Source organism: Acinetobacter sp. GRABPA_MV_2, assembly GCF_056725885.1.
Genome location: NZ_JBWZNA010000007.1, coordinates 1 through 57,671, shown reverse-complemented (window position 1 = coordinate 57,671; position 57,671 = coordinate 1). Strand labels below are relative to the sequence as shown.

The window sequence follows — 57,671 nt, the reverse complement described above, 5'->3', positions numbered from 1 at the left end:
AACGTGCGACTAGACCGAAGATCAGACCTGCCACAATTAAGTTCATGAGCGTGCCAAAATGAATGGCTGGAAACTCACTAATCACATAAAAAATATGCGGATGAACAATATCAAATAGCTCAGGGATAGCCGATGCAATCAGAGCCGACACAAAACATGGAAAAATAGCTGAGTATCTTAAATTACCTAAAGCAGTAATTTCTAACCCATAGATTGCACCCGCCAGAGGCAAACCAAATACCCCTGCAAAGCCTGCACCAATACTGGCGATTAAACAGATTTTTCGGTTATCTTCCGAGACTTTTAATATATGGCTAAGGTGGTCAATTAAAGCACCCGAAAGCTGAACCGCTGGGGCCTCACGCCCTGCCGAACCACCAAACAGTTGCGTTAAAATTGAAGTAATAAAAATGATGGGGCTCATTCGTTTTGGAATAAACGACTTCGGCTGGTGAATTTCATCAATCAGTAAATGGGTTCCCCGCTCAATCGGTGATCCATATTTTTTAATGAGATAACCAATACCAAAACCCACAAAAGGCAAAAAGTAGATGAGCCAGTGATGCAGACTTCTGACTTTGTTTGAAATATCAAAAGCCACAAAAATTAAAGTCGATGCCAACCCCGCGACGACTCCAATCACGATTGAGATGACGAGCCAATAGACACTGTATTTTAGAATTTGATCATATTCAGATGAAGGTAGAATTTTCATTCGCTTTCTTCAATTCGCCTTTGAGTGAGTGCCAAATTCTCAAATTGTTTTTATGCTGCCAGCTCATTAAGTGAGAAATGCTTAAACTGGGCTAAAAATTAAAGCCCGCATAAGCGAGCTTTCAATACAGTGATTAATTTTCACATCACTAAACTGTGATAAATATCTCACAATTAGGTCTGATTTTCAAGCTAAAAATGGTTATCGAGTACTGTGAAAAATAACAAACCGAGTGAATAAATAAGCATTCGATTTGACCCCATTAAACTAATGCTTAAGTGAGCCAAATCATTTAATGAAGTCTTAATTAATACTCGCAATCACAGTTTCTGCATGGCAGGTCGCGCCCTTCTCTGCGCTAATCTGAATAACACCACTGCGATGTGCCAGTACCTGCACTTCCATTTTCATGGCTTCCATAATGGCGACCACTTGGCCTTCTGTCACTTGCTCCCCATTTTCGACTTTCCAAGTGCTAATCACACCATTAATTGGGGCAAGTAAATGCTCAGCGCTCACTTCAGGCTCGGCTGTTTGTGCTTGGGCTGCCGTTGCTGGGCCTTGTGCAAACATACCCGCAGGTAAACCTAAACGGTATAACTTGCCATCAATTTCAATGTAGCTAAGCAGCATTGGCGGTTGATGGTTTGGAATGCCACGTTTGGTTGGCTTTAATTCTTGTTTAAAGTCATTTTCAATCCAACGCGTATGTACATTAAATTCATCTGTAAAGTCAGGTTCATTAAGTACCGCACGGTGAAAGTCTAAAACCGAAGCCACACCTTCAATTTTAAATTGCTTTAAAGCACGTTTAGCGCGAGCAATTGCAACTTCTCGGGTTGGACCAGTGACAATCAGCTTTGCCATAAGTGAGTCAAAATGGCTAGACACTAATGACCCAGTTCGAACACCTGTGTCGACTCGTACACCGTTACCAAACGGCGCTTCAAATAAACTCAACACACCAAAGGCTGGAATAAAACCGCGTGCTGGGTCTTCGGCATTGATACGAAACTCAATGGCATGGCCTTGCGCTTTCGGTGTTTCTTTAATAGAAAGCTTATGACCCTGTGCCACGCGAATTTGTTCAACCACCAAATCAACTTTTGAGGTTTCTTCAGTCACTGGGTGCTCAACTTGCAAACGCGTGTTTACTTCTAAAAAGGAAAGCTTGCCGTCACGGCTCAGTAAATATTCAACTGTTCCCGCACCCACATAGTTTGCTACCTGACAAATGTTTTTTGCCGAGGTTAAAATTTGCTGGTAAATCTCATCGCTAATAAATGGCGCGGGCGCTTCTTCGACTAACTTTTGGTTACGACGTTGCAATGAACAGTCACGTGTACCAAGTACCACAATATTGCCATGTTGGTCTGCTATCACCTGCGCTTCTACATGGCGCGGTTTATCGAGATATTGCTCGACAAAACACTCACCACGGCCAAAGGCAGCTTTTGCTTCACGTACTGCCGACTCATAAAGCTCTTTGACTTCTTCGAGTTTCCACGCGACTTTTAAGCCACGGCCACCGCCACCAAATGCGGCTTTAATGGCAATTGGTAAACCATATTGTTTGGCAAACTCTAAAGCTTCATCTGCATTATTGAGTGGATCTTGCGTACCCTGAACCAAAGGCGCACCAACGGAAGCTGCAATTTTACGTGCTTCGATTTTATCGCCTAGTTTTTCAATGGCACTTGGTGATGGCCCTACCCATTTTAAGCCCGCATCAATCACGGCTTGGGCAAATTCAGCACGTTCAGATAAAAAGCCATAACCCGGATGCACCATGGTCGCTTTCGATTTCTTTGCAACTTCGATAATGGCTGGAATATTTAGGTAAGTCTTGCTAGCAGTCGCACCAGCCAAACCCCATGCTTCATCTGCAAGTTCGACATGCATGCTGCCAATATCGTCATCTGCATATAACGCGACTGATGAAATTCCCATATCACGGCAAGCATGAATAATACGAACGGCAATTTCACCACGGTTAGCAATCAATAATTTTTCTGTATTCATCTTTCATTCTCAAAATCTGTAAATTCGGCAATTTTTTTAAATTTGATGCGGCAACCTGCTGGAATCTGTGCCACCAAGTCCCAATGGTGTTTAGCAACAGAGCCAATGACCGGATATCCGCCCGTTAAAGGGTGATCATTCATAAACAAAACGGGCTGACCACTCGGTGGAATCTGCAAAGCACCAATACATGTGCCTTCACTTTCCAGTTCATGGGTAATTTTGCGAGTTAAAGGCTGCTCACCTGAAAGTCTTAGCCCAACTCGGTTGCTTTCATTGGTCACCAGCCACTCTTGTTGACACAGTAGTTCAATACTGTCTTGTTCAAACCAATCGGTACGTGGGCCCATCACAATATTTAGCTCAACGACTTCGCCAGCTTGTGGCAAATCGGTTTTACCAACTTCATTTACGCTAATATTGGTTGCCTTTACTTGCCCTTGATAAATGGTATCTCCAAGTTTTAAAGGCTCTGGACCTAACACTGCCAAGCTATCAAACGAAGCACTATTCAGTACTGGCTCAACATATATTCCACCGCGAACAGCCAGATAGTTTCTTAAGCCTGCTGTTGGTGGTTGAATTTGAAATTCATCGCCTTCATCCAAATCAATCGGTTGATAGCTTGCAAAGTCTACGGTTTGACCATCCGCAAATTTCACACGAATGTTTGAGATGGCCCCAGCCACCGCAATAACGCCCGCATGCTGCATTTTGGCTTTTAGACCGCCATTTAAAACTTCGATAACGGGTGTATCGGGTGGATTACCGACAATACGGTTAGCACTGTGCATGGCAGATAAATCCATTGCACCCGCTACGCCAACCCCAATATTGGTCTGGTTTAAGCGCCCTTCATCTTGAATGAGCATTTGTAAACTTGGCGCAGTGATCGTAAATAGTGGCACCGATTGTTTCAGCTCAACCTTACGTGTAATTTTCTGCGGTACATTCACAATGGTTGGATTATGCGTCACATCTTCAAAATATACAGTCATGCCCGGTAACAGTAACGCAGGGTTTTTACGCTCTAAATCCCACATTTTTTCTGATGTAGTACCAATCAGCTGCCAACCACCCGGGCTGTCTTTTGGGTAAATACCAGAGTATTTTCCAGCCAATCCCAAAGAACCTGACGGTATTTTTTTACGCGGAACCGTTAAGCGCGGAATACCGGTAAAAGGCTTATCGGGACTGCTCATATACGCAAAGCCCGGCGCAAAACCAATAAAAGCCACATTCCACACGCTTTGGTGATGTTTTCTAATCACATCTGCAACAGTCAGCCCTTGTAGCTCTGCAACTTGAGCGAGGTCTTCGCCGTTATAGCAAATCGGCACAATCACTTCTTGGCCGCTACGCTCAAATCCAGAATCAATTTTGAGACTCTGAATTGAAGCAACCAGCGTTTTAAAGTTGGTTTCGATCTCATTAAAGAAAACCAAAATTGTTTTTGCAGCGGGGACTAAGTCTTTAATTCCATTCAATTGCGTATTTTGCAATTTATTGTACAACGCCAAAGTTTCCTCTAAGCTCGCAAGCTCAATCAGAAAACAATCGGCGTTTACCGATAAAAAACGCATTTGTTTATCCTTTTAATTCTTCTTTAGTCCAATTAGCCAATCCAAGCACGGTCAGGAATGTCAGTAATAAACATGTGACCCGGTGCATGACTAATCGCAAAAGGAATTTTCGAGTTCATGACGGCAGCTTGCGGTGTTACGCCACAGGCCCAAAACACTGGAATTTCACCCGCTTCAATACGAGAAGCATCGCCAAAGTCTGGCTTATTTACATCCAAAATTCCTAAGCTTTCAGGGTGACCAATATGTACAGGTGCACCATGCACGCTTGGCATACGTGCTGTAATTTTTACCGCTTCACTAATTTGATGCGATGGAATTGGTCGCATGGAAACCACCATGTTTCCTGAAATACGCCCTGCTGGTTCGCACTTGATATTGCTCAAATACATCGGCACATTGGTGTCATCATGAATGTGGCGAACTTCTATGCCCGCTTCTTGCAAAGCTGTTTCAAATGAAAAACTACAGCCAATTAAGAATGTCACCAAATCAGGATGAGCGTTATAAATCTCTCTTGCATCGGTCACTTCATCGACCATTTGGCCATCTTTCCAAATGCGATAACGTGGGAAGTCAGTGCGGATGTCTGAGTTTGCTGCAAGCTTAGTTGCATAGATGCCTTCTTCGAGCACATCAAGCACTGGGCAGCTTTGCGGATTACGGTGTGCATAGAGCAAAAAGTCATATGCCCACTCTTTTGGCACCGAAATCATGTTGACCTGCGTCATGCCCGCAGCCATGCCTGCTGTCGGTTTATCAAAACCTGCACGAATTTTTAAACGCGCATCTAAAGCGGCTTCAAGCTGAGCTGGGTCGACTTTAATATCCTTATACATGGTGCTCATCCTTATGCTTTGTTTACAAACGGGCGGATTTCAATATTGTTTTTTACAAGCTCGGCTTTAATGGCTGCCGACATCTCTAGCGCACCGTCTGTGTCGCCATGCAAGCAAATGGTGTCGGCCTGAATTGGAGTAAATACACCGTCAATTGACTCAACTCCACCATTTTTAAGCATAGACACCACACGGCTCGCAACAAATGCTGAGTCATGTAAAACCGCACCTTCTAGACGACGAGACACCAGTGAACCATCGCTGTTATAAGCACGGTCTGCAAATGCCTCAGATACCACTTTTAAGCCAGCCGCACGTGCCTGCTCGACTAAGTTCGATCCAGCCAAAGCTACTAAAACCAGTTCAGGGTTATACATTTTAATCGCATCAATCACTGCGGCTGCTTGAGCTTGGTCATGTGCAATGGTGTTATAAAGCGCGCCATGCGGTTTAACGTATTGCACTTTTGAACCTGCCACTTTAGCCAAGCCATCGAGTGCAGAAATTTGGTAAAGTACATCGGCAATCAGCTCGTCACGGGACAAATCCATATTACGGCGGCCAAAGCCTACAAGGTCTGGGTAAGACACGTGGGCCCCAATAGTCACACCAAGCTCAACGGCTTTACGAACCGTTTTTAAAATGCCGAGTGGGTCGCCCGCATGAAAGCCACAAGCAATATTGGCACTGGTCACGACAGGTAAAATCTGGTCATCATTACCCATTTTCCATGAGCCAAAGCTTTCACCCAAATCACTATTTAAATCTACAAACATGGCATTATTCCTTTATCACTTCACTCAGTCTGGCTTAAAGCTTGGTCAAATAGTTAAACACAGTCGTAAACGACATATAGCCCATCCACCACGTCAATAGACATGTTAATCCACCTAAAATAAGCAACCATTTTGGATAGTTATAATTACCCATTAAATCTTTACGGCATGCAGCAACATACACAAAAATTGTAAGACCAATTGGCAACACTAAACCGTTAAAACCACCTACAAAAATGAGTAGACCTGCCGGAGTTGCGCCCAATAACACATAGAGCAATAAAGCCAATGCGATAAAGGTAATGGTCGTATAGTTGGTTTGCTTTGGTGTTAAGTTCTTTTTAAACGCAGTAAAGAATGACACCGAAGTATATGCTGCGCCAATGGTGCTACTAATCCCTGCTGCCCAGAAAATTAAACCAAATAATTTAAAACCAAATGTACCCGCTGCATATTGGAATGCTTGAGCTGCCGGATTGGCGTCATGGCTGGCTAAGTCAATGGTTGCACCGCTCACCACCACACCTAAAAAAGCCAAGAACAACACATAGCGCATGATGCCGACCACAACAATACCCTTGGTCGCAGCTTTAGCAACTTCATCAATATTTTCAGGGCCAACAGCGCCTTTATCGAGTAAACGGTGTGCACCCGCATAGCAGATATAGCCACCAACTGTACCGCCCACAATGGTGGTAATAATGGCAAAGTCGATCTGATCTGGAGCAAAGGTTTGATGTACAGCTTGCCCAACTGGAGGCATCACAATGACAGCAACGATAATAATCAGGAGGATTTTAAGTAATCCCAACACGATCATGCTTTTATCCATGGCAAGCGTTGCTTTTCTTGATGCAAAAATCAAAATGGCTAAAGCACCACTTAAAATACCGCCCCACTTTGTGTCGAGGCCAAAAAGCGCATTTAAACCTAAAGCTGCACCGGCAATGTTACCGACACTAAAAAAAAACCCGCCCAAAATCACCAGAAACGCCAGTAAATAACCACTACCCGGCAATGCTTTATTGGCAATGTCTGATGCACGCATTTGAGTAAGTGTCACCACTCGCCAAATATTTTGTTGAACCACATAATCAATCAAAATGGAAACTAAAATGGCAAAGCCAAATGCCGCGCCTAACTTGACTGTAAATACAGCAGTTTGGGTTAAAAATCCGGGCCCCATTGCAGAGGTCGCCATCATAAAGATCGAGGCCACAATGGCCCATTGGCGATCTGATAAAAAAGAAGATTTCAGTAAAGACATATTAATGCGTTCCTCATCCATTTGAGCTTAACAACGCTATTTTCAAGTTGAACCAAGAACACCATTTTTGTCCCAAACGATATTCTTTAATCCTTTAAAAATGACAAAGATTCCCTGTTCCCCAATTAACACAATCGGTGATCAAATCTTGTGTCTAAAATAAAAACATAGCTAATCCCTACGGACAATAAGACTTTTTACATAAAATCAAAAATTCAAATATTTGATTTTTAATGATTTATTAATTATTAAAAAATCAGGATAAGCTTTACTTATTGAAGTTAATAAGCTGCTTTTATGGTTTTACATACAAAACAGCTTTTTTAAATAAGAAAAAATAGGGATAAAAGACACACAAAAACAGCTTATTTTTTAATTTGCTCATTGAGTCTTTTCATAGCGCATTCAGAGACCTTAACCGCAACTTCGGTTAATTTCTCTTTTAAGGCAACATCGTTTCCTTGAATGTAGATCGAGGTGAAATGAAACGTCTTTAACTGAATAGGCGTATTTAATATTTCTAGTCGTCCATCAGTAATTTCTTTTAGTGCTGTTAAGGTCGGCACCACAGCAATACCTAAGCCCTGCTCGGCTAAACGCAACAGCGTTGCCAATGAATAACTGGTAATTGAAAGTGGTTCATCAATCCCTTGCTCTTTCATTCGTGCTTTCAATTCTTTATAGGGATAGGTAATTTTTGGATAAGTTAAAATGGTATGTGACATTAAAGTTTTAAAAGACATTTGAGCAACACCACCTTTAAACGACGGTGAAGCCAAGAAACTTAGTTCAAAGTCACACAAGGCTTGTTCAATACACTCAAAAGCTAAAGTTGGCCCAAGTAAAAAAGCCATGTCTAAGTCACCTGTCCGAACACCTTCTTGTAAGTTAGGCGTAAGGTCTACCACAATTTCTACTGAAATTTTTGGGAACTCTTGCTGAACCTTTTCGATATATTCAACTAACCATGTATAAACAATAGTTTCGGAAACTCCCAAACGAATGGTGCCAGTCAGGTGCTGATTTTCAGTCAGTTCAGCCACCAGATCGGTCTCTAGTCGCATAAATTTTTCGGCGTACTTAAATAAAGTTAAACCTTTGTGTGTTGGTTTAAGCTGCCGATAACTTCGATCTAAAACTTTAAAGCCTAATTCATTTTCAAGAGATGTGATTTTTTGAGAGACCGCAGGCTGTGTGGTTTGTAATTTAGTCGCGGCCTTATTGAAGCTCTTTAAAGTCACAACCCAATAAAATGCTTCAAGATTCTTTAAATTCACGTTTCATCCTGTCTTAAAAAACTCCTTTACTTTTATAGTATGGGAGTTGTTAGCGTGATTAGGCTAGCAATAAATAAATTTTTAAATAAAATTAGCCATCAAAATTTTTAAATGCTTTAGAAAGCTGACTAATTGTTTTGATCTGTTTTGAATAACGGCGGCATGAGCGGCATGCCAATAAATGCAGTTGTAAACCACTTTGCTCACGTAATAACAATGGTCTATCTTGCTTTTCAGACAACAGTTGAGTGGCTTGTCGACATGTCAGCATGAACAATCCTCCTTCAATAACCATTTATTTTCTAAGCATTCACGTAGTCGGGTACGACTCCGATACATCAACACATTAAAGTTTGAGATAGACAATTCCAACTTGCTACAAATCTCATTAGAACTCAGCTCTATCACCTCTCTCATCATAAAAACTTGAGCATATTTGGCAGGTAAATGATTTAAACAAGCTTCAAAAATCATCCAAAAATCTGCCTGCTCCATCATTTCTTCAGGGCTTTGCCATGCTTGAGGCGCTTCATATTTATGCCAATGTCCAGAAGCATCAAACAGTGCATCAATACTCAGTTCACTTTCCTCATCTTTAAATAATTCTGTCATTGAGACCAAACGCGATTTTTGCCGAATCACATCAATAATTTTATTTTTTAAAATCGCGAACACCCATGTTTTAAACGCAGCACGTCCTTTAAATGAATCTAAATGCTGGAAAGCACTCGTTAATGCCTCTTGCACCACATCTTCAGCTTGAGGAAGAGAAGAAAGCTGTAAAAAAGCAAATTTTATCATTTGCTGTCTTAAGTCTTGTAAAAAGCCTGGATTATGCAGCTGATCCCCTATTTCTTCATGATCTGATGCCACGGCTGAAGTCATCCTTATACCTCTTTAAAATCATGGGGAGTTTGAATCAATCGCATTCGAGTTAAAAGTGCTTTTAGTTCTTGAATCTGCAGATAAATATCATGTTCAGATAAATCAGTGAGTACAGATTGAATCAGTGTATGAATATCTTGGTCAGTTAACTTTACATTTTGAGTCAACTGTTCAATCACCATAGCAAACAAAGGCGAAAGCTGTTCAATACATACTTTGTCTTGTTCATCTCGCCAAACCATAATTGCTCCAGGCATAGGCTCGACCTGTTCTGGAGTCATTAAAGTTGTCCACGTATAAACGCGATATTGATAAACCAATACCCATACCTTTGTGGTTAACTGCCAATTACAGTTTTCCTGCAAAGCTATTTTTTCAATTTCAACAGTGTCTAAATACAACTCAAGCCATTCAAACTGCAACAACTCAGCCAACCAAGGATATTCTTGCAATATCGGGTGCTGCTGATCTGTCAAATACTCTCTAAACTCAAGAGAAATATCATTATACAAAGGCGAGCGGCACTGGGCTTTTTGAAAAAACTCCGAGAGTAATTGTTGCCACTTTAACTCTGGCAACATCGCACGAGCCACGGGATAAACTAAATCAATAAATGAACAGACATTATTAAAAAGTAAGTCTCGATAAATATTCATTCGTTCGGCAGGAAGAGCTTGAGGTAATTCCAAATCAGGATCTCTAATCCAGTCACAAAACTGTTGTTGCATGGTCTGAAAGGATATTTGATTTTCCTTCATAGCCACTCTCCTGTTGTTGAATTATTTTAATTTTGGCTAGCTCCTCTTCTAGCTCTTGCCATGATGGAATATTAAAGTCGCGTTCAAGTAAAGTTGCTTTCACACCACACACTTGATAGGTATATCTCAATAGTTCCCATACGCGATCACAAACTTCTGAGCCATGCGTATCAATTAATAAATTTTTCTGAACTTGTTCATGTCCAGCAATATGTAAATAACGTATTCTTTCTTTTGGCATGTCCCGAATAAATCCAAATGCATCACTGCCATGGTTAATACTGTTGACATAGACATTATTTACATCCAGAAGCAAATCACAGTCTGCATATTGAAGAACTTCACGGATAAACTCCGCTTCACTCATTTCAGCATTTGGCATTAAATAAGTAGAAACATTCTCTATGACTAATCGTCTTCCTAAAATATCTTGAACACGTAAAATACGTTCAGCGACATATTGAACAGCCGCTTCAGTCATGGGGATTGGCAACAAGTCATATAAATAGCCGCCATCATTTGTATAACTTAAATGTTCAGAATAAATCGAGACATCATATTGTTCTAAAAAGCTTTTTATTCTTTCGATAAATTCAAGATTGAGTGGATGAGGACCGCCAATAGACAATGACAAACCGTGACAAATTAATGGGGCTTTTTCAACACACTTTGCGAGTAATTTCGCATGTCGACCACCAAAACCTAGCCAGTTTTCAGGAGCAACTTCGATAAAATCGGGATATGTTTTTGCATCTAAAAACGAATCTATAAAATCACGCCTTAAACCCAGCCCTACGCCTGACAAATCCATCATGGTAATTTCTCCTTTTGGAAACGATGCCGACACTTACCAGAAGGTCGACATCATCCATGATCAGATTGTTTACTTAGCGCCGCACTTACCGTCAGCGACTTTTTTATCTGCACCGCACTTGCCGTCCGCTGCTTTTTTGGTTGCTCCACATTTACCATCAACTGCTTTTTTATCTGCACCACATTTTGCTTCGGCAGACTTTTCGTGGTTTTTCATTTTGCTAGCACCGCATTTTGCTTCACCGCATTTTCCATCTGCTGCTTTAGTTGCATGTGCTTCGGTTGTTGTATGGGTTGCTGCTACCGCCACTTGTGTAGCGCCAGCAACTGAAAGTGCTAATAATGCCGCCACTGAAGTCATTGAGTTGAGTTTGTTCATTTTAGTATTCCTTTAAAGATAAATTCTCGGTTTGTACATTTGTACGTATAGTTAGACGGACCAAATCCTTTTTTATTACACCGTAAATAAAAATTTTTTTATGTAAGAAATACAGTCTTTATCCGACTAATTAATATTAAATCGCATCGGATGTGAAATTATCATGAAGAATTTTATTTATGGCTTATCTCAATATTATCAAAAACTGGGTAAAACTCTACAACATGCGGACGGCATCGCAGCTCTGGCTCTTCGATTATATTTAGTTCCTATATTTTGGATGGCTGGCACAAATAAATTAATGCACTTCAATGATATTGTAGAATGGTTTGGCAACTCAGATGGAGGTTTAGGACTTCCCTTTCCGTATGTAATGGCCCTGCTTGCAACAACGACTGAATTAGCAGGTGCAATATTATTAACATTTGGTTTGCTAACGCGTTTAATTAGTATTCCCCTCATTATTACGATGTTAGTTGCTATATTTACGGTCCATCTACCGAATGGATGGCAAGCGATTGCTGATCCAAATGCACCCTTTGCAAACATGCAGGTCTTGGCCTCGGCTGAAAAGTTAGAGAAAGCTCGTGAAATATTACAAACCTACGGCAATTATGACTGGCTCACGTCTAGTGGTTCGTTTGTAATTTTAAATAATGGAATTGAGTTTGCCGTTACGTATTTAGTCATGCTTCTCGCACTGCTTGTTCTTGGAGGTGGCCGTTATTTCAGTTTAGATTATTGGATTAAAAAGAAGCTGCTCTAATTAATCATTACGCTCAGAATCCTACTTACAGCAACATAGAGCATCTTTTTCTTATTGTGTGCCATGTCTGGTTCATGACACACAATCAATATTGAGGCAATTTGGTCAAACCAGAAGCCTGTATGAAGTTATCGAACTCTCACAAAAATAATATCTAGGTCTTTTTTGGGTACAAACTTAGTCTTGGTCATTTGAAATTGAGTTGGACTAATTTTTTTAACTGGCCCATCCCAACAAAATGAAACCAGTTCGTCTTTATCGCGCTCAATGGTTAACTTAAAGTTTTCAATTGGTTTTGCCCAATTTGCGCCCGTCGTCAAAATATAACCCAAAGCACTAAACGGCGAATTTTCTGCACTGGCTTTTTTTAAGCCCTGCTTAAATTGTTTATCCATACAAAATTGCTGGTTATATTCGTCTGGATAGAGAGCAACAGAACCACCCACCAAAGGTTTATATTCATGCTGAATTTTAGTCAGACTATTGGCTTTGAAGGTCTGCTTCCAACTATAGATCACTTGAGATGACCACGGAATCACATCATCTTTTTTAAAATTGGCTAAAATTTTCTGTATTTGTGGCTTATTACATTGTTTTAGCTTGTCTACATAATATTCATAATCATAGTTAGTGCGAGTCCACGGATTTAGCATCTCTTTTTCACTAAAACCGCACTGTTTAAACTCATCCGTAGCATCAATCAGGGGAGATTTTTCACCTTTTTGAATAAAGGTTCTGACATGCATTTCCGGCTTTATATTTTTACCATCCACCACAATTTTAAAACTTTTTAAAAGCTGTTCGGTGTGAGCAAAATCAGACTCAAAAAAATTATCAATGCGCGGTAACGGAAATAAGATGGTTTCCGTTACGTCTTTATTACTTAAGTTTTTATAAAGATAGTCGACCTTAATCAGTTTTTTACTGATGAATAGATCTTCGCTTTGCATGGCAATCTGCGAGTTTTTGAGATATTGAATCCCCCCCGTACCCACGTAACCCGTAGAGTCGTTGGCTAGACCATAGGTAGATAACGAAGCTAAAACAGCAAAGGTTAATACAAACGTTTTCATTTTAAAGCGCTCTGTCATTTTCTAATTATAAAATATCGATCTGGAATAAAGCATAACTGTTTAAGCACAGATGCGGTTAGTTTTTTAGTAATGACTCATATATCGCTTTAAATCTAAAAACTTTAATGAAAATTTAGTTTTTGTCTCGTCATCTTTTTAGGCACACTAATTTTTCCAATAAAATTAGTTAACCATAAAATACATTCATCACGATGTTCAAAGTGAGGCATCAAACTAAGGTCAATTTTTATATCTCTATCTGCCAAAGGCAAACTCAAGCAATATTCAAAGTCAATCGACTTATATTTTAACTTCAGATCTTTTTCTTGGGCCTGTTTTTTGATTTCCGCCATGATGCGGTTAAGGTTAACAATCAAATTATTGGAAACTTGATTATTTTCATAGACACGTTCATAGACGTTTTCAGCAACGTCAATGTATTTTATAAGCTCTGCATTTTCATTCATATCATTCACATTCTCTTTTTTTAAAGATTATGAACAGCTAAATGTTTAATTGCGTTACTTGGCACACTGGTTATGTGAAAAATGTATCTTTTCCTTTATTGCGATATAAACTTAAATTATTGTTATTTATTATAAAACATAAAAATCATGCATATTTACATACAATTAATCTTGTCTATGATCTGAGTTTAAACATAAGAAAAAATTGAGTTATCAATTATATTTAGTCAAAAAAAAACCGCCCCAGAAGGCGGTCGCTGAGTTTAAACCAGCAGTATATAGAAGCAAGGTGGACGTTCGCTTCTATATTCTTTTATGAAGGAGTTTTATTGGTTTTCATAAAATCCTCAGATTTAAAATAATTGATAATCATGTCTGCATGCTCTTCTTTTGGAGGAGCAACAGTTACAGGAAACGAATCTTTCGACATCTTAAAACCTGGTGGTAAAAAATGCGAAATTGGTGGCAATTTAGGCTTTCCCCCTTCTGTGATTCGCTCAATAAAACCAGCCAACCATAGAAGATATTCACCTTCGTTTGTAAACTTTGGCATGACACTCAAATCAATTTTAACTTTACATTCACTTAACGGTTTAGTTAAGTTTTCTTCAAAGTCTATATAGTTGAACTTGAGCTTAAACTCAGTCCCCTTGATGGCTTTTCGGGTCTGACTAATTAAACAGTTAAGGTTCTGAGTAATGTCATCAGTGAATAAGCCATCTTTTTTTATATTTTTATAAACCTTTTCGGCTACAGCTAGATACTTTGGCATTAACCTCTCTCCGTCCTATTGTTATAAAGTTCTGATCTATGAATATCTTATGTATTTGATTATGCTTAAACACGTGTAATTAAAGGTAACCTTATTAGACTTGTTTGTAAGTAGTTAGCATTTTATGTAAAGCGCGCCAATAAAATACCGAAAAAAATTATGGTTTTGATAACTCATCCGCAAAAATGCATGGTTGAATAGAGAAAGTTTGAAACATTTATTTTCATATTATTTTTACCATTTGGTAAAATTAATATGCTTTCATTTGCTTATCTCGTCTCACTAAACCCAGAACAGCTCGACGCACTCGTATTTCTTCTTCAGAAAAAGGTAAATGCTCGATAAGCTCGCAAATTGAGAGAGAATTATTTTCGATCAAAAAGCAGTCTTGCTCTGTTGTCCAATTAGTCGTAGCCGATTCAGTTTGTTTTAAATAGCGTTTCATATTTCCTGGCAGACTTGTTTACATATACAAAAAGCCTGCCTTTAGGCAAGCTTATATTTCAGATTTTGAATTGATCATTATTATAGCAGTCTATACATGATATGTTCAGTTAATATTGTAGCTGCCCTAACTAAACATTATAAAAAAAGCCCACTTACTGTGGGCTTCTAAATGGTTATTGTGCGGCATTTACCCCAACAATAAACTGACTACAATTAGAACCTTCAGATGCATTACCTAATTGCTTTTCAGAAAATTTAAATTTAGAGGCAACTGACTCATAATCTTTTTTAAGGCTTTGTCCTGTTAGCTCACCAAGCTCTTTCACTTGTTCTGGTTTCAAGATGCCATGTTCAACTGCTTGGTTTACCATGACACATGCTGTCGTCATCGCGTCATAACGCGCAGCAGTTTTAGAGTAGCCTAGAGCACCGATTACACCACCAACAATTAAACCAATAATGACCGCCAAAGTTACGTGCATTTTATTCATTTTTTAAATACCTAAAAATCTAACGAAAAGACGAACACTTCAAAAGGATGTGCTCAAGTCCGAGTAGGATAGTCATATTTACAGCTTATAAAAAGTTAGATTCTGTCACATTTGTTGATAGTTAAAATATTTCTAAACCATCAAGGTAAAAATGGCTTTGTTAGAAACACAAATCCGACAGAGAAAAAAGCATTATCATGATGAGACATTTGGTTGCCATAACTTGCGTTTAACTGAACAAAATCTTTATAGACCATGTATCGAAAACCTGTTTGATAAAAGGCATCTTTTCGGTCATTACCATATACTTCGGCAGTGAGCGTTAATGGATGAGTAAGTTGTGTTTCGGTTCCAATTCCCCACGTGGTTTGATTTTTATGTGTGGTATTTTCACGTAACCATCCCATATTGGCATGGATTAAAAATTTATCATCCAAAGTAGAAAGACTTAAAGGAACATTAACCGTCCAATCTTTCTTTGAAGAATCTTTAGTATTGATTTGAGTACCAAATGAAAAACCGATTCCCCAATCATTCGTTTCTAAAGGTTTTAATAAAGTCTTACCTTGTAGAGTTGCATAACTGACGTGCTCGGTATCATCATTTACTCTCCCCATCCCTACAGCAAATTCAAAATTACCACCAAAATTACAAGCTGGTGTTGCCCAATATTCTTTACTGTCAGAGTTATGCTGCGCCCATGTTTCTAGCTGACAAGTTTTTGGAGAAACAAGAGCGGCATCGTCAACAACCATAGGTCGTCCACTATAGCTTGCATTAGATAATGCGAATAAACAGAAACCAGAAATAAGTGAGCGTTTCTTTAAAGTAAATAACACTGGCATCACTCCCATAAGTCATGAAGCATATGCAAGTACTAGAACCCAACATGATTAGATCATGGGTTAATAATAGAAATGAAAAGATGAAAATAAAAAAACCTCTTCTTGCATCCACAAAAAGAGGTCTGTCAGGACTTCAGTGGATACTTAGACTATTACCGATCGACTACTGTCACTCGAGCAAGTACTCACATTGAAGCTCCTAAAAATTAGTTGGGCGGATTCTAAAATTACCATTGTTAAATATCAAGTTAAAATTTCATGACAATCTAAGCCATAGAAAACTGCTTATTTTTGCTCGGTAAGATGCTGAGTTACCGCATTAAAAAATAAACTTTTTTCATTATCAAGCTCAGCAGAAGGCATCGCGGTTTTCCATGTACTCCATTGCATCATGACAATCTTGTCTTTAGGGTTAATGGCTAACATCTGTCCAAAAATACCCAGTCCCCAGAAAGTTTCATCAGAATTTTGTGTACTTAATGGTGAACCTTTTTTTGCATGTGAGTTCCACCATTGAAAACCATATATCCCGTTTGGATAGTTTTCTGAGACAGAGCCTTTCGCTTGATTCCATTTGGTCGCTTGTGCTGTCCAGCCATCAGGTAACATCTTGTCGCCATTAGAAACACGTCCTTCATTCAATATAAATTGTCCGAAACGCGCATAATCACGTAACGTTGCATTAAACCCATGGCCACCCATATCAACTTGATTGCGGGTATACGACTGCCAAACACCTTCTCGCTCCATGCCTACCCGCTTCCAGACATTATCTTCTAGGTATTTAGCAATATTCTGATGCGTTGCTGCTTCTAAGACTTTACCCACCAGATATGCCCCGCCTGTGCTGTATGACCATACTGTTCCTGGTTCATATTTCGCTTTCAGTTTTTTCACATTTTTATAGACACAAGCATCTGGATTGTTAGCTGCCTCACAATAGGTCATTTTTGCAAAATCTGAATTTGGATCTTTATAATTTTCATTCCACTCAACACCTGAAGTGTGTTGCAAAAGCTGTTTTAAGGATACTTTTTCCCAAGCAGTTCCTTTCAAATCTGGTAAGTATTGAATGATTGGATCATCTACCGATTTGATTTTACCTTGTTGAATAGCGACACCTATGAGCGTTGCCACAATAGACTTTGCCACTGAACGAGAAGTCCATAAAGTCGTTTCATTGTTACCTTGTCCGTAATATTCATAGGCAATTTTGCCATCTTTTAATACAATCAGACCTGCAACACTTTGATTTTTTATGTAGTCATTTAAATTATAACTTTTACCATCTACCGAGTAATGGATATCTTTATTTTTAATACTGTTCTTTAGTTTTGGGAGTGCAAGCACGTTTTTCTTATCAGGGTGAAAAACGCTGCCATCATAACTACGGAATGTATTTCGAAAGCCCACCACCCTTTGTTGTTGTGTCCATGTCAACATATCATGTGGGTCAGGTAATTTCTTATCCACGATCGTTGGACAGTCCTTTAGTTCCAACTGCTGACAGCTATATTCAGCACAAGCGACACTACTGACGAATAGACCAGTGAACAGTAAGCTAATTTTTGTAATCTTCATCTCTTTTTTCCCTTAGTAGAGCTTAATTTGAGTGACTAAACCGACAATCACATTGCTATTGAAGGCTTTTCCTGTAGAGCGGTAGTAGTTATCTGGATTCCAGATGTATTGTACGAATGGGCTTAGAGTTAGGCGTTTGTAATTAATATCGGTATCTAAAGAAAGAAAAGAGGTTGTTTTATTATTATTACCATTAATTTTCTCTGTCATTAAAACATAATCATCATTAAGTTGAGACTGACCGAACTTCACGCCTAAATGATTCTTTCCTTGATTAATTTTATAGCTTAATCCTAATTCCCAATAATTTTTATAAGGCTGATTTTTCTCATCAATATATGAGTAAGCACCAAATACAGTTGGAATATTCTGATTATTAAAATCATGGTTAAATCTAAAATTCAAACCATCTGTACCATTATATTTTTCTTGAGTATAGGCATTACGATATTCAGAATCATTATAAAAATATAATAACTCTGCTTTAGTGTTTTTATCTTTATATCCGACACCATATACTTGGGTAGAACCTAGTTGATGGTGAAAGGAAAAATCTAATCCTTTTTTCTTATAGACATAATCATCTGTGTTGACCTCAAAAACCCCTGCATGCATATAGATATGGTCTGATAAATTATATTTGGCATAACCGCCCCAATACGCATAGTTAGTCGGCAATGAACCCATTGCGCCTTTAATTGGGTCAGTACACAACAGGATATTTTGACAATTGTTATAGAGGAAATATCGTCTTAGATTGGTACGCCCAACGGACGTATAGAGTTTTTTATCATTCCAATACTTATCCCAAGTCAGCAAACTGAGTTGGGATGAAGCCAAATCATTGGCAGCAATTGCTCCACCGACATAACTTCCTACTCCTCCAAACCAATTGTTTGAAGTATTTAGCTGTGCATCATCATTTAAACCATTAAACACATATTGTGCTTTTAAAACCCCAAAGTCATGACTTTCATTCGCCAATTTAATTTCAGTATTTAAAAACAAACCTGCTGAATTAGTAAAATTGTCATCTACAGCACTTTCTTGGCTATACATCGCTAAATCAATAACATTAGCTGTGAACTTGAAATTGTCTTTTAGGCTCACTTCTGCATTTGCACTCATACTATATAAAAGCATGAGTGTACCTATACATCCTTGTTTAGATATATACATAGAATCCTTTCCTTTAAATATAATTAATCATTTTCCTAGTTTTATATTTTTATAATTAAAAACTTGGCATAATGATTATTTCTAGCTCAATTTAATATTTATTAATTCTGATATCTTTTGAATATCCTCCACCACAAATTAATAAATTATATTTAATAAATATCGATAATTTTTGGCTTACTGATTTATTTCAGTCCCATTTGATAAATCTGATTTCAACATATTTATATTGGTTTGACTTGTGTGCGAATGACATCAATTTTGTCTAAAAATGACATACTATTTTTTAATACTTAGACTATTAGATAATAGAATAGGTTGCTTATTAATTTTTAAATATCAAAAACTTAAACCACAATGATTATAGTTATATCTTTTAATTCAAATAAATAAAGGCTTGGATCAGATCAATTCAAGCCTCTTTGGTTTCAGACAAGTGTTAAATATATTGTTAACTTAAAAGATCTTTCTAAAAAGCTTCTACTTATTTTAAAAACTCTTTCACGGTTTCTTGCATACTTGTCGTTGCACGGCCAATGAGCTGATGCAGATCTTTGCTATCACTATATAAACCGTCTTTAGATACGCCTTCATCCGAATCTGCCAATATATGAGCAAACCCTTCTGGTACACCAACCTGCACTAAAAGTGCTTTATATTCTGCTTCAGGTAAATCTTGATAAGTTATATCTTTTTTAGTGATTTCGCTTGTCCATTTTGCAACATCATCAAGCGTATAACTTGTATCACCTGCCAATTCATAAATCTTATTTTCATGCCCGTCTTGCGTTAATACCACAGCGGCCGCAGTTGCATAATCTAGACGTGAAGCAGAAGAAACTTTACCGTGATGAGTTGCCCCAAAAATTTTGCCATGCTCTACCGCTTGTTTAAGACCCATTGCATAATTTTCGTTGTACCAGTTATTACGTAATAACGTGTAGGGAATATTTGATGCTTTTAAATATTCTTCAGTTTCAACATGTTCTTGTGCAAGTAAAAGTGGTGTTACATCTGCTTTTAATAAACTTGTGTAAGCAATAAATTTTACATGTGCGAGTTTTGCTGCATTAATAATATTTTGGTGTTGTAACGTACGTTGACCAATTTCATTTGATGAAATTAATAAAAGCTTATCAATACCTTGTAGTTGCTCTGAAAGTTTTTCTACGTCATGAACATAATCAAAAGGACGAACTTCTACCCCTTTTGAGCTTAAATCCATAGCTTTTTCTGGATTACGGACTAATGCCACAATATTTTTTGCTTCGGTCCGTTCAAGTAATTGAGAAATAACGAATTGACCAAGTTGACCTGTTGCACCAGTAACTGCAATACGCATGGTGATCTCCATCTGATGTAGTTGAAATATTTCAATCATCGTAGTATCTTCACTTACTAAAAGTAAGTACTTACCTAAAAGTAAGTTCAGCATTAAATGTAAACTTTTGTAATGCAGGTAATGAGCAATGAAAGGTCAGGTTTTTGCAGCAGATTGTCCATCTAGAAAAATTTTGTTGACACTAACAAGCCGTTGGAGTGTTTTAATTTTAGTTGCACTACGTGATCAACGTTTACGCTTTAATGAATTAAAAAAAATAATTGATGGCATTAGTGAAAAAATGCTGGCACAAACCTTAAAGTCACTTGAGCAAGATGGTTTTATTTATCGTCAGGATTATGCCGAAGTACCCCCTCGAGTAGATTATCAATTAACGGACTTTGGTCGAGAAGCTTCCGAACGCCTTTTTGATTTAACTGATTGGCTTGAAAATAATATATCTCGGTTATTAGAAAAGCAGCCTCGTTCAGACTTAGTTTTATAAGCAAATTTCAGCATATTTAAACTCGCTTCACGACTGATATATCTTCATCTAACTTTGATCAGCAAACGTAGAGTCCGACTCTCTCATCTAAACCCCAACAAAAAACACTCAAGCACTCTCTCCCGCTCGATTGCCACATCCGAGCTTAAAAGCTGAATAATTGCACCTTCAATCATATATAAAAATAGCTTAGCGTCTTGAAAGGTAGCATCGATTTTGAGTTTTATAAGCTGGCTATAAATTTCATTAAGCAGCCATGTTCTATATCTCACTGCCGTTATATAGGCTTTTGGATAGGCCAGTTTAGTTTCAAAAATTGCTTTAAATAATAGGTAATACATCCCCTCTAAATCGGTGTGTAGGTAATAAAGTTTCTTGAGTTTATCCTTCACGTTTGTGCCTTGGTCGTACTGAGCAATTGAAACTACTTTTTCTTTTAAACGTTCTTTTTGTACGATCAAACAGATTTCAACAAATCGCTCTTTAGAGTGAAAATAATTATAAAAAGTGGCTTTCGGAATTTTTGACTCTTTAACGATTCTATCTACCCCAACGGTATGAAAGCCACGATGGTGAAATAAATCAATCGACTTATTGATGACTTGAATAGCGCGTGTTGAGAGAACTAAATTTGGCATAGTCTTACCGTTATAAAATTATTGTTGTTTCTAAATGAGATACTTTTTTGGGAGAAAAAAGGCACAGCCAAGCCCGTAAGACTGTGCTTGGCACATCTCAAGTTTTATTGTTGATTAAGTTTTAAAACGAAGTAATTTAAAGCCTGAAAACCTTACGGCGATCAAACTGCTTTAAAAGTTTAAGCTGTGTCGTTATAGCTTTTGGCAAAGGCTGCCAAGAAATAATGGATGTGCAAAGCCAACTCCTTTTTATTGGGAGTTCTGCCAGACATTAAAATTATGGTGGCAGAACGAAAGGGGTTAGCAGACTGGTCAAACGTGGCCAGCACACCCGAAGGTGTCCCCCTCCGTTCCGCCATAGAGGGGGCACGAGGGCTCAACACTAGAAGCACGAAACTTCTAATGTACGTTTGATACGGTCTGCTAAAACCGACTGGCAATGTAGGCCAGCAGGCAAAGGATAGTAGCCCGCCCTCTTTCAGTCAAGCACACAAAATGACATTTGCTTTAAAATAGATCATTAAAAAGTAAGGATAAATAATTAAAATTTATTGTTAAATTGGGGTTTATAAAACGTCTATCAATCAAAGCTCCATCGAGGTCTTAAAAGATACAACTTGCAAAAAATCATCTATGATAATATTTTAGAGTAATTACTCTAAAGTGAGATCTAATAATGAAAACTAAAAGAATTGGTTCGTATCACTGGATGCAAGCTACCAATGGTCAGCTCAGCTTCAAAGAGAAAATTAAGTTAATTCAAAAAATTATGCTGCCAAGTGTTATGGCTTCTATAAAAATAAATTACTTTCGATTCAAAACTTCTCATGATTTTGATATTGATCAGATCGTAATACCAGATACTCAAATGGTTAAAGTCGCGCTTGATGAGCTCGAAACTAAAGCAAGTATATCTATCTACAATCATTCATGGCGAACCTATTTCTGGGGAGCTGCCCTAGGCCATATACAAAAACAGCAATTTGATGATGAATCACTTTTAATAGCCTCACTTTTTCATGATATTGGCTTAACTGAGCAACATATTCATAGTAAAGGTTGTAACTGTTTTACCTATGAGAGTGCTAAACAATTTGAGCTAAAGGCTAAAGAACAAAGCTTTGATGAGAAGAAAAGTGAAGTCATTAAAGATGCTATCTGCTTACATATGAACGGCTATATAGATCATTCTGACCCTGTAGAAATTGCGCTATTACAACAAGGCGCATCATGCGATGTAATTAGTGACGGTCTATATAGACTCCCCGTCTCTTTTAGAAATGAAATTTTAGAAAAATATCCTAGAAAACAATTTAATAAAGAATTTATTGAGCTTGTTAATTTAGAAAGTAAGAATGTACCAAATTCTCGGACTAGTCTATTAAGTAGTCTTGGTTTACCACTCATGATTAAGTCAAATTTATTTAAAGAGTAGAAATATTAATATTTATAAAGTGCTTACACCAAGAATTAAAACACTTGGAGTTGGATTTTGGGGTAAAAACGTAAATCTCTTATATTTAGAGTTCTGCCACTACATTAAAGTTATAGTGGCAAAACCAAAGAGTCTTAGCAGACTAACCCTATAGGTCAATATGCAAAGAATAAGCTTCAATACTCAACTTATGACACCGTAAACTTAACACTATTATTTTGATAGATTGGCGTAATATCCTTGCCGTTGAGTGTCACTTTTTTGTAGGTGCCTTGGACTTTTTTAGCTGATAACACCGTATAAGTTCCTGCTGCTAAATTATCTTTTGTGACGAGCTGCAATGTTCCATTTAAGGTAAGGGTATTTGCCACCTGAACTGCTGGAAGTACATTCGATTTAAAAGTGATGTTAAATGTGGTCCCTGCAAGCTGAGTTAAATTACCCGCAATGATAACTGTTTTAGCTGAGTTGGTTTTTAATAAGCTGTTTTCATGCATGTAAATATCGCCTTGACCACCACCATGCTCAGACAATATTTCTAAACCACCCTGTTTTAAATCAATACCACCAGTAAACGAGTTATTTCCTGTCAGTGCTAAAGTTCCTGTACCTGATTTGGTCAGTTTACCCGCACCCGTAATATCATTACTCCATTGGTCATATTGATTAAAGCCACCTAAATTGGCATCCATGGCCAGATTTACATCACCATCAAAACTGCCATACCCTGCACCCGCTCTAAACAGGTTTAAGCGACCATAACCTTCGACGTCATCCATGACTGGATAACCTGACGCAAGCGCAGTCGATTTCAAAACTACACGGCGCTGATCGGCAGTTAAATAAGGAAGTCGAGTTTCCAATAAAACTTCAGCTCCCTTAGGCACCGTCGCTATTTTTGTTTTATCGCCAATTTGATTAAAACCATAAGTCATCCAGTGGCTAACCTGCTGTTTTAATTTTTCAAGATCGGCGAAACGGTCTTTCGCGTCATAAGGTGTTTTAGCCAAACTATAAAACGATTCAAATGTTGAGCTGTTGGTTTCTTTCATGAGCTGTGTTTGAGCTTGTAGATAAGCTTCTTTTCGTTGCTCAACAGTCATCGCATTTAAGTTTGCAACATCTGCAGCAATCGACTGAAGTCGTCCGCCAATCACGTCCATCGCTGAATGCATTCCCGCGATAATACGTGAATCACCCAAGTCTAGACCACGCGCAACGAGTTCCTGATAGCGTTGAGGCACTAAATAGGCCATCGCAATTGCATTTCGGCCAGCTTCGGCAGTATGTCCGCTTGGGAAACCACCGTCAGTTGTAGGTGAACTACTTTTTGCCGATTCTAAACTAGGTACAACAATGACTTCTGAACTCCAGCGCCACGGACGAGCATATTTATAAAAACGTTTTGCTGGCTCTGTCGATGAGTTATTTCCCATCGCTTGCACAAATTCAACGACTTTACCAAAATTGGCATTTCCATCGGCCGTAGTCAGCCCACTATTATTTCCTTTGTCATCATATTTTACTTGTGCAGCGTCGGCTGGCACTGAATTGATTGTGGTGGTCTGCCCTGTGAGTTTTCTCCAAGGATCGGTTAATGCTCCCATTCCTGTCGTTACGCTATAACTTTTTCCACGTCTATCATCTAAATAGGCCCGAATAGCTTCTTCATCTGTACGTTTATGCGTAGTTTGAATTGAATAGTTAATGTTGTAATTCAATACATCTGCATTCTTTTTTATACCGTCCGTACTGTCGCCCGGTAAACCTGTCCAGTTTGATTCGACTACAGCCGGAAAACCATCTCTTGCCTCAGCAGATTGGCCTGCATCTACAAATAAACTTGAAGGTGTCCATACATCTAAAAACCCGCTCAGCACACGTACGCCAGCATTTGTTTCAACCGTGGCATATCGTGCATCACCACGTTGATTGGTCGTCCACGAATCTACAATGGTGGTGATATTTGATGGAACTGGAGCAGTATCTTCAAAGCCAATACCCTTTGGCACCGCTGGTATTTCTTGGTTTGCTGCGGAATTATCATCTGAGCTATTGCTATCATTACACCCCGTAAAAAAGACTGAACAAGAGATAAGAGAAAGTAGAAGTGTATTTATTTTAAAGCTTGACATGATGTGATCCGTTTAATAAATATCCGTATCTTTCACCATGAATGTTTAGCTGGTATTACATATTTAAAATTAATTTAAATTTTTCTAAACAATATTAACTCTCTTTTTACTTTCTATACTTAACTGCTGAAATACCTGTTTTGCCTATTTTTTGAAATGAGATAACATTTTTAAAAAGTCATTTAAAGGCATGGGGCATCCCCACAAATAGCCTTGAAACTCAGTGCATCCATTACTTTTAAAAGTACTAAATTGTTCATGAGTTTCAATGCCTTCTACTAACACACGAAGGTTTAAATCCAGTCCAATTTTAATAATACCAGTGACGAGTTTATTACTACGTTTATCATCCAATGCTGCCTGTACAAAGCTACGATCAATTTTGATTTGGCTGATGGGCATTTTTTGTAGATAGCTTAAAGATGAATAACCTGTACCAAAATCATCAAGAGAAACCTGAACTCCTTGTTTAGATAAGAACTGCATTTTTTCGATCATGCTCACACAATTCGTTAAAGCAATATTTTCAGTAATTTCTAGTATGAGACGAGATGGATTGATGTCATATTGCTGAATCAACCCAATCACAGTTTGCTCAAAGTTTGGTTGCATGAAGTGATCAGGACTAATATTGATTGAAAGCGTAAGATCTTTAGTCTCGGCTTTTTTGCTCCAGTCTTGTAAAACTTTGCACGCTTGAGCCAATACCCATTCCCCAATCTCTGGCATTAAGCCAAAACTTTGTGCCGATGGAATAAAATCTTTTGTAGGAATATATCCTGAAACAGGATGATGCCATCTTAATAAGGCTTCCGCGCCTATCAGTGTTTCAGAGGCATTGACTTGTGGTTGATAAAAAAGCTCAAACTGTTGTTTAGCAAGCGCTAAGCGTAGGTCTTGCACCATGGTATTTTCTGTTTGTATCTCTAATTGCATGGTGTAAATTGAAATACAGATCATGAGCGTAGCGACACAAGTTGCAATCCATCCGCCATGATCACGAATATCTTCCGGCAAAGGGATAGCGCTATCAAGATTAAACGAGCTGCCACTAAAAAATATAAAGCATCCAATCGACAAAAGAATTAAAGCCGCTTGTAAAAGGCTTGGATTTCTACGGTAATTTAAATATCCCAATATCGCCCCAGCGGGTAAAAACAAATGAGCTACCTGTGGACGATCAACGGTAGCTATATCAAAAAATAGGCAAAAAACGACTGGAAAAACGAGAAGAACGGATTGTGAGAGGAGAATACCCGCTGAAATGCGGTTTATATAAATGAGAAAAAGGCTAAATATGGAGATCAGTGTAAAAAAGATGTCCATATAAACAATTAACCACATTTGTGAAAATGCGAAATATATAGTCCAAAACAAACAAAAAATAATACAAATAAAGATGTTTGCTTTTGCTGCGATTGTAAGCTGCTGATCTTTTACGGTACGGTAATTTTTTTTGCGTTTTTTAAAGTAAGACGAAGCTATCATAAATACATCAACCGTAAAATATTTCTTCATAAACCCCAAGCTTGATCAGTGATATACCCTGTCAATTTTCACCAATAAAACGTCATGTTTTATTTACTTTTCTAGGACTCATCTTGAGATCGATATTGTTTTAATTGTGGTGGCGCAGTCTAGTGCTTGAATTGAACAAACTTGCTTTTCAAACACTCTATTATTTTAAAATATTGTTCCCTAACGATACATGCCTCTACTGGGCTACACAAGGTTTGAATATTAATAGCAGTTAACTTATTTAATGAGAAATATCATTTAGCCACTATAGATAGCTCAGTGTATATTATGCGACTCGGCTTCTGGTTTATTTAACTCTCCTATGAAGAACGCATTTTCTGAAAGCAACCAAATTAGAAAAGTTTCTAGTTTCTCTGAACTTGTAAATACAAAGTTCCAAGGAGAGACAAATGCGATTTGCTGGCACAGAAATTTGGTGGGCGACTTTAAAGAAATTGTGAATAATCTTCAGTTAAAAGAAAATATTACAGAAGTTTCCATTGAAGACTTGTTAGACCTACAACTTTCAGAAAAAGGTAATCTTGCAAGGACAACTATTTTAGAAGATATCGAGCTGTTAACTGATTTTGGTGCATCACCTGTACTTAATTTGCTTAAATATTATGAACGCGATGAAGAACTAGATTTCATTTCAACCGATGTATATTCATTCCATGTTGATCGCTCCCCCATTGAAACCGATACATTCTTATGTACCTATCACGGCGCTGCTAGCGATATTGTGCCCAATGATCAAGTTGAACAAAAAGTTTTAATTCCAGAAATTAGAGAAAAGCTCAAAGAATTACATGACGGCTCTGATGCTGAATTTGAAGCTTTTTTGGCAGAGTATTTTTTTGATTTGCATTATCAACCTAAACCCGATGCTCAACCTGTAAATTTAGGTACGGGACATATTTGGCGTTTAGCAGTAGATCATCCAACTCAAAAGGTTTTACCTTGTGTTCATCGAGCACCTGTTGAAAAAAATGGCGAGTATCGATTGCTTTTGATTTGTTAAATATATTGCCACTCCATGACTGGAATGGCTTGAAATCATTTTTATCCAAGAAAAACGGGCTTAAGTAATCTCTTAAGATATTCCGAAAACGGATCAAATAAATTCGGATATCTAGCAAATCAAAAATAATGAAAATTATGATTTAAAGTAGTTGACCCTCACGTAACGTAAGCCCCTAGCATAAAACACGCCTAAGGAAGAAGGAGCTAAAAAGATGCTGTTAAAAGTTGGTGAATTGGCTAAGCAAACAGGACTTACTGTCCGTGCTCTTCATCACTATGACGATATCGGTTTACTTCAGCCTTCGGTCCGTTCCGATGCTGGTTATCGACTATACACCCGTAAAGACATTACTCGTTTGCATCAGATTCAAGCATTACGAGGACTGGGAATGTCGTTAGCCGAAATCTATACGGTTCTTGAAGACCCCAATCTTGCGCTTTTACCGATTATTGATCAGCAGATTCAAGCAATTGATCAAAGGCTGACAGAGCAAAAGAAATTGCGAAATCAGCTCAGCAAACTTAAATCTCAGATCATAAATGGTGAAGAGCTTGGTTTGGAGGATTGGCTAAAAACACTGGAGCTTATAGCGATGTTTGAAAAATACTTTACAAAAGAAGAGCTTGAAAAACTGACTTTCTTACAAGCAGGCACTAAAAGCCACCAAGAATGGCAAGAGTTAACTCAAGCAGCAAATGCACTATTTAATGCTGGTGAACCATCTAACAGTGAAGCAGCTCAAGACCTAGCTCGAAAGTGGATGAAAACTCTTGAGCACAATACGCGAGCTAACCCAGAATGGTTAGTTAAACTAAATGCCATAAACTCAGCCGCACCTGAATTTCAGGAAAAATTAGGCGTAACGCCAGAAGTTGTTGAGTTTTTACTTAAAGCTTTTTCTGAGAGTAAGCTGAGTATTTTTGCCCGTTATTTATCTGACGATGAGTTTACTTTTCTAAAAGGAAATTACATTCGTGAGATGAAAAAATGGCCTCAATTATTGGTCGATATTGAAAAATTGATTGATGCCGAGGTCACACCAGATAGTGATGGAGCAAAGCGTTTGGCACAACAATGGCTCTCTATGCTACAAGGCTATGCTGGCAAAAATCCAAGTACTCAAGAGAAAATCCGTACAGCAATGCAAAGTGAACCAAGCCTTGCTGACGGTACTTGGCTCAAACCAGTGACCCTACAATTTCTAGAAAAAGCAGTAGCAGCACTAATGCGTGATGCTTAGTTCTATCAAAACAACTGGCTACACCATAGTTTGGTGTAGCTTTTTAAAATACTCTATTCACCCATAAAAACAGGTTTTTTATAAATTAGTTTTTGATATTTATGATTATTTTTGTTTTCACAATTAATATATAACATTCACACGAACCCAATCTTCATACTTGGTTGCCTGAACATTCGTACTTGATATGATCGCTCCATGAATAGGAATATTTTCTTTCATCCCTGACGCAATTCGTGAACGTATTTTATCCGCCATCCCTCCCCAAATTTGAGTGTGGCCCGCATCTTGATACAGTACATATGCAACAGATGCTGGGCTGGCAGTAGATTTAAGTTCAAAGTTATTGTCTGAGGTTACAGCCAATTGATACGGTGTATTTTTGCTGCATTGCACAGTTACATCCGTTCTTGCAGTAGGAACTGGCTGAGCACGTTCAACCGAACCAAAATCTAAGTTTCCTTGTGTGGAAACTTCACAAGTTTCTAGAATGGTTAAACTGACCCTTAATGATGTAGATGCATTTCCAGCATCTGCACTATTTATTGTCAACATTCCCATCAGAGAAAATAAAGCATGTCTAATGACTTTCATTTCTTCTCTCCTTAACTTTTTGTTCTAATGTCTATTCATCTTTATATTGTGTTTTTTCTGTTCCTATTAAAGAAACAGCTTTCAGGATTGTTTAGTTATAAGACTTAATATTGCACAGTGTCAATCTATACTAATCACATGATTTGCATATTATTTTTATTATTTGTGATGAGTTACACGCAATCTAACTAATTTAAAAAGTAGTGGATGTTTTTTATTTCTCCTAAGCATAAAATTTGTCATTATTTATCAAACTGTATGCAGTTTAATCACCCCACTACTTCTAAAAATTATCAATAATTTATAATCTACTTTTAAACCTTGCTTAATCATTCTGTCCATTCTCGCAATTGCATAAAAAAACCGATCAAAATAATATCCAAACAAATAGATTATAACTTTACATATTGTTTAGCTTATAGATTCAATACTAAGAAAATTGTGAAGTTAAATTTAAAATGAATAATTCTGGCCTTTAAAACCATTTATTTTTAATTCGAGAAACCATTGATATGAAAAAATATTTATTATTAATTTTATTCAGCTTTTATTCGGTTCATTCATTTGCTTCGGACAAACTACATGGCAGTGTTTGGAAAACCATTGATGACGCAACCAATCAACCTCGAGCGCTGGTAAGATTTAGCCAAGATAAAAATGGCAACCTCTCTGCAAACATCGAAAAAATACTTGTTCCAAGTGAAGCCAACAAATGTACGATGTGCGAAGGTACTTATAAAAATAAATCTTTGATTGGTTTAACCATCGTCAAAAATTTAAAAAGTGTGGGTCAAAATAAATATGACAAAGGTTCTATCCTCGACCCACAGTCAGATAAGACCTATCGCTTTAGCCTAACAGTATCACCAGATGGTGAAAAACTTACTGCACGTGGATACATTGGTATCTCTGTGATTGGCCGAAATCAAACGTGGTATCGAGTTAAATAGGTCATGAAGTAGCAGTAACCAACTCTTTGTAACTACTTACCGATCATAATTACAGTCAATATGTGCATGATGGATGTAATAGTTTTTATGATCGGTACTTAGCTTGAATCATCAGCATAATAATGACGAGTAGCGAAGGTATTGCAGCAATCACGAATAAATGGGTAATGACCAGAAATTGAGAGAGATAACCACCAAATAGCGGCCCAATGACCGAACCCAAACGGGCAATTCCGATACTCCAGCCCACGCCTGTAGTACGAAGTGAAACTGGGTAATAACTGGCAGACAGTGCATTAATGGCAGGTTGCCCACCAACAATGGCAAAGCCAGCAATAAAAATGATAATAAATAATAAAACAATATGGCTAACCACATAGCCAATTAAAGCAACACTCATCACTGCAACCGAAAAAACAGGAATTAATACTTTATAAAATCCTGTCTTATCGATTTTAAGGCCCATCACCACACTACCAATCGTACCGCCTAATTGTAGAGTGGAACCGATCATCAATGCCTGATTTAATGAAAGTCCTGACTCTTTGGCCAAAGTCGGGAGCCAGTTCGCCAGAAAATATAGACTGATCATATTTAAGATACTAATGATCCAGATGGAATAGGTAAAAAACGCGCGCTGATTTTTAAACAACTCAAGCGGCGACTTTTTAACCTCAACTTCAGTGTTATTGATGATTTTTATTTCTGAATTAAATGTTAAGGCCGGATAGAACTTCTTTAACCAAAATAAAATTTTAGGAGTATTTTTATTATCTTCACTCAAAAAATATAAAGATTCTGGTAACTTAAAGTATGTGATAAAGAAAATAATTAAAGGAACAATACCACCAAAATAGAAAATCGCCTGCCAGCCTCCCCAAGGAACTAATAAGGCGGATATACCGCCCCCTAACATTGCCCCTACCGTATAGCCACAAGAAATGACCATCATGGTAAAAATACGAGATTTGAATGGAACAATTTCGGAGCTATAAGCCATAACATTTGGCATGATCCCTCCTAAAAAAATTCCTGTAACAAAGCGGATTGCAGTCAATTGCTCAATATTGCCCACATGTGGCGTCACCAGCATCAACACCGAGAACATAAAAGTCGAGATCAGTAAGATGGGACGGCGGCCAAAACGATCAGAGAGTGAACTTAATAAAAATGATCCAACAAACAAACCAAATAAGCTGGCGCTAAACACAATTCCTAGCATGGATTTTTGAACGCCCCATTCTTCTATAATCATTGGGGCTGCGTAAGCCATAGACTGGATGTCATAGCCATCCATAATCATCAGTAATAAACAGGTGATCAGAATAAATTTTTGATAGCGTCCAACTTTCTGCTGATTGATCAGATCACTTAATGCAACTTCTTTCATGGTATTCCCTTCTCCATGACATGCTTTAAATTAATTCATTTTAATTATGCAATACGTAATCAATTTACGATTAACGTAAAATAAAATAGCAATAATATGCTAACAAAGTCAAAATATTATTTTTTTATAATATAAACAAAAAGTTAGATCAGATGATTTGATTCTGTCTGAGTAATGATCTCAACTTATTGCACAGGAGCTATGGTCTGCTCATCTAACAAAAAAACAAGCAAACCATACATCCTATTATTTAAATTATTTTTAGATTCAAATAGATGTTTTAAAAAAACAATCGAAAATCTTTTCCCTCTCGTTCGCCTGATCTGAGCTTAATAATTCCCCTCAATCAGCATTCTTCTTTTCAGCAGAAGATCCATTACTTGATGGTTCAGAAGAACCCAAAGCCATACTTGAGAATACGCCATCGCGATAAATCCATGCATGTAATAACGCAGCAGACAGATGACCAATAACCACAGCAAATAGTAGCCAAGCCAAAACTCCGTGTAGAGTACGGAACCATGCATAGAGCGTCGAGTTGGTTGGAGCGATTGGTGGCAGATCCCAACCCGGAAATAGAGTTACAGGCCAATTACCTGCCGATAGCGTAGCCCATCCGAGCAATGGCAAACTAAACATCAAAAGATAGAGCAGCCAATGTGATGCATGGGCCATAAATGCCTGCCAGCGCGGTACAGTCGGTGGCAAAGGTGGAATTGGAAAATAGAGTCGATTTATTAATCTTATGATGACCAATAATAAGATTGCGATTCCTAAAGGACGATGGATATCGATTAACCACGGACGCCAAGTGATTGAGGTTGTCATTCCCACACCAATAAATAGCATGGCCAAAATCGCTACCGCCATAAGCCAATGTAGTATTCGAGCAGTCAAATTAAAATGACGTGGAGCATTATTGTTAGATTTGTTTTGCATGGCTGATCTCTCCTATTTGCCCACGGCATCCGTTGCTTTGCCAAATCCAATTTCACGTAACCGAGCATTGTAAGATTGTGAATAGATGCTTGCTCGTGCCGCGAGTACCGGATCATCTGATAACTCAATTCCGGGTGGAACTAGTGTTGGATCAAAGTTAATATCACGGCAAACGCCATTTACCTGTTCAGTTACATTTTTGACTTCCAATGTTCCTGCTATCAATTCTTTACGTTCTTTTGGCCAAGGTTGAGACGGGTCATTCACTGGGTCTCCTGGCTCAGCAAGTTGCAAAACTAAATCCCAATATAGCGGCCCTTCAGCTAAACGTTTTTTGATGTCTTTAAATAAGAAATCATGGCCAGCTTGATCACGTTGTTCTTTCGTAAGGCTAATAAATTTTGAATGAGGACGCATAGACCAACGAACTGGCTGTTCTTGTCCATTGGCGGCTCGCAATATAAAAGCATTTACGACATAAAATTCTGCACCGCTGAAACTACCGGTTAATGGCATCTTTGCCTTCTGCTCAATAGACTTACGTGCTTCTGGATATTCTTTTAAGAAAGCCTCAACAAGGGCTGGATCGGGTTTGCCAGTAGCTGGAACTGGTTTAAATGCTTTTTGCTGCGCCAAAAAACCTTCAGCATTTCGTGTAGGGAAATAGGGAAAGTTGTTTAATTTCATGCGCCATTGTGAATGATCAGCTGCGGAAAGTAATAAAGCCATACTTACTGTTGCTGTCGAATTATCTGCCGCATGCGGGTTACCACTCCCAATAGAAAATCGGCCAATTGCTGGTATATCAGACTTGGCAAATACAGTGGCTTTAGAGAGTGCCGCCGCCGCACCATTACTGTGGTAAGTGCCATCAAAACAAATACCCTTACCGTGTGCACGTCGATATCCGGGATCAAAGTTATTTAATGAGTCTCCCAAAAAAGTTTTGCTTGTGGTGCGATGTCCAAATAGACCGGCGACCCAAGCAAATGCCAATACTAAGGAGCCCGCAATTACAGCAATACCCACGAATCGCAGCCAATACTTCTTTAGAGTTTTAAAATTCAAATTATTCATTCTTCATCCTGTGTAAATTGTATGGCTGCATCCCTAAAAAAGAGTTTGATCATGTCAAAAGAGACTTACTTACATTGATGGAATCACGTTCAAAATTAGCTCAGTAAATAAAATCCCGAAAGTTCTGGATCCAATAGAGATAAGCCTTAATATAATATTTATTTCCCTATCATATAAGGTACGCACCTCGGGGTTAGTATTAATCTTATTAACATTTGAGTGGAGATAAATAAAGCATGAGAACGAAGAATCTAGAAGCGCCGACTTTGACCGAAAGAGTCCGAAGAGGTGATCTTTTTAAAAGCGAGCTCGTTAACTAGTGATGATTGATCATAGAGATGAGAAAACAATCTAACACCCTTTCTCTCTCATCTTTCTGTTCTGAACTTAAAAGCTGAATAATTATGCCTTCAATCATATATAAAAATAGCTTGGCGTCGTGAAAAGTCGCATCCCTTTTGAGTGCTCTCAGCTGGCTATAGATTTCATTAATGAGCCATGTTCTATATCTCACTGCAGTTATATAGGCTTTTGGATGGGTCAGTTTTATTTCAAACATGGCTTTAAACAATAAATAGTACAGTCCCTCTAAATCGGTATGTAAGAAATAAAGTTTCTGAAGTTTTTCCTTCACGCTTGAGCCTTGGTCGTATTCAACAATTGAAACCACTTTTTCTTTTAGACGTTCTTTTTGTACGATCAGGCAGATTTCAATAAACCGCTCTTTTGAATGAAAAAAGTTATAAAAGGTCGCTTTGGTAATTTTTGACTCTTTCACAATTCTGTCGACCCCAACCGTATGAAAGCCGTGATGCTGAAATAAATCAATCGACGTATTAATAACTTGAATAGCGCGTGTTGAGAGAACTAACTTTGGCATAGTTTTACCATTATAAAAATTCTTGTTGTATATAAATGAGATAAAAAACCTGTGCCCTTTCTGGGAGAAAAAAAGCACAGCAAAGCCTATAAAGACTGTGCTTGGCACATCTCAAGTTTTATTGTTGAGTAAGTTTTTTGGTCGTGACGATTTAAAGCTTGAAAACCTTAGGGCGATCAAACTGCTTTAAACGTTTAAGCTGTGTCGTAATAGCTTATGGCAAGGGCCGCCAAGAAATAATGGATGTGCAAAGCCAACTCCTTTTTATTGGGAGTTCTGCCAGACATTAAATTTATGGTGGCAGAACGAAAGAGGGTTGACGGACTGGTCATAGAGCCAGCACACCCGAAGGTGTCCCCCTCCCGTTCCACCGTAGAGGGGGCACGAGGGGCTAGACACTAAAGATATAAAACCTTTAATGCTTCTATGATACGGTCCGTCAAAACCGACTGGCAATGTAGGCCAGCAGGCAAAGGATAAGCTTCACATTTATTGCAGTCAAGCACACAAAATGCCATTTGTTTTAAAATAGATCATTAAAAAAGTAAGGCTAAATAATGAATAAGTTATTGTTAAATTGGGATTGAAAATTAAAGTAAATATTTGAGCTTAGGCTTTAATAAATGACCGTTAGCTTCTCTTTTTATTAGAAGTTTTGCCAAAACATCAAAGTTATGGTGACAAAACGGAAAAGGGTTGACAGACTAGTCACTCAACTAGCACACCATAGGTGTCCCTCTCCCGTCCTACCATTACGGAAAGAGACAAGGAGCTTATATATCTATGTTTACTTATTCAATGTTATTTAACTCCATTAAGGCCTATAGCAAACTTGCCACCCATTAATGTTATGTTATAACATAACATTAACATCACAATATAAGCCGCTAATAAATGAACCTTGTTCTCCCAGATATATCTGCCGAGCCAACTTTACCAAATGCCTATAGCCACCGCCTTGATTGGGTTGGCATGGAAAACATTGCATTACCCGTTCGAATTGAAAATACCTTATGCCCAAGCCACGTAAATGCTTATGTCAGTCTGGATGACCCTTTAGCAAAAGGCATTCATATGTCGCGTCTTTACACACGACTTTTAGAGTTAACATCACTCGAAAATATAAATATGCCTGATTTAAAATTAGTTTTAGAGGACTTTTTAGACAGCCATCAAGATTTATCGCAGCATGCCAAAATTGAAATTCACAGTAAACTTTATATCGAGCGATCAGCCTTAGTCAGCAAGCTTTCAGGGTGGAAAAGCTATCCTTTTGTTTTGTCAGGCCAACTTTCTAATGATCAATTTGAGGCAGAATTAAAAGTCGAGATCCCCTATTCTTCAACCTGCCCATGCTCTGCGGCACTTTCAAGAAATATTATTCAACAACGGTTTGAGTCGGCCTTACAAAATCAAGAAATTCGACTTAACCAACAAGACATTATGAACTGGTTAAATACCACAGATGCAATTGCAGCAACGCCCCATAGCCAAAGAAGTTTTGCCCTCCTTCAATTTAAATTAGATCAAAATCTTCAAAACATTCCACTCATCGAATTTATAAACCAAGCTGAACTGGCATTAATGACTCCTGTGCAAACTGCCGTGAAGCGTATTGATGAACAGGCATTTGCGGTTGCCAACGGTCAAAATCTAATGTTCTGCGAAGATGCATTAAGACGCCTTTATGGTTCGTTTATACATCACAAAAATATTCATGGTTTCAAATTTAAAGTGACTCATGCAGAAAGCCTACATGCGCATGATGCTGTGGCAAAAGGGTCATGGCAATGGTAGGACATTTTATATATATCTGAAACTGATCAAGATTTTTACAAAAATGACTGTTGTTTGTCACAAATTAAATAGTTTCAACTTACTACCCTCAATATCCCAACTTAAATAAACAGATTTAAACGGTAATCCAATGCTACGTAAAAATCCATCTGGCCATCTCCCTGTTATTGATCAATCAGCCTATGTCGATCAGACCGCTATTATTTGCGGCAAAGTCATTGTTCATGCCAATGTGTTTATTGGCCCTTATGCGGTGATTCGTGCAGATGAAACCGACGAAAATGGAGAGATGGAACCTATCATTATTGGTGCAAATTCCAACATTCAAGATGGTGTTGTGATTCACTCCAAAGCTGGTGCATCAGTTGTAATTGGTGAAAATACATCAATTGCTCATCGTTCAATTATTCATGGGCCTTGTGAAATTGGTCATCATGTTTTTGTCGGTTTCAACAGCGTCATATTTAACTCTAAGGTCGGTCATCACAGTGCTATTCGTCATAACGCAGTCGTCGATGGTCGTGATTTACCGAACCATTTTTATGTCCCTGCAATGAGCTACATCAACTCTAAAACCGACTTAAACCAATACCCTCCGGTTGATATCTCTATTAGTGAGTTTTCCGAGAGTGTTGTCTCAACAAATATTGAATTGGTCAAAGGCTATAAGGCATTACACAATGAGTTTTAAACCCTATTCTAAAATCATTATCCGAGATGCCAATTTAGTGAATGAGGGAAAACAGGAATTTGTAGATGTACTTATTCAAGATGGTCGAATCGAAAAAATTGCTCCATCAATTTCTCATGTTGTTAATGCTAAAACCATTCATGCGAACGGGAATTGGCTGATTCCAGGAATGATCGATGATCAAGTCCATTTTAGAGATCCAGGTTCACCACATAAAGGCAGTATTGCTTCGGAATCTATGGCAGCAGTCATTGGCGGAATTACCAGTTATATGGATATGCCAAACACCAATCCCCCAACAATATCTTTAGATGCCTTTATGCAAAAAAGACAAATTGCCGCCCAATATAGCATGGCAAATTATGCCTTTCATTTTGGAGTAAGCTCCCAAAATCTAGATATTATTGAGCAGCTTAACCCCAAGCTCGTCAGCGGTGTAAAAGTTTTTATGGGAGCCTCTACTGGCAATATGTTAGTTGATGACCCGCAAATTCTTGAACGATTGTTTGCCAATGTCCCTACCATTCTTTTAACGCATTGCGAATATACACCTCGCATTAAAGAAAGAGAAAATTTATATTTCGGGAAATATGGTGAATATATTCCAGCACATATGCACCCTAAAATTCGGGATAAACAAGCATGCTTTGAGAGTTCACGTTTAGCGGTGTCTTTAGCGGAAAAATATGGGACCCAACTGCATGTTTTACATATAAGTACAGCCAAAGAATTGTGTTTGTTTAAAGATTTACCTTTAAATCTAAAGCATATTTCTGCTGAAGTATGTATTCACCATCTTAGTTTTGATGAATCAGACTATGCTGCGCTTAGCCATTTAATAAAATGTAATCCAGCAATTAAAACTCAACAAGACAAAGATGCACTCATCACTGCGATTGCTCAGTCCAATCGCTTAGATATTATTGGTACAGATCACGCACCGCATACATGGGACGAAAAACAACAATCTTATTTAAAAGCACCCGCTGGCCTGCCTTTAGTTCAACATGCTGTTCCAGCACTCATGGAACTTGTGGCAGATAAAAAAATAAGTATAGAAACAATGGTTAAGAAAACATCACACCAAGTCGCTGATTTATTTAAACTCAAAAATCGTGGATATATCCGTGAAGGTTATTGGGCAGATTTGGTTCTACTTAAAGAAAATAAAGAGGCTATTGCAGTTAAAGATCAAAAAAACTATATGCGATGTAACTGGACGCCATTTCAAAATAAAACCTTCCGCTATGACGTCGATACAACTATTGTGTCAGGGCAATTGGCTTGGCATCAAAATCAGTTATTTTTAAGCTGTCGAGGCAAAGCATTAGACATAGACAGATAACACCGCCAAATTTTAGAGTAGAAAATATAATTAAAATTTATTGTTAAATTGCGATTTATAATGAGGCTTTTATCTGCTTAAAGTAGGAGGCAAAATCCATTAACGACTATATAGCGGATCTTCCTCAACAAAAAATACCTCACCCGATGAAGGTAAAACCCATTGATAAGTTCCTTCTATTTTCTGCATTTTTTCTTTAAACGTATTATATATTGCTACAAGGTTATGTTTTTCATCATATTCCCCTACATAGCCATGTTCCTTTTCTTCATGAAAATCTCTAAACATTTTATGTAATTTTACGGCTCTAAGTTCCATCTCATTTGTCCTTTTTATTATTAATATAATTATTATGATCTCTTTTTTTACTTTAAATATCAGAAAAATGTACCAAATTATATCCTATTGATATATCAAACAAAAAAAAGCACCTAAGATGCTTTTTTTATTTTTAAAATATTATTGGGCAATAATATTAGTAGCTGTAAGACCTTTTTGTCCTTGAGCTATATTAAAACTAACACGTTGACCTTCATATAAGGTTTTAAACCCTGAACTACTGATTTCTTTAAAATGTGCAAAAACGTCTGGGCCTGTATCTTGTTGAATAAAACCAAAACCTTTAGTTTCATTAAACCATTTCACTGTACCGATTGCTGTATTAGACATAATATATCCTTTGATTTTTAATAATATAAAGCCACATTTCATGACTCATTAAACTTTGAAAAAATAATAACGAATTGAGTTTAAGATCTTAAAAAAACGAAGGATTATGAATAAAACTACGATACTAAAAGAGGATTTACTAATAAGTCTTTTTTTCTAGTTAAATTGAGTATACGCCAAATAAATATTTATACAACACATTTAAAAAATATTTATTTTCGTACCGTTATTTAAAAATAATAACTCCTAGATACAGAAATACTTTTCACAAAACCCGCCAACCAAAGAATAAATTCATGTTCATTATCAAAATTAGGGAGAAGACTTAAATCAATTTTAACAATACGCTCTTTCATTGGCCTATTTAAACAACTTTCAAAATCAATAACAGGATATTTTAATTGTAAATTGTTTATAGCTGCTTCTTTTTTAATTTCAATTAACAGTCTATTCAGACAGTCAATTAAATCCTTAGAGGACTGATTTTTAAAGTGAATATTATTGTAAACACTTTCAGCCACATCAAAATATTTTTTCATTTCATCATCCATATTTCCCTCATTTTTTAATTAATTTGATTGAGTATGCATGTAAAACTGTATCTTTATGTTGTATAAATATATTTACAGATCGAATCCCCCACTTTAATTAAAAATATCTCCTCCACTTAAGAACTTAAAACAATATATTTAAATAAATTATAATTATCAAAAAACCATTAAAAACAATAGCTCTCAAGCTATATGTTAACTCTTGTATTTGATTAAAATTTTCTTCCACTTATATATCAACAGTGTATTTGATTCAAAGAAACATTATGTCGAGAATTAAGCACTTTTAGGCACATATCTCTACATAGAGTTCTCATAATCACCGCAATGTAAGCGAATTAAAGGCCTACCATAAAACTTCCTTACTATTATTAAGAAGTTTAAAATTTCTGATTTCAAAGAATTTTCAAAAAAAACCACACAAAACCAAAATGATTCTAATGCTCAACCTAATGAGGATAAAACTGAAAAACCTACACAATCGCCTGAAGAAGAAAATAATCCTAAAGAAAATAATAATGAAGAAAAAAAAGGAATAAAATAATTGATAGCTCAAAAGCTCTATATTAAATAGAGCTTTTGTTTAACATCATATTAATTAAAATGTTTTATTAATTTTCCACATTGAATCTAAAAAACGCTAATACATATATTTATTTTTAATTCAAACAAGTTCTAATCTTTTATTTAATATTAATTCAACTCTTCTTTGTGCATCACAAAAATCAATCTCTTCACTTATCCAAAATGTATGAAGCTGCCCATGTAGATGAAAATGCTCTTTATTATATTCGGATCCATGATCAGAATAATGACTATCTACTCTGAAATGATTTTGATCGTCTTTTCTTTTTTTCCCATCAAGTATACCGCCAATACAGATATCCATTTTAATGCCAATAATTAATCGAAATTGACTATAACACATAGTGCACGGTGGCTTTAAAAAGAGTTGTTACTATTATCTTTACAGCATCATCAAAAATTTATGTTTGCAGCATATCTCCTTAAAATTAAAGAGAATAAATATATATTTTGCATATCTAAAATGCTTTGATATGTAATATAAATATTGATTTATCTAAAATTTATAACATTTTCAAAATAATTCTTCTTACAGTAGATAAATCACTATATGCTGCATACACCTCTTACAGAAATTATTCTAATGTCACAGCAGACTCTGCTACAAGAACTGAACTCCAGAATCGACTATTACTCTACAAGAACAGACTACCCACTACGTAGAATTTTGATAGGTTACCGAGCATATGCAAAATTGATGTTATGTTCAGCTTTTTCAGATGAAGTTATAAATTCTGCAATTGATCCCAATAAACGGAAATATAAGAAGTTAAAAATTAAAGTCACCAAAGATGACAACCAACTCGATCTTGAATGAATCGATCTAACTAACAAATGAACATTTCCTTGTGCTCATTTACCGCCCCAATGACCGCAAAATGACAATGACCAATGCCAGCAATATTGTTGTGAACATCTAGATAATGATGCCCTACTGCTGCGGCTTTGAACCAAGAAAATAATTTGCTCTTAAACTTATTTTTTCACAGGAAGTAGTAAAACAGGGTCTTCAATATCGTACCCAGTTTCTTCTGGAATCCCCAGATATTTAACGACAACCAACCTCTTATCTTGTTTAGGTACCTTATAATTTTGGGAAATTTTTATTGCTTTGGTGTAATGAACCGCAACATGGTTCTTACTTTGTAAGGACGGCGATTTTACAACATATTCTGTTTTATATTGCGTGATCTTTCCTGAAGGATCAAACCAAGCCGATACTTGATTCTGATGAGTTTTTAATGTTTGAATTTTTAAGGTCTTACTATTACTTACGACTAATGGGGTTAAATTCTTTTTAATTTTATTTAGAGCTTTATCAAATGCTCTACTATCTTGATCATAATCAACCTTATGTGTTTTTGGATTGATATAGAGAGATTTAACTTCAATCAGTTTATCAGGCGATTTACTATTTAATAGATAATAATATAGTTGTGGTAGACGCCCTCGACCATCTTCGTAGTGTCTTAATACATAAAGTTTCTTCTCTTTTTGCTGATAGCCCAATACTTCAATTTTTTGTCCACCGCCCACTGTCGCATAACTATGTGCTGATAAGGTAAGAATGGTGCTAAAAGTTAGAAATTTTAGAAATTTCATGAGTTCATATCCGTGTGATCTGGCAACTATATTGTATAAATATCAATCAGATTAAAATGATATTTGAGTAAGTACTACTTGCTGTTTTTATATTCTTTTGTACAGAAATATAAAGCTTAAAAAAGAGGCCGAAGCCTCTTTATTTTTATCGCAATCAAACTCATTCATCAATCATCGCGAACTCTTGTTCAGGCGTGCCTTTCACCAAATGATGACGGCTATATAACAAGTAATAGAGTATAAATCCGACATAAATAAGCGCGGCCAATAACCAAACTTTTGGATTTACCATTAAACCTGCAACTACAGCAACAGTAGCGAGAACCAAGGCAATACAAGACGTCCACATTCCACCAGGCGTTTTATACGGGCGTGGTAATTCAGGGCGAGATAAACGTAATTTAATATGTGAGAGCATCATCAACACATAAGAAATTGTTGCGCCGAATACAGCCATTAAAATGAGTAAGTCACCCTCACCTGTTAAAGAAAGTAAGAAGCCGATAATGCCCGGAATGATAATGGCCCAATACGGCGCTTTATTTTCATTGGTAAGTGATAAGTTTTTTGGCAAATATCCCGCACGTGACAATGCAAAAATCTGGCGTGAATATGCATAAATAATTGAGAAGAAACTTGCGACCAGTCCAGCAAGACCTACAAAGTTAACAAAGCTCGCTAACCATGTGTGCTGACCATATACCGCAATAAGTGCGTCAACCAAAGGTGCCCCTGAATTTTTTAAAGCATTTGAACCCGCTGCACCTGCTCCTAAAAATAAGATTAAAAGTGCAAACGATGCCAATATCAACATTGAACCAATCAAGCCTCGTGGCAATGAACGTACTGGATCTTTTGCTTCTTCGGCTGCTAGTGGCACCCCTTCAACTGCAAGAAAAAACCAGATGGCATACGGTACTGCGGCCCATATTCCCATATAGCCAAACGGTAAAAAGCTACTTGCACCTGCATGAGAACTGACTGGAATATCAAATAAACGCGCACTGTCAAAATGTGGAAGCATCGCAACAATGAATACGACCAGTGCAATACAAGCAACGGCGGTAATTCCAAACATGATTTTAAGTGCTTCACCTGCACCTTTCAGATGAATACCCATAAAAACTAAATAACAAATTAGATAAACAGCCCAGCCGCCAATTCCAAAGAGTGATTCGCAATATGAACCTATAAATACGGCAATGGCAGCAGGTGCAATTGCATATTCAATTAAAATCGCAGTCCCTGTGAGGTAACCTCCAAAAGGACCAAATGCAACGCGGGCAAAACTATAGCCACCGCCAGCAGTAGGCAACATCGTTGACATCTCAGACATTACAAAGCTCATGCAGAGATACATAAACGCGACGATGACTGTTGCAATAAAGAGCCCACCCCAGCCGCCTTGTGCCAGCCCAAAATTCCAACCCGCAAAGTCACCCGAAATGACATAAGAAACACCTAGCCCCACTAAAAGTAACCAACCTACTGCCCCCTTTTTTAACTGACGTTTTGCAAAATACTCTGCGTCCTGTTGTAGAGCACCCACATCTACGCTTAATTCTGACTCTTTCATTGTCGTATTGCCTTATCGACTAAATTTACACCACCAATAGTTGCGCAAAAGATATTCATAAAACTTGACAGCAAAACATCTCCCCGACCACTTGAAGTCAAGTTGATTCATTTTTTCTTTTATAAGATCGACGGCATCTCAACACAGAACGTGTTTAAAAATTAAATTGAGGAGTTGGGTTATGTCTGTAGAACAAAATGAATTTTTAAGCCAAGTTCAATTACAAATACTGGCAGAACAAGCAATTAAGCAATATCCCTCGGAATATCAAGGACAGGTCAAACTGCTGTGTCAGTCTGAAAATGCAACCTTTCAGATTTCAACTGGTTCTACCCGATATGCGCTTCGAATTCACCGTCCCAACTACCACAGCAAACTCGATATACAAAGCGAGCTTGAATGGTTAGATGCTTTAAATGCGAGTGGTATTCAAGTTCCTGTTGCGATTGCAGATCAATCAGGTGAGCGTGTCATTACTTTAAAACTATCGAATGATATTTATCGTTATGCAGTCCTTTTCAACTGGGTTGAGGGCGATATGCCGACTGTTGAAGTTGACCCCACTGCATTTGAGCAATTAGGGCAAATTACCGCAAAGTTGCACGTACATAGTAAGACATGGCAAGCGCCTGAAAACTTTCAACGTATTGTATGGAATCATGAAACCATGATCGGTGCGGATGGACACTGGGGAAACTGGAAAAATGCACCTCATTTAAGACCACAAGATCACGGCGTAATTGAAGAAGCCATTGCACAAATTTCGAAAGATTTAAATTTCTTTGGTAAAACCCAAGAACGCTATGGCCTAATTCATGCCGATTTGCGTTTAACCAATCTATTACTACAACAAGAACGTATTGGTGTGATCGATTTTGATGACTGCGGAATGAGCTGGTTTATGCATGATCTCGCCGCCGCGATTAGTTTCAATGAACATTATGCAAATGCACCTCATTGGGTTGATTACTGGTTAAAAGGCTACGAGCGCGTAGGTCATATTCAGTCTGAAGAATATGAAATGATCCCAACTTTTATCATGCAACGCCGCATTCAAATGATGGCTTGGAATGGTTCTCACGCACAAACAGAAATGGCTCAAAGTCTTGGAGACCAATGGTCCAATGAAACTGTGCGTCTTTGTAAAAAATATCTAAACGGTCAAATGCCTGTAGGAATTTGAAAAGTGATTTAGATCGCTTTTCTTCATTTTCAATTTTTAGTTTTTAAATTTTATAGAATTTAAAGGAAGGGTTTATGCAAGCTACCCATCAACTGAGCAAAGTTGCCAAAGCACTATTACTTCCCAGTAGTCTGGCAAGTATGCTTGCTCTAAGCGCATGTAATTACAACCCTATACAAAGTACATCTCCCGCATTCGCTATTCCCAAAAAGGAATATATACAAAAAGGTCAATGGGACGCTTTTAACTTTGACCAACTTAATCAATTAATTGCTACTTATGGAAAAGATAGCCCTAACTATAACCCTGAAAAACGCCCATATATTGTCACTGACTTTGACAATACTTCGGTATTTTTAGACATCGAAGAAGCAACGTTAATTTATCAGCTTGAACACTTAGCGTTTAATGTCACGCCAGAGCAGCTTAATCAGATTATTCGTAAAGGAATTAGCTCACAAAATTTTGAAGCGGCCTACAACAACCAGCAAGGCCAAGCTGTCAATATTGATAAAATTGCCCCAGATATTATTGCCAGCTATACATGGCTTTATCACCACTATAGCGGTCTAAAAGGTAAACAGAGTCTCGATCAAATTAAACAAGATCCGCATTATCTCGATTTCATTACTAAAATGAGATATCTATATGCGGCAATTGGAGACACGTTTGATCATGAAGTTGCATATCCGTGGGTCACTTATTAATTTACTGGGCTTACCGAACAACAAGTCCGTAATTTGGTGAAAGCAACGGTGGCTTGGCAAATGCAGCAACCGATTGGACCCGTGACATGGACCTCTCCCGCTGCGCTTTCGGGTCAAGCAGGCGTTGTGAAAACCACTTGGGAAAATGGTTTAAGACCATACCGTGAAATGCAAAATCTATTTAAGGCCTTTCAGGATAATGGCATTGATGTCTATGTCTGTTCGGCATCTTTTATTGATGTGATTATGGAAATTATTTCTAATCCAGAGATTGGCTATAACATTAATGAAAAAAATGCCTACGCCATGGAGTTAGAACGAGATACACAAAATCGAATTTTACCCGAGTTTCGTCATGGCTATGCACAAACTCAAGGTAAAGGTAAAACTGCAACCATCCAGCGTTTTTTAGTCTCTAAATATGGTTACGGGCCAATTTTTATCGCAGGTGACAGTGAAGGCGATCAAAATATGATGCAAGATTTTGCAATGACTCAGAAGGTTCTGATTATCAACCGATTGCGCAGCCCAAACTCTGATATTGGCAAGTTTTCTCAGCAGGCTGTGCAAGGCTATGGTCAAGCCAATCCTAAGTTCTTACTACAAGGTCGCGATGCCAATACAGGTCAATTTAGACCTTCAATGGCCAGTTTAAGTTATGGTGCGCAAACGGCAAAAACTACAAAAAATTAGTATTTCACTTATTTTCTCATGCCTACAATACATGTTGTATGCATGAGAAGCCGCTTAATTTTTTGTTTTAGTTCTGCTCTTTTTGCCTATCTCTAATGCATTTTCTGCCTTCTTTTAGTTCGCTACCCAACCTAAAGATATCTTCTTAAAGAATCAAACCTGAAACTTAAAACACCAACACATAAACAATTGTTTTACAAATACTTTTAACCACACAAAATCATGGACGTAAGCAAAAACTGGTATGGCTTTTGCTTAATATAATAATAGTTAGGAATAAATATCATGAGACTTGACATGTTACATCTCAATCCAGCTCATCTTGTCGATTCAAATATGTGTAATCAAGGTGTATTGTCTGCAGCCGCCTCTGGATTAAGCGAGTTTATTCATCAAAAAGGTGCAGATGTTGATCGTGTTTTAGGAATTAGTGGTATTAATCCTGAACTTCTAATCAGCCCAACTTTGAGCTTACAACTACCCAATTATTGCAAGGTGTTAGAACAGGCAGCCTTGGTTTCAGGTTGTGATAATTTTGGTCTGCATTATGGTCAACAGTTTCAACCGAAATCATTAGGGCTTATTGGTTACATTGGTCTTTGTTCAAACACATTAGAGTCTGCACTCATGAACATGACCAATAACTTTTATTTACATCAGAAAGATACCCTCAATCGAATGGTCGATTTAGGAGATAGCTGGCGCATAGATTATCAGGTTCAACACGGCGCGATTTTAACTCGTCGCCAAGATGCAGAACTGACTATGGGCATGTTTATGAATGTGATCCGTGAAGTGATGGGCCCTCATTATTCACCACGCGCAATTCACTTTGAGCATACTCGACCTGAATTCTGGCAAGAACATAGCAAATTATTTAACGCGCCTGTTTATTTTGATCAACCTTTTAACTCCATCATCATTTCAAAAAAAGACGTCCAGCATACTATGCCGGGACGTGATTCTATTTTGTTAACAGTGATTCTAGATACATTGCACCTACTCAATCGCGCTTCACCAAGTCAATGTCTTGCAGATCAAGTTCGCTCTCACATACAACTTGAACTCAGTGAAGGTGAACCAAACCTTGAAAAAATCGCTCATGATATTGGTTTAACGAGTTGCACCCTTACCCGCCGTTTAAAAAATGAAGGACTGACCTTCACCCATTTAGTCGATCAGGTTCGTTGTGAGTTGGCCGAGCATTATATTAAACAGAAAAATATTCCAATTTCAGAAATGGCATTCTTATTAGGTTATTCAGAAGTAAGCGCATTGTCTCGTGCATTTAAACGCTGGTTTGGTGTTACACCCCGTCAATTAAGACACTAAAACATCACAAATACAGGCCTTGAATAAAGGCCTTTTTATTATTTAAGTTATTCGAAATAACTTTTACAGCCACAAAATAATTGAACAACAAAATACCCTTCAAATTAAATTTAGCATCCAACTTGAAGGGTATTTTTTATATTTAGAGTGACTTACTTTAATTTTGTTAAGGCTTGATCCAAAGCGCCAACTAACCAATCAATATCTTTTGTTTGGAAAGCCAAAGGTGGGCGCAGTTTTAATACATTGCCATAAGGACCTGCAACTGAGGTTAAAACTCGATGAGTATTTCTGAGTTCTTCAATAAGGTTCAAAGCTAATGCTTTATTCGGTTCTTTTGTGGCTCTATCTTTAACCAGTTCAAATCCTATAAATAGACCAGCGCCACGGACATCGCCAACCACCTCATGTTTATCCATAAGTTTAGTGAGTTCTTTTAGAAGTAGCCCTCCCACATATTTACTATGGGTTTGCAATTCTTCTTCCTGAATGACTTTAAGTACAGCCTGTGCCGCTGCCATAGAAACAGGATTACCACCAAAGGTATTAAAATATGGAATTTTATCGCTAAAAGCAGCAAGGACTTCACTCTTAGCTAAAAGCCCTGACACAGGGACACCGTTACCCATTGGTTTACCTGTGGTAATTACATCAGGAACAACGTTGTGACGGCCAAAGCCCCAGAAAGAATCGCCAGTGCGCGCGAAACCTGGCTGTACTTCATCGGCAATAAAAATACCGCCATTTGCATGGACAACATCAACCGCTTTTTGTAAGAACCCAACAGGATTAGGCATCACACCGTCAGAAGAAAATATGGAGTCCGCTAAAAAACCTGCAAACTTGATGCCTTTTGCGTTCATATCGTCAATTTGCTGTTGAATCTGCTGTGCGAACCATTCACCTAAATCATCAGTTTGAATCCGATAATAATCAGGTGCTGGAACTAAGCGGGTTGTATCATCTAAAGGTTGTTCAGTTCCAAGTGCTGGAGAGCATCCTGAGGTTAAGCTACTGGTCCCATGATAGGCTTCTTGAGACACAATAATTCCTGTGCCACCGCTATATTCGCGGGCAATACGAATCGCTAAATCATTCGCTTCCGAACCTGTACACATATACATGGCACGGTCAATTTCATCGGGAGTGGTTTGTAAGAGTTCTTCGGTATAATCCAAAATATTTTCATGTAAATAACGGGTATGGGTATTGAGCATTTTCATTTGCTCATTTACTGCTTCAATGACCGCAGGATGACAATGTCCAATACTGGCAACATTGTTGTAAACATCCAGATATTGATGACCTGCTGCATCCCATAAATATTGACCCTGACCTTTCACCAGATGCACGGGATTACGATAAAACAAGCGATAGGATTCACCTAAAATTTTATTTCTTTTATCTGTCAGTTTTCGGGTAGCATGATCCAGCTCAGCAGCATGTTCTGGACGAAAGCTATTGGTATCCATAATGGTTGAACGCGTACCCATGAATGACTCCTCTATTTATATTCAGCATACTTTTGCGCGAGACAATGACTGACGTAGGCAATTCATACTCTGATTCAACATATTTCAGTATTTGATTGAAGTTACGCAAACCATATTGCTTAAGTATGTTGAAAAAAACTTGACCTCAGACCACTTAAGCCACAATTTGAAGTCAACTTATTGGTCTTATACTTCAGAGCTCCACTACTCTTTTTTTCAATAACTCAAATTTGTTACCATTACACATCTGGAGTGACTCCAATTCGCTTTATACTATGGATGCCAATTTTCAAAGTTCATCCAGTTGTGTTCTTTTCTTGAATGACATTCATTTTTAAAAGACTTGAAATTGGTTAGATGACCAAACGTAAAATATTACTGATTATTTAAGGGTTTAATACGCATGAATAGCGCTGAAATCATGGCTGACTTATCTTCTCACACACCTATGATGCAGCAATATCTCAAAGTTAAAACGGACTATCAACATGCGTTGCTGTTCTACCGTATGGGTGACTTTTATGAACTCTTCTTTGAAGATGCTCATTTAGCAGCCAAACTTTTAGGCATTACCTTAACCCATCGTGGTAAAGCCAGTGGCCGACCTATTCCAATGGCGGGTGTTCCCTATCATTCAGCCGAAGGTTATTTGGCGCGTCTTGTTAAAGCTGGGCGCACGGTAGCCATTTGCGAACAAGTTGGAGAAGTAACAGGCAAAGGCCCTGTTGAACGTAAAGTTGTTCGTATTTTGACCCCGGGTACATTAACTGATGATGCATTACTCAGCAGTTATCAATCATCTAATCTCGTTTCATTGTGCATTCATCAAAACCAGATCGGTTTTGCTTTACTCGACTTAAGTGCAGGCATTTTTAAAGTTCAACAACAAGATTACAAGCCAGAACAATTACCTATTGAACTTGCGCGTTTAATGCCAAGTGAGATCTTGATTGATGAAGATTTGGTCGACACCAATATTATCGAACAAATTAAAAAGCATTTAGATTGCCCTGTTACTAAACGTCCAAATGTAGACTTCAATCTAAATAATGCACAAAAAACCTTATGTGACCAGTTTACGGTATCAACCCTTTCAGGTTTTGGTTTAGACCCATTACCTTTAGCCAAAGCTGCTGCCGCTGCACTTATTCACTATGCAAAAGAAACCCAAAAAACTGCATTACCGCATATTCGTTCAATCCAACTTGAACAAAGTACCGACTTTATTGCGCTCGACCCAATTACACGTCGCAACTTAGAAATTATTGAACCATTATTTGAGCACGGAACATCATTATTTCAACTGGTAAATGATTGCCAAACTGCAATGGGTGGCCGTCTATTAAGCCGCACACTCATGCAACCTGTGCGTGATACTGCATTGCTTGATGCTCGTTTAGATGCGATTGAGCAACTCATTCAGGGATATCACGAAAACCCAGTTCGTTTAGTGCTTAAAGAAATTGGTGATATTGAACGTGTGCTTAGCCGCGTTGCGCTAGGCAGTGCGCGACCACGTGATTTGGTACAACTTCGCCATGCATGTGCACAAATTCCAGCTTTAAGAACAGCGTTAACTCCAGTCATTCAAGCGAAGAAATCTAAGTTATTACTTCAACTAGATGAAGAACTTGGAGATTTCAAAGCACTTCATCAACATTTAATGGCAGCTATTGTTGAAAACCCACCGGTATTACTACGTGATGGCAATGTAATTGCAGAGGGATATGATGCTGAGCTTGATGAATTACGCCAAATTCGTGATCATGCAGGTCAATTCTTAATTGATCTAGAAATTAAAGAGCGTGAACGTACAGGGATTAATACCCTTAAAATCGGCTATAACCGTGTAAGCGGTTACTACATTGAACTCACTCGTGCTCAAGCAGAACAAGCGCCAGCCGACTATATTCGTCGTCAGACTTTAAAGAATGCTGAACGCTACATTACCCCTGAGCTTAAGAGTTTTGAAGATAAGGTCCTGTCGAGCGAGTCACGTGCGCTGTCACGTGAAAAAGCATTATTCGAAGCTTTGCTTGAAAACCTTCGCGAAAATATCGCTCATCTACAAATGATGAGTTCAGCAATTGCTCAAATTGATGTCATTGCAAACTTTGCTCATCAAGCACGTTTAAACAATTGGGCGCGCCCTGAATTTACTCCGGAAACGGGCATTAAAATTCAGGCAGGTCGTCATCCTGTCGTTGAAGCATTAAATAAAGCACCATTTACCCCAAATGACACTTTCCTTGATGCTCAGCACCGCATGGCAATTATTACCGGTCCAAACATGGGCGGTAAATCAACCTTCATGCGCCAAACGGCATTAATCAGTTTACTTGCTTATTGCGGTAGCTATGTTCCGGCTAAAGCCGTCAAACTTGGTCCAATTGACCGAATTTTTACACGTATTGGTTCAGCCGACGATTTATCTACAGGCAAATCAACCTTTATGGTCGAGATGACTGAAACTTCGCAAATTCTGCATCATGCCACCAACCAGTCGTTGGTATTAATGGATGAGGTTGGCCGCGGAACCAGTACCTATGACGGTTTATCTTTAGCATGGGCATGTGTGGTCGATTTAACCAAGCGCGTAAAATGTTTATGTTTATTCGCGACTCATTATTTTGAGTTGACCGAACTTGGTAGTGAAGCAGGAATCGATAACTATCATGTCACGGCGCAAGAACTGAATGGCAATCTGATTTTATTGCATAAAGTTCAACAAGGCCCTGCAAGTCAAAGTCATGGTTTACAAGTTGCAAAATTAGCGGGTATTCCTGCCAATGTTATTAAAGAAGCGCAGAAGCGTTTACGCATTTTAGAAAAACAGCAGCAGCAACATCTACAAACCAGTTTTCAAAATGATTTGTTTGCTCCACCAGATGCAAACTCTGGTTCACAAATCATAGAGAAAGTTGTCGAAATTGAAGTTTCATCCCCTGCTCTAGATTTACTTAAGCAAATTGAAGTCGATAACTTATCGCCTCGTCAGGCGCTTGAACAACTCTACGAGCTGAAAGCTGCACTCAAATCTTAATAAAGCACTTCCGAATAAGCAGGCTTAGGTCTGCTTATTCATATCGGAGAATAATATTTATATGATCTTAAGATCTTTGCAAAATTCAGAAATCGATCTTATTTGGCAGCACATTAGCCGCCGTGAATTAATCACTCAAAACTACATACAAAAACAGCAAAAGCTAGAATTGGTTGATTGTTTTTTTGATGTACAAAATTGGGATTCATACCATCTAGAAAATGACCCACCTAAACTCAAACAACTCTTTGCACAAGGTTCAATATTTGTCGGTGCATTTAATGCTTCTGAAAAGCTCGTTGGTGTAAGCGTAGTCTCAAATCAACTTATAGCGGATTACCCCCAAGCGAAATTACTCCACTATTTCTATGTCGATACAGACCAGCAAGGTCAAGGCATTGGTGCTAAGCTTATGCAAGCCGCAAAAGAGTCAGCCAAGCAACTCGGTGCAGACCAACTGTATATTTCAGCAACCCCAAGTCGACGCACTGTGGACTTCTATATGAAGCATGGCTCGCAACCGTTAAGTGCTCCAGATCAACAACTTTGGCAGCTCGAACCTGAAGATATCCATTTACTATGTAAGCTTTAGCTCTAAAATTTAAGTTTTTTAGGAAAAAAACCGTAAATCAAAATTTGTAAAAGAAAAAATAAAAAGTTAAGGCGTTTAATAAAATAGACGCCTTGACTTAAATGACATCTAAATAATTAAATAAAATATTTTTTAAGTTATTGTTTTATAAAATATATTATTATTTTGATTTTATAGATTACGCTCTATTCACCATAGAAGATCTGTTTGATTATCAACGTATTAACTTATCTTCATATGCATGAATAAAGAATATCAATAAAAGCAATTGTTTGTTTACCCCTTTTTTGCCTAAAATAAGCTATTCGAAATGAAACCATATTTTTTAGGTAGCTGTCGCCATGACCTTTGTTGTCACTGAAAATTGTATTAAATGTAAATACCAAGATTGCGTAGAAGTTTGTCCTGTAGACTGTTTTTACGAAGGTCCGAATTTCCTAGTGATTAATCCGGATGAATGTATTGACTGTGCATTATGTGAACCAGAGTGCCCGGCAAATGCAATTTTCTCTGAAGATGAGTTACCTGAAGGTCAAGAAGTATTTATTGAATTAAATGCTGAACTTTCTCAAAAATGGCCTAACATTACTCAAATTGGCGATCAACCAGCTGACCGTGAAGAATGGAACGGCAAACCTGATAAATTACAATATCTTGAAAAGTAATTTCAAAAAGATCAGCAATCGCTGATCTTTTTTTATACCCTATTCAAACATTTCATTGCAAATTCCTCGTAATTTGTGCACTGTTTTGCATTAAAATACCCGCAATATTTATAAGTGCTTAATTTTTCTTATGCGGAAGTTTTTGCAGAGTCTGGTGCCCTTATGCATAATCCCAGCGGTTATGGTAGGTTGTGTCAGCTCTCCCCAACACACAACAACAGGCAAAACCTCTCCAAGTGGTAAACGAATCTTTATTCCACAAGAGCGCGTTATTATCGAGCGCCCAATTCCCCCTAAAGTTGAGCCTGCATCTTATCGAAGTTGGTTAAGTTCTGGTGAAAATTACCAACGTGTTCGTGAATACGAAAAATTCTTAACCCGAAATAATGTTGCAGGCATTGTGCCAAGCTTTGAGTTATTACGTTCAGCACGTGATTGGCAAAAATGTGGCCGCTCTGAATATGCTGTACCTAATCGCGAATTATGGGGAAATTCTTTATCTACCCTACGCGTATTTAAATATTTAGTTGCAGCAAAAGTTCTTACCGACTTTGAAGTGACTTCGGTTTACCGAGATTTACCTTTAAATGAATGTGCAGGTGGCGCAAGCTCATCTAAACATTTATTTAACTCGGCAATCGATTTCCGTATTGGTCCTGAGTTCCCACAAGCTCAAGATTATGCATTTATCGAAAATACCAAGTTTAAACTTTGTCAGTTCTGGGCTCAGCATGGTCAAAGCTTAAATATGGGTATTGGTCTATATAGTTCCGGGCAAATTCATATTGATACTCAAGGCTATCGTACTTGGGGCCCTGACCTCACCCGAAACAGTTCGATGTGTAATTTTTAATAAAAAAACTCCTTTCAACTGAAAGGAGTTTTTTTATTGTTCATTTCCCAATCAACCAAAATTTCTTGAAACGAAGATTTTTGCACTCTATGCATAAACGTTTAAAATAGCCCGATCAACATATAGGTAAATTTGATTATGCAGCAGATGTGGACAGACATTGACCAATATATCGATTCACATTTAATTCCCGAAGACCCGCGACTCGAATATGCATTAAAGAATACCGACGAACACGGCTTTTCAAATCATCTTGCAGTGGCTCCTAACCAAGGAATGTTCTTGCAGATGCTTATTCAAATGAATAAATGCAAACGAGTTTTAGAAATCGGAACCTTTGCTGCATACAGTACCATCTGGTTAGGTCGTGCCTTACCTGAAGATGGTTATTTACTCACAATAGAAGGCCGTGCTACGCATGCCGAAATGGCACAAAAAAATATCGATCATGCCAATCTTCCCGTAAAAGTTGATCTTCGAGCTGGCCGTGCTGCAGATATCCTTTCTGCGATCGATCCTCAATCTATCGAGCCTTTTGATTTTATTTTCATTGATGCAGATAAACAGGGTTATCCTGAATATTTAGAATTGAGTCTGAAATTCTCAAGATCAGGTACGATTATCGTACTCGACAATGTAATTCGAGCAGGTGATATTTTAAATCCTGACAATAAAAAACCGAGTGTTGAAGGCATCCGTGAAATGTTTAAAGCCTTAGAAAATCATCCGCAAATATTGTCTTGTACAGCCTTACAAACAGTTGGCTCAAAAGGTCATGATGGCTTCGCAATTGCAATTGTGAAATAATGGTTAAAAAATCATCTTTTTTATTTTATTATTTATAATCAATTAATTACTTTTATTACTGTTGCTTTTCCATATAGTTATCCACAAGATTTGCGGATAACTATATGCAAATCTCATCATTTAGCCACAAGTAATGGTACAGTCGCGTTTCGGAATATGGTTGTCGCAATACTTCCCAAGAAGAATTGATGAATTTTGCTATGACTAAATGCCCCTAACACAATGATTTGAATACCGTGTTCTTGTTGGTACTCTAAAATATTTTGTGCAACATCACCATAACGGTAAACGGTGACTACATCTAGACCCGCTTGTTTAAGATAATGTTCTGGTTCATTTAATATTTCTGGATGATCACCTACATATACCAAATGACATTGCAGTGTTCGCAATAAGTCACTTTGGGCAATACGGCGCATCATTTTTTGACAAGTTGGCGAATATTCATAAGCAAAGATAAATCGTGTTGGCACTTTAAAGTTTTCACCAATGGTCAAAACAGTACAGTTCGCACCGCGGATGAAGTTTTCAACATTGCTACCGATTGGTTTGTGTTTCTCGGCTGCTCTTTCCCCGACTCGACCTAAAATAACGATGTCATTTTCATGTAAGAGATTAAAACTTTGTTCTAAAAAATCACCTTTTTCTTGAATTTTTGAGCTAGTAATTCCGTGTTTTTCTTGAATAAGATCAGAAATATGGCGGAGTAAATTATTACTATAATCTAACGCGAGTTCACTTTGTTTTTGCTCTAGCTCAGCTAACTCTTTTAGCAGCATTGCATTGCTTTCAAAGCCGATTACCCCACTAATTTCACCAAGATGGTAACTGGCTGGGTAATAGTCCAGAATTTGTAATAATACAAGTTCCCGTCCGGTCGCTTTAGCAACCCATGCTGCTGCATCAGCAATAGCATTAATACACGGTGATGAGTCAATACACGCAATAACACGGTTCATGTTAGCCTCTCTTCTTCAGGTCTATTGCCTTGGAGATTATTATTAAAACTTAGCTTTAACTTAACATAGATAAAAATTGGTATGTTAAGGTTTATGTATAAAAATCAACTTTTTTGTTTAAAGATCAAACATTTTATTACATTCTTGAGACTGCATTATTCTCTTAAACGAATAAATTTTGCGGGGTTCCCACCGACAATATGGTACGGCTCAACATCTTTAGTCACCATACTATTCATCCCGACCACAGCATGTTTACCGATTTTTATACCGTCTTTGATTCCCACATGCGCACCCAACCAAACGTCTTGCTCAATTTCAATTCCTTTAGAAGTAACTGGCTGCTGGTAAAGTGGACGGTCTAGTTGCATCCCATGGTCAAATGCATATAAATGGCAATACGCGGCAATACGGACTTGGTCATGCAACTTTATGCCCGTTCGTCCCCCATCTAAAATACTATGATGGTTAATCGCGACTTCATTGCCGATTTCCAGCGGTCCATGCAATGTGCAATCAGCCGCAATAAAACTATTATCCCCAATAATAATTTTGCGGCCTGGTTCAGCAAAAATATGTGCTAGCGGCGAAATAAAACAATTTTCACCAATCTCAACGGTTTCCATATCCATTAAATAAGCTTGATATTCCTTTTGCCACGCTTCAGCCCAAGCACGGTTTTTAGGTTTCAACGTCCAATATAACCATGGCATATAGTTTAAGCGGTGCTTATGTTGCTCACGATATTTAAGTAAGGAATCAGTCATCTGTTAATTCCTCTTCAATTTTTAATTCTTCACGACCACGTGTTACGTCTCTGAGTTTTAAGGCAAGCGGTTCAATTTGATGTATCTGTAGTCTCGCTTCAATATCTACACCTGTTGCCGTGTAGGTTTCCTGATATTCAATCTGTTGTTGAGTCAGCTCATATTGAAATATGGCCCATTCATTAAAATAACACGAAAAGTGAATTGTCTTCTTTGCAATGAGTTCAATACGTTCAGCCAATAATAAACATTGTCCAGCACAGCCACCGTATGCTCTCACAAGGCCGCCCGTTCCCAGTTTTATTCCACCATACCAACGGTTAACCATCACAATAATATTCGTCAGGTCATTCCCTTCAATAGTCGCTAATATTGGACGGCCTGCTGTTCCTGACGGTTCACCATCATCATTAAAGCGTACGTTATGCCCAATTTTCCAAGCCCAACATTGATGAGTGGTCGAGATATCCTTGTTATATTCTAAAAATTCTTTAACCTGCTGTTCATTTTCTACTGGCGTAGCAATCGCCTGAAATCTACTTTTTTTAATTTCTTCTTCAAATGTAATCTGTGATGCAATCGTAAAAGCCATAAATAAGATAAAGCACAATAAAAATCAAATTATAACGTGAATTTAATAGAATCAAACCTATAAAAAAAGCCCCGAATCTCGGGGCTTTTTTTATTATCTTTCTCGTAACGCTTCTTTGGCTTTATTAAATGGTTTAAGTAAGTAATCGAGTACTGTTTTTTGACCAGTACGAATATCTACTGTTGCCACCATACCCGGTGTAATACCGTATGCCTGACCTTGTTTATTATAAAGCTTGTCGGAATCAGTGCGGATATAAACACGATAATAGAATTGGTCCTGTTTCACTTCATCACGAATGGTATCTGGTGAAATAACCGTAACCTTACCTTTTAAACCACCATAAATTGAGTAGTCATAGGCAGTGATCTTAACCAGTGCTTCTTGTCCCGGACGAATAAAGGCAATGTCACGCGGTAAAATACGTGCTTCAATCAGCAGTTGTTCGTCAATCGGTACAATGGTCATTAGTTTACCGTTTTGTGGAACAACACCACCACGGGTAGTGACTGCAATTTCTTTTACAACACCACGTACCGGTGCTCTGAACACTGCACGATCTAAACTGTCACTACGACCCAGTACGAT

The 57,671-nt window shown here is 37.8% G+C and carries 58 protein-coding genes and 1 pseudogene (1 of these 59 running past the window's edge); 20 read left to right on the top strand and 39 right to left on the bottom strand.

Features of this window, described 5'->3' with window-relative positions; translation table 11 throughout:
* The 12 genes from ACXM0J_RS08395 to ACXM0J_RS08340 form a co-directional block, all read right to left on the bottom strand.
* Window positions 1-715, bottom strand: the 5' portion of a protein-coding gene (locus ACXM0J_RS08395; protein WP_139841471.1) for a chloride channel protein. The gene continues 506 nt to the left of window position 1, outside the view; 715 of the gene's 1,221 nt are visible here — the first part of the coding sequence; the start codon lies at window positions 713-715; its stop codon lies beyond the left edge, outside the window.
* Between the two features lie 303 nt (window positions 716-1,018).
* Complete coding sequence (locus ACXM0J_RS08390; protein ID WP_086265088.1) at window positions 1,019-2,737, bottom strand: acetyl/propionyl/methylcrotonyl-CoA carboxylase subunit alpha; 1,719 nt, start codon at window positions 2,735-2,737, stop codon at window positions 1,019-1,021.
* A complete protein-coding gene (locus ACXM0J_RS08385; protein ID WP_086265089.1) occupies window positions 2,734-4,320 on the bottom strand; it encodes a 5-oxoprolinase subunit B/C family protein in 1,587 nt (528 codons plus the stop codon). The genes ACXM0J_RS08390 and ACXM0J_RS08385 overlap by 4 nt, the downstream gene beginning before the upstream one ends.
* A 32-nt stretch (window positions 4,321-4,352) precedes the next feature.
* Entirely contained in the window at window positions 4,353-5,168 is an 816-nt protein-coding gene (locus ACXM0J_RS08380) for a putative hydro-lyase (protein ID WP_086265090.1), read from the bottom strand.
* Window positions 5,169-5,170: 2 nt separating this feature from the next.
* Window positions 5,171-5,935: a LamB/YcsF family protein gene (locus tag ACXM0J_RS08375; protein ID WP_000496072.1), complete on the bottom strand. Its 765-nt coding sequence runs from the start codon at window positions 5,933-5,935 to the stop codon at window positions 5,171-5,173.
* Between the two features lie 34 nt (window positions 5,936-5,969).
* A complete protein-coding gene (locus ACXM0J_RS08370) occupies window positions 5,970-7,223 on the bottom strand; it encodes an NRAMP family divalent metal transporter (RefSeq protein ID WP_014206320.1) in 1,254 nt (417 codons plus the stop codon).
* A gap of 344 nt (window positions 7,224-7,567) precedes the next feature.
* Entirely contained in the window at window positions 7,568-8,479 is a 912-nt protein-coding gene (mumR, locus tag ACXM0J_RS08365; protein WP_014206319.1) for a LysR family transcriptional regulator MumR, read from the bottom strand.
* A gap of 91 nt (window positions 8,480-8,570) precedes the next feature.
* Window positions 8,571-8,750: a zf-HC2 domain-containing protein gene (locus ACXM0J_RS08360; protein ID WP_213034406.1), complete on the bottom strand. Its 180-nt coding sequence runs from the start codon at window positions 8,748-8,750 to the stop codon at window positions 8,571-8,573.
* Window positions 8,744-9,364 carry an RNA polymerase factor sigma-70 gene (locus ACXM0J_RS08355; protein ID WP_086265092.1) on the bottom strand — a complete coding sequence of 207 codons (621 nt, stop codon included), beginning with the start codon at window positions 9,362-9,364 and terminating at the stop codon, window positions 8,744-8,746. Before ACXM0J_RS08355 ends, ACXM0J_RS08360 begins: the two co-directional genes overlap by 7 nt.
* 2 nt (window positions 9,365-9,366) lie before the next feature.
* Window positions 9,367-10,122 carry an HvfC family RiPP maturation protein gene (locus tag ACXM0J_RS08350; RefSeq protein ID WP_086265093.1) on the bottom strand — a complete coding sequence of 252 codons (756 nt, stop codon included), beginning with the start codon at window positions 10,120-10,122 and terminating at the stop codon, window positions 9,367-9,369.
* Window positions 10,073-10,936 (bottom strand): HvfB family MNIO-type RiPP peptide maturase, encoded by an 864-nt coding sequence (locus tag ACXM0J_RS08345; protein ID WP_086265094.1) that lies wholly within the window; start codon window positions 10,934-10,936, stop codon window positions 10,073-10,075. Before ACXM0J_RS08345 ends, ACXM0J_RS08350 begins: the two co-directional genes overlap by 50 nt.
* 69 nt (window positions 10,937-11,005) lie before the next feature.
* On the bottom strand, window positions 11,006-11,314 hold the full coding sequence (locus ACXM0J_RS08340) for an HvfA family oxazolone/thioamide-modified RiPP metallophore (protein ID WP_086265095.1): 309 nt from the start codon (window positions 11,312-11,314) through the stop codon (window positions 11,006-11,008).
* A gap of 163 nt (window positions 11,315-11,477) precedes the next feature.
* Here ACXM0J_RS08340 and ACXM0J_RS08335 point away from each other — a divergent pair, with 163 nt between their 5' ends.
* Entirely contained in the window at window positions 11,478-12,080 is a 603-nt protein-coding gene (locus ACXM0J_RS08335) for an HvfX family Cu-binding RiPP maturation protein (protein ID WP_032007623.1), read from the top strand.
* Window positions 12,081-12,208: 128 nt separating this feature from the next.
* On the opposite strand, the gene ACXM0J_RS08330 is transcribed toward ACXM0J_RS08335, so the two are convergent.
* From ACXM0J_RS08330 to ACXM0J_RS08290, 9 genes are all read right to left on the bottom strand, one after another.
* A complete protein-coding gene (locus tag ACXM0J_RS08330) occupies window positions 12,209-13,153 on the bottom strand; it encodes a DUF4424 family protein (protein WP_213034407.1) in 945 nt (314 codons plus the stop codon).
* Window positions 13,154-13,275: 122 nt separating this feature from the next.
* Complete coding sequence (locus ACXM0J_RS08325; protein WP_086265097.1) at window positions 13,276-13,620, bottom strand: hypothetical protein; 345 nt, start codon at window positions 13,618-13,620, stop codon at window positions 13,276-13,278.
* A 313-nt stretch (window positions 13,621-13,933) separates the two neighbouring features.
* Window positions 13,934-14,392 (bottom strand): hypothetical protein, encoded by a 459-nt coding sequence (locus ACXM0J_RS08320; RefSeq protein WP_086265098.1) that lies wholly within the window; start codon window positions 14,390-14,392, stop codon window positions 13,934-13,936.
* 250 nt (window positions 14,393-14,642) lie between these two features.
* On the bottom strand, window positions 14,643-14,837 hold the full coding sequence (locus ACXM0J_RS08315; protein WP_005070097.1) for a hypothetical protein: 195 nt from the start codon (window positions 14,835-14,837) through the stop codon (window positions 14,643-14,645).
* A gap of 175 nt (window positions 14,838-15,012) precedes the next feature.
* Complete coding sequence (locus ACXM0J_RS08310) at window positions 15,013-15,330, bottom strand: hypothetical protein (RefSeq protein ID WP_005070099.1); 318 nt, start codon at window positions 15,328-15,330, stop codon at window positions 15,013-15,015.
* A 140-nt stretch (window positions 15,331-15,470) separates the two neighbouring features.
* Complete coding sequence (locus tag ACXM0J_RS08305; protein WP_086265099.1) at window positions 15,471-16,175, bottom strand: hypothetical protein; 705 nt, start codon at window positions 16,173-16,175, stop codon at window positions 15,471-15,473.
* Between the two features lie 285 nt (window positions 16,176-16,460).
* Window positions 16,461-17,756, bottom strand: coding sequence for a serine hydrolase domain-containing protein (locus tag ACXM0J_RS08300; protein ID WP_086265100.1), 1,296 nt, complete (start codon window positions 17,754-17,756; stop codon window positions 16,461-16,463).
* 12 nt (window positions 17,757-17,768) lie between these two features.
* On the bottom strand, window positions 17,769-18,935 hold the full coding sequence (locus ACXM0J_RS08295; protein WP_086265101.1) for a carbohydrate porin: 1,167 nt from the start codon (window positions 18,933-18,935) through the stop codon (window positions 17,769-17,771).
* Window positions 18,936-19,419: 484 nt separating this feature from the next.
* A complete protein-coding gene (locus ACXM0J_RS08290) occupies window positions 19,420-20,277 on the bottom strand; it encodes an SDR family oxidoreductase (RefSeq protein ID WP_213034410.1) in 858 nt (285 codons plus the stop codon).
* Between the two features lie 127 nt (window positions 20,278-20,404).
* On the opposite strand from ACXM0J_RS08290, the gene ACXM0J_RS08285 reads away from it, so the two are divergent.
* Window positions 20,405-20,761, top strand: a complete 357-nt coding sequence (locus ACXM0J_RS08285) for a winged helix-turn-helix transcriptional regulator (protein ID WP_032003267.1) — start codon at window positions 20,405-20,407, stop codon at window positions 20,759-20,761.
* Between the two features lie 83 nt (window positions 20,762-20,844).
* Here ACXM0J_RS08285 and ACXM0J_RS08280 read toward each other — a convergent pair whose 3' ends face one another.
* Window positions 20,845-21,399 (bottom strand): TetR/AcrR family transcriptional regulator, encoded by a 555-nt coding sequence (locus tag ACXM0J_RS08280; protein ID WP_086265103.1) that lies wholly within the window; start codon window positions 21,397-21,399, stop codon window positions 20,845-20,847.
* A 676-nt stretch (window positions 21,400-22,075) separates the two neighbouring features.
* On the opposite strand from ACXM0J_RS08280, the gene ACXM0J_RS08275 reads away from it, so the two are divergent.
* On the top strand, window positions 22,076-22,834 hold the full coding sequence (locus ACXM0J_RS08275) for an HD domain-containing protein (RefSeq protein ID WP_086265104.1): 759 nt from the start codon (window positions 22,076-22,078) through the stop codon (window positions 22,832-22,834).
* 188 nt (window positions 22,835-23,022) lie between these two features.
* Here the strand turns inward: ACXM0J_RS08275 and ACXM0J_RS08270 are convergent, their stop codons facing one another.
* Together ACXM0J_RS08270 and ACXM0J_RS08265 are read right to left on the bottom strand one after the other, a co-directional pair.
* Window positions 23,023-24,969 carry an acid phosphatase gene (locus ACXM0J_RS08270; RefSeq protein ID WP_086265105.1) on the bottom strand — a complete coding sequence of 649 codons (1,947 nt, stop codon included), beginning with the start codon at window positions 24,967-24,969 and terminating at the stop codon, window positions 23,023-23,025.
* A 144-nt stretch (window positions 24,970-25,113) separates the two neighbouring features.
* On the bottom strand, window positions 25,114-26,487 hold the full coding sequence (locus ACXM0J_RS08265; RefSeq protein WP_086265106.1) for an EAL domain-containing protein: 1,374 nt from the start codon (window positions 26,485-26,487) through the stop codon (window positions 25,114-25,116).
* A 322-nt stretch (window positions 26,488-26,809) separates the two neighbouring features.
* Here ACXM0J_RS08265 and ACXM0J_RS08260 point away from each other — a divergent pair, with 322 nt between their 5' ends.
* Together ACXM0J_RS08260 and ACXM0J_RS08255 are read left to right on the top strand one after the other, a co-directional pair.
* Window positions 26,810-27,508 carry a DUF1826 domain-containing protein gene (locus ACXM0J_RS08260; protein WP_086265107.1) on the top strand — a complete coding sequence of 233 codons (699 nt, stop codon included), beginning with the start codon at window positions 26,810-26,812 and terminating at the stop codon, window positions 27,506-27,508.
* Window positions 27,509-27,722: 214 nt separating this feature from the next.
* Window positions 27,723-28,751 (top strand): MerR family transcriptional regulator, encoded by a 1,029-nt coding sequence (locus tag ACXM0J_RS08255; RefSeq protein WP_086265108.1) that lies wholly within the window; start codon window positions 27,723-27,725, stop codon window positions 28,749-28,751.
* A gap of 123 nt (window positions 28,752-28,874) precedes the next feature.
* On the opposite strand, the gene ACXM0J_RS08250 is transcribed toward ACXM0J_RS08255, so the two are convergent.
* On the bottom strand, window positions 28,875-29,345 hold the full coding sequence (locus ACXM0J_RS08250; protein ID WP_086265109.1) for a Csu type fimbrial protein: 471 nt from the start codon (window positions 29,343-29,345) through the stop codon (window positions 28,875-28,877).
* Between the two features lie 512 nt (window positions 29,346-29,857).
* Between ACXM0J_RS08250 and ACXM0J_RS08245 the strand changes: the two genes are divergently transcribed.
* Entirely contained in the window at window positions 29,858-30,295 is a 438-nt protein-coding gene (locus ACXM0J_RS08245; RefSeq protein WP_086265110.1) for a DUF2147 domain-containing protein, read from the top strand.
* Between the two features lie 85 nt (window positions 30,296-30,380).
* Here the strand turns inward: ACXM0J_RS08245 and ACXM0J_RS08240 are convergent, their stop codons facing one another.
* The 4 genes from ACXM0J_RS08240 to ACXM0J_RS08225 all read right to left on the bottom strand — a co-directional run bounded on the left by ACXM0J_RS08240 (window position 30,381) and on the right by ACXM0J_RS08225 (window position 34,581).
* Complete coding sequence (locus tag ACXM0J_RS08240) at window positions 30,381-31,685, bottom strand: MFS transporter (protein ID WP_086265111.1); 1,305 nt, start codon at window positions 31,683-31,685, stop codon at window positions 30,381-30,383.
* 342 nt (window positions 31,686-32,027) lie between these two features.
* On the bottom strand, window positions 32,028-32,624 hold the full coding sequence (locus tag ACXM0J_RS08235; protein ID WP_086265112.1) for a cytochrome b: 597 nt from the start codon (window positions 32,622-32,624) through the stop codon (window positions 32,028-32,030).
* 12 nt (window positions 32,625-32,636) lie between these two features.
* Window positions 32,637-33,701: a catalase family peroxidase gene (locus ACXM0J_RS08230; RefSeq protein WP_262470452.1), complete on the bottom strand. Its 1,065-nt coding sequence runs from the start codon at window positions 33,699-33,701 to the stop codon at window positions 32,637-32,639.
* Window positions 33,702-34,017: 316 nt separating this feature from the next.
* Complete coding sequence (locus ACXM0J_RS08225; protein ID WP_086265113.1) at window positions 34,018-34,581, bottom strand: TetR/AcrR family transcriptional regulator; 564 nt, start codon at window positions 34,579-34,581, stop codon at window positions 34,018-34,020.
* Between the two features lie 894 nt (window positions 34,582-35,475).
* Here ACXM0J_RS08225 and folE2 point away from each other — a divergent pair.
* From folE2 to ACXM0J_RS08210, 3 genes are all read left to right on the top strand, one after another.
* A complete protein-coding gene (gene folE2, locus ACXM0J_RS08220) occupies window positions 35,476-36,378 on the top strand; it encodes a GTP cyclohydrolase FolE2 (protein ID WP_032007517.1) in 903 nt (300 codons plus the stop codon).
* 130 nt (window positions 36,379-36,508) lie between these two features.
* Complete coding sequence (locus tag ACXM0J_RS08215) at window positions 36,509-37,069, top strand: gamma carbonic anhydrase family protein (protein WP_032007519.1); 561 nt, start codon at window positions 36,509-36,511, stop codon at window positions 37,067-37,069.
* Window positions 37,059-38,414, top strand: coding sequence for a dihydroorotase (locus ACXM0J_RS08210; RefSeq protein WP_032053074.1), 1,356 nt, complete (start codon window positions 37,059-37,061; stop codon window positions 38,412-38,414). The genes ACXM0J_RS08215 and ACXM0J_RS08210 overlap by 11 nt, the downstream gene beginning before the upstream one ends.
* A 99-nt stretch (window positions 38,415-38,513) precedes the next feature.
* Here the strand turns inward: ACXM0J_RS08210 and ACXM0J_RS08205 are convergent, their stop codons facing one another.
* The 3 genes from ACXM0J_RS08205 to ACXM0J_RS08195 all read right to left on the bottom strand — a co-directional run bounded on the left by ACXM0J_RS08205 (window position 38,514) and on the right by ACXM0J_RS08195 (window position 39,634).
* Window positions 38,514-38,702, bottom strand: a complete 189-nt coding sequence (locus tag ACXM0J_RS08205) for a hypothetical protein (RefSeq protein WP_075382782.1) — start codon at window positions 38,700-38,702, stop codon at window positions 38,514-38,516.
* A gap of 171 nt (window positions 38,703-38,873) precedes the next feature.
* Window positions 38,874-39,083 carry a cold-shock protein gene (locus tag ACXM0J_RS08200; protein WP_014206275.1) on the bottom strand — a complete coding sequence of 70 codons (210 nt, stop codon included), beginning with the start codon at window positions 39,081-39,083 and terminating at the stop codon, window positions 38,874-38,876.
* A 230-nt stretch (window positions 39,084-39,313) separates the two neighbouring features.
* Window positions 39,314-39,634, bottom strand: coding sequence for a hypothetical protein (locus ACXM0J_RS08195; protein ID WP_032038393.1), 321 nt, complete (start codon window positions 39,632-39,634; stop codon window positions 39,314-39,316).
* A gap of 385 nt (window positions 39,635-40,019) precedes the next feature.
* Here ACXM0J_RS08195 and ACXM0J_RS08190 point away from each other — a divergent pair, with 385 nt between their 5' ends.
* The 3 genes from ACXM0J_RS08190 (at window position 40,020) to ACXM0J_RS08180 (ending at window position 41,036) form a co-directional block, all read left to right on the top strand.
* Window positions 40,020-40,178: a hypothetical protein gene (locus ACXM0J_RS08190; protein WP_086265124.1), complete on the top strand. Its 159-nt coding sequence runs from the start codon at window positions 40,020-40,022 to the stop codon at window positions 40,176-40,178.
* Between the two features lie 167 nt (window positions 40,179-40,345).
* The gene (locus tag ACXM0J_RS08185) at window positions 40,346-40,462 is read left to right on the top strand and encodes a hypothetical protein (protein ID WP_119026689.1); all 117 of its coding nucleotides are present in this window, start codon (window positions 40,346-40,348) and stop codon (window positions 40,460-40,462) included.
* Window positions 40,463-40,802: 340 nt separating this feature from the next.
* Window positions 40,803-41,036, top strand: a complete 234-nt coding sequence (locus ACXM0J_RS08180) for a hypothetical protein (RefSeq protein WP_057077489.1) — start codon at window positions 40,803-40,805, stop codon at window positions 41,034-41,036.
* A 158-nt stretch (window positions 41,037-41,194) separates the two neighbouring features.
* Here the strand turns inward: ACXM0J_RS08180 and ACXM0J_RS08175 are convergent, their stop codons facing one another.
* Together ACXM0J_RS08175 and eat are read right to left on the bottom strand one after the other, a co-directional pair.
* Complete coding sequence (locus ACXM0J_RS08175; RefSeq protein ID WP_213034409.1) at window positions 41,195-41,821, bottom strand: hypothetical protein; 627 nt, start codon at window positions 41,819-41,821, stop codon at window positions 41,195-41,197.
* A 160-nt stretch (window positions 41,822-41,981) separates the two neighbouring features.
* Window positions 41,982-43,397 carry an ethanolamine permease gene (eat, locus tag ACXM0J_RS08170; RefSeq protein WP_086265114.1) on the bottom strand — a complete coding sequence of 472 codons (1,416 nt, stop codon included), beginning with the start codon at window positions 43,395-43,397 and terminating at the stop codon, window positions 41,982-41,984.
* Between the two features lie 181 nt (window positions 43,398-43,578).
* Between eat and ACXM0J_RS08165 the strand changes: the two genes are divergently transcribed.
* The 3 genes and pseudogenes from ACXM0J_RS08165 to qhpR all read left to right on the top strand — a co-directional run bounded on the left by ACXM0J_RS08165 (window position 43,579) and on the right by qhpR (window position 47,312).
* On the top strand, window positions 43,579-44,580 hold the full coding sequence (locus tag ACXM0J_RS08165) for a phosphotransferase enzyme family protein (RefSeq protein ID WP_017386652.1): 1,002 nt from the start codon (window positions 43,579-43,581) through the stop codon (window positions 44,578-44,580).
* Window positions 44,581-44,654: 74 nt separating this feature from the next.
* A pseudogene (locus ACXM0J_RS08160) lies at window positions 44,655-45,980 on the top strand (HAD family hydrolase).
* A 297-nt stretch (window positions 45,981-46,277) separates the two neighbouring features.
* A complete protein-coding gene (qhpR, locus tag ACXM0J_RS08155) occupies window positions 46,278-47,312 on the top strand; it encodes an AraC-like transcriptional regulator QhpR (protein WP_031944595.1) in 1,035 nt (344 codons plus the stop codon).
* Between the two features lie 152 nt (window positions 47,313-47,464).
* On the opposite strand, the gene ACXM0J_RS08150 is transcribed toward qhpR, so the two are convergent.
* A complete protein-coding gene (locus ACXM0J_RS08150; RefSeq protein ID WP_086265116.1) occupies window positions 47,465-48,805 on the bottom strand; it encodes an aspartate aminotransferase family protein in 1,341 nt (446 codons plus the stop codon).
* Window positions 48,806-49,208: 403 nt separating this feature from the next.
* On the opposite strand from ACXM0J_RS08150, the gene mutS reads away from it, so the two are divergent.
* From mutS to ACXM0J_RS08125, 5 genes are all read left to right on the top strand, one after another.
* Window positions 49,209-51,848, top strand: a complete 2,640-nt coding sequence (gene mutS, locus ACXM0J_RS08145; protein WP_086265117.1) for a DNA mismatch repair protein MutS — start codon at window positions 49,209-49,211, stop codon at window positions 51,846-51,848.
* Window positions 51,849-51,909: 61 nt separating this feature from the next.
* Window positions 51,910-52,440, top strand: a complete 531-nt coding sequence (locus ACXM0J_RS08140; RefSeq protein ID WP_086265118.1) for a GNAT family N-acetyltransferase — start codon at window positions 51,910-51,912, stop codon at window positions 52,438-52,440.
* 341 nt (window positions 52,441-52,781) lie between these two features.
* Window positions 52,782-53,105, top strand: coding sequence for a ferredoxin FdxA (gene fdxA, locus ACXM0J_RS08135; RefSeq protein WP_002051033.1), 324 nt, complete (start codon window positions 52,782-52,784; stop codon window positions 53,103-53,105).
* A gap of 130 nt (window positions 53,106-53,235) precedes the next feature.
* Window positions 53,236-53,958 (top strand): D-Ala-D-Ala carboxypeptidase family metallohydrolase, encoded by a 723-nt coding sequence (locus ACXM0J_RS08130; RefSeq protein WP_005802595.1) that lies wholly within the window; start codon window positions 53,236-53,238, stop codon window positions 53,956-53,958.
* Window positions 53,959-54,096: 138 nt separating this feature from the next.
* Window positions 54,097-54,765 carry an O-methyltransferase gene (locus tag ACXM0J_RS08125; RefSeq protein WP_086265119.1) on the top strand — a complete coding sequence of 223 codons (669 nt, stop codon included), beginning with the start codon at window positions 54,097-54,099 and terminating at the stop codon, window positions 54,763-54,765.
* 116 nt (window positions 54,766-54,881) lie between these two features.
* On the opposite strand, the gene ACXM0J_RS08120 is transcribed toward ACXM0J_RS08125, so the two are convergent.
* The 4 genes from ACXM0J_RS08120 to ACXM0J_RS08105 all read right to left on the bottom strand — a co-directional run.
* Window positions 54,882-55,724 (bottom strand): universal stress protein, encoded by an 843-nt coding sequence (locus ACXM0J_RS08120; RefSeq protein WP_002115820.1) that lies wholly within the window; start codon window positions 55,722-55,724, stop codon window positions 54,882-54,884.
* Between the two features lie 155 nt (window positions 55,725-55,879).
* Window positions 55,880-56,491, bottom strand: coding sequence for a DapH/DapD/GlmU-related protein (locus tag ACXM0J_RS08115; protein ID WP_086265120.1), 612 nt, complete (start codon window positions 56,489-56,491; stop codon window positions 55,880-55,882).
* Complete coding sequence (locus tag ACXM0J_RS08110) at window positions 56,484-57,083, bottom strand: IMPACT family protein (protein ID WP_086265121.1); 600 nt, start codon at window positions 57,081-57,083, stop codon at window positions 56,484-56,486. The genes ACXM0J_RS08115 and ACXM0J_RS08110 overlap by 8 nt, the downstream gene beginning before the upstream one ends.
* Window positions 57,084-57,176: 93 nt before the next feature.
* The coding region (locus ACXM0J_RS08105) for a beta-barrel domain-containing protein (protein WP_479750382.1) at window positions 57,177-57,671 on the bottom strand (495 nt) is incomplete at its 5' end.

Bases quoted from the DNA above. Each gene is read 5' to 3' on its own strand.
- ACXM0J_RS08390 (WP_086265088.1), bottom strand. From the start codon at position 2,737: ATGAATACAGAAAAATTATTGATTGCTAACCGTGGTGAAATTGCCGTT.
- ACXM0J_RS08385 (WP_086265089.1), bottom strand. From the start codon at position 4,320: ATGCGTTTTTTATCGGTAAACGCCGATTGTTTTCTGATTGAGCTTGCG.
- ACXM0J_RS08380 (WP_086265090.1), bottom strand. From the start codon at position 5,168: ATGAGCACCATGTATAAGGATATTAAAGTCGACCCAGCTCAGCTTGAA.
- ACXM0J_RS08375 (WP_000496072.1), bottom strand. From the start codon at position 5,935: ATGTTTGTAGATTTAAATAGTGATTTGGGTGAAAGCTTTGGCTCATGG.
- ACXM0J_RS08370 (WP_014206320.1), bottom strand. From the start codon at position 7,223: ATGGATGAGGAACGCATTAATATGTCTTTACTGAAATCTTCTTTTTTA.
- ACXM0J_RS08360 (WP_213034406.1), bottom strand. From the start codon at position 8,750: ATGCTGACATGTCGACAAGCCACTCAACTGTTGTCTGAAAAGCAAGAT.
- ACXM0J_RS08355 (WP_086265092.1), bottom strand. From the start codon at position 9,364: ATGACTTCAGCCGTGGCATCAGATCATGAAGAAATAGGGGATCAGCTG.
- ACXM0J_RS08350 (WP_086265093.1), bottom strand. From the start codon at position 10,122: ATGAAGGAAAATCAAATATCCTTTCAGACCATGCAACAACAGTTTTGT.
- ACXM0J_RS08345 (WP_086265094.1), bottom strand. From the start codon at position 10,936: ATGATGGATTTGTCAGGCGTAGGGCTGGGTTTAAGGCGTGATTTTATA.
- ACXM0J_RS08340 (WP_086265095.1), bottom strand. From the start codon at position 11,314: ATGAACAAACTCAACTCAATGACTTCAGTGGCGGCATTATTAGCACTT.
- ACXM0J_RS08335 (WP_032007623.1), top strand. From the start codon at position 11,478: ATGAAGAATTTTATTTATGGCTTATCTCAATATTATCAAAAACTGGGT.
- ACXM0J_RS08330 (WP_213034407.1), bottom strand. From the start codon at position 13,153: ATGAAAACGTTTGTATTAACCTTTGCTGTTTTAGCTTCGTTATCTACC.
- ACXM0J_RS08325 (WP_086265097.1), bottom strand. From the start codon at position 13,620: ATGAATGAAAATGCAGAGCTTATAAAATACATTGACGTTGCTGAAAAC.
- ACXM0J_RS08320 (WP_086265098.1), bottom strand. From the start codon at position 14,392: ATGCCAAAGTATCTAGCTGTAGCCGAAAAGGTTTATAAAAATATAAAA.
- ACXM0J_RS08315 (WP_005070097.1), bottom strand. From the start codon at position 14,837: ATGAAACGCTATTTAAAACAAACTGAATCGGCTACGACTAATTGGACA.
- ACXM0J_RS08310 (WP_005070099.1), bottom strand. From the start codon at position 15,330: ATGAATAAAATGCACGTAACTTTGGCGGTCATTATTGGTTTAATTGTT.
- ACXM0J_RS08305 (WP_086265099.1), bottom strand. From the start codon at position 16,175: ATGCCAGTGTTATTTACTTTAAAGAAACGCTCACTTATTTCTGGTTTC.
- ACXM0J_RS08300 (WP_086265100.1), bottom strand. From the start codon at position 17,756: ATGAAGATTACAAAAATTAGCTTACTGTTCACTGGTCTATTCGTCAGT.
- ACXM0J_RS08295 (WP_086265101.1), bottom strand. From the start codon at position 18,935: ATGTATATATCTAAACAAGGATGTATAGGTACACTCATGCTTTTATAT.
- ACXM0J_RS08290 (WP_213034410.1), bottom strand. From the start codon at position 20,277: ATGCGTATTGCAGTTACTGGTGCAACAGGTCAACTTGGTCAATTCGTT.
- ACXM0J_RS08285 (WP_032003267.1), top strand. From the start codon at position 20,405: ATGAAAGGTCAGGTTTTTGCAGCAGATTGTCCATCTAGAAAAATTTTG.
- ACXM0J_RS08280 (WP_086265103.1), bottom strand. From the start codon at position 21,399: ATGCCAAATTTAGTTCTCTCAACACGCGCTATTCAAGTCATCAATAAG.
- ACXM0J_RS08275 (WP_086265104.1), top strand. From the start codon at position 22,076: ATGAAAACTAAAAGAATTGGTTCGTATCACTGGATGCAAGCTACCAAT.
- ACXM0J_RS08270 (WP_086265105.1), bottom strand. From the start codon at position 24,969: ATGTCAAGCTTTAAAATAAATACACTTCTACTTTCTCTTATCTCTTGT.
- ACXM0J_RS08265 (WP_086265106.1), bottom strand. From the start codon at position 26,487: ATGAAGAAATATTTTACGGTTGATGTATTTATGATAGCTTCGTCTTAC.
- ACXM0J_RS08260 (WP_086265107.1), top strand. From the start codon at position 26,810: ATGAAGAACGCATTTTCTGAAAGCAACCAAATTAGAAAAGTTTCTAGT.
- ACXM0J_RS08255 (WP_086265108.1), top strand. From the start codon at position 27,723: ATGCTGTTAAAAGTTGGTGAATTGGCTAAGCAAACAGGACTTACTGTC.
- ACXM0J_RS08250 (WP_086265109.1), bottom strand. From the start codon at position 29,345: ATGAAAGTCATTAGACATGCTTTATTTTCTCTGATGGGAATGTTGACA.
- ACXM0J_RS08245 (WP_086265110.1), top strand. From the start codon at position 29,858: ATGAAAAAATATTTATTATTAATTTTATTCAGCTTTTATTCGGTTCAT.
- ACXM0J_RS08240 (WP_086265111.1), bottom strand. From the start codon at position 31,685: ATGAAAGAAGTTGCATTAAGTGATCTGATCAATCAGCAGAAAGTTGGA.
- ACXM0J_RS08235 (WP_086265112.1), bottom strand. From the start codon at position 32,624: ATGCAAAACAAATCTAACAATAATGCTCCACGTCATTTTAATTTGACT.
- ACXM0J_RS08230 (WP_262470452.1), bottom strand. From the start codon at position 33,701: ATGAATAATTTGAATTTTAAAACTCTAAAGAAGTATTGGCTGCGATTC.
- ACXM0J_RS08225 (WP_086265113.1), bottom strand. From the start codon at position 34,581: ATGCCAAAGTTAGTTCTCTCAACACGCGCTATTCAAGTTATTAATACG.
- folE2 (WP_032007517.1), top strand. From the start codon at position 35,476: ATGAACCTTGTTCTCCCAGATATATCTGCCGAGCCAACTTTACCAAAT.
- ACXM0J_RS08215 (WP_032007519.1), top strand. From the start codon at position 36,509: ATGCTACGTAAAAATCCATCTGGCCATCTCCCTGTTATTGATCAATCA.
- ACXM0J_RS08210 (WP_032053074.1), top strand. From the start codon at position 37,059: ATGAGTTTTAAACCCTATTCTAAAATCATTATCCGAGATGCCAATTTA.
- ACXM0J_RS08205 (WP_075382782.1), bottom strand. From the start codon at position 38,702: ATGTTTAGAGATTTTCATGAAGAAAAGGAACATGGCTATGTAGGGGAA.
- ACXM0J_RS08200 (WP_014206275.1), bottom strand. From the start codon at position 39,083: ATGTCTAATACAGCAATCGGTACAGTGAAATGGTTTAATGAAACTAAA.
- ACXM0J_RS08195 (WP_032038393.1), bottom strand. From the start codon at position 39,634: ATGGATGATGAAATGAAAAAATATTTTGATGTGGCTGAAAGTGTTTAC.
- ACXM0J_RS08180 (WP_057077489.1), top strand. From the start codon at position 40,803: ATGTCACAGCAGACTCTGCTACAAGAACTGAACTCCAGAATCGACTAT.
- ACXM0J_RS08175 (WP_213034409.1), bottom strand. From the start codon at position 41,821: ATGAAATTTCTAAAATTTCTAACTTTTAGCACCATTCTTACCTTATCA.
- eat (WP_086265114.1), bottom strand. From the start codon at position 43,397: ATGAAAGAGTCAGAATTAAGCGTAGATGTGGGTGCTCTACAACAGGAC.
- ACXM0J_RS08165 (WP_017386652.1), top strand. From the start codon at position 43,579: ATGTCTGTAGAACAAAATGAATTTTTAAGCCAAGTTCAATTACAAATA.
- qhpR (WP_031944595.1), top strand. From the start codon at position 46,278: ATGTTACATCTCAATCCAGCTCATCTTGTCGATTCAAATATGTGTAAT.
- ACXM0J_RS08150 (WP_086265116.1), bottom strand. From the start codon at position 48,805: ATGGGTACGCGTTCAACCATTATGGATACCAATAGCTTTCGTCCAGAA.
- mutS (WP_086265117.1), top strand. From the start codon at position 49,209: ATGAATAGCGCTGAAATCATGGCTGACTTATCTTCTCACACACCTATG.
- ACXM0J_RS08140 (WP_086265118.1), top strand. From the start codon at position 51,910: ATGATCTTAAGATCTTTGCAAAATTCAGAAATCGATCTTATTTGGCAG.
- fdxA (WP_002051033.1), top strand. From the start codon at position 52,782: ATGACCTTTGTTGTCACTGAAAATTGTATTAAATGTAAATACCAAGAT.
- ACXM0J_RS08130 (WP_005802595.1), top strand. From the start codon at position 53,236: ATGCGGAAGTTTTTGCAGAGTCTGGTGCCCTTATGCATAATCCCAGCG.
- ACXM0J_RS08125 (WP_086265119.1), top strand. From the start codon at position 54,097: ATGCAGCAGATGTGGACAGACATTGACCAATATATCGATTCACATTTA.
- ACXM0J_RS08120 (WP_002115820.1), bottom strand. From the start codon at position 55,724: ATGAACCGTGTTATTGCGTGTATTGACTCATCACCGTGTATTAATGCT.
- ACXM0J_RS08115 (WP_086265120.1), bottom strand. From the start codon at position 56,491: ATGACTGATTCCTTACTTAAATATCGTGAGCAACATAAGCACCGCTTA.
- ACXM0J_RS08110 (WP_086265121.1), bottom strand. From the start codon at position 57,083: ATGGCTTTTACGATTGCATCACAGATTACATTTGAAGAAGAAATTAAA.